The sequence below is a fragment of the Butyrivibrio sp. WCD2001 genome, assembly GCF_000424485.1.
In the GTDB taxonomy this organism is placed as follows: domain Bacteria; phylum Bacillota; class Clostridia; order Lachnospirales; family Lachnospiraceae; genus Butyrivibrio.
The window spans coordinates 1-52,468 of sequence record NZ_AUJZ01000017.1; the positions used below are offsets into that span (position 1 = coordinate 1).

Genomic DNA, 52,468 nt, shown 5'->3' on the forward strand with positions numbered 1-52,468 from the left:
TTAAGTTGATTGAACCGCCGTGTACGGAACCGTATGCACGGTGGCGTGAGAGGTCGAAAATGTCTTTATAATGAGACATTTTCTCCTACTCGATTTTCAAGTACAAACTTCTTTCGCAAAAAGCCTTTGACTTTATTATGCGGAGAGCTTATCACTCTCATCGAATTTTTCTACCTTGGGTATGCTCCTGTAGATGACTACTGAAAGAACAGCGAAGGCTGCAAATAATACAAGAGCCAGGATTTGATTTAAATCCTCCTTTACAAGATTTGACAATATCATCGCAAAACTGTTGTTAACAATGTGTCCGATCATTGCAGGAACGATGGACTCGTACTTGTAAGCAGTGAATGCAAGCGCTGCGCCGATCGGAATAGCATATAAACTCTGAACGGGATTCATGTGCATCAGACCAAACATTACAGCTGAAAGCACTGTGCATCCTACGATACCGAAAGCCTTCTTTGATTTTTGAAGAATTACTCCTCTGAAGCACAGTTCTTCTGCGACAGGTCCCAGAAGCATAACTGTAAGCATGCCGATGGTCTTATTGCCATCAGTTATAGCGCCTATTAAACTGCTAAATAAATCTCCGCTGCCGGGAATCAGTACCGTTACGAGCCAGCCGATTACTGCAGCCAGAAAATAAGCGGCAAAGGTCAGCGAAAGAATAAAGCCGATATCCTTAAGGCTGGCAATCTTTTTGAAGCCGGACTCGTAGGTTCTAAGCTCTTTTGCTTTCTTGACATAACTTCTGTAATACCAGATTCCGAAAACAAGAATGCAGACAATTTCTGCGATGAACTGAACCACCGGCATAACGCTCATAACATAAGCTGTAATTGCTGCGGCATCTGTGGCAGCTTCCGGATTCATAATCGGTGCAATGATGGATGCAACCAATCCAACTACGGCCTGGATAGCCAGAAACAGTAACATTAATCCCAGTGCAACAAGCACTGCTTTTCCTTTGCTCCCCTTTGTATTCATAACATTTTCTCCTTTCATACAACACCCCTCATTTCTTTAGAATATACATATATAATACAGCCAAACTGCTCTCGTGAAAACCTTATAAAATAAGTCAGTGTAACTCCGTATCCGGATGCGGCTACGGTTACCTGTGTTGACGATGACGGCACCGTCCGCTTCACCCTCGAAGACGCCCTCACCGGCACCGGGGTGAATTTACAGAATGTCTCTGAGGTGGGAGTAGTTTTCTTGTTCGGGGATGCGGTGAACGGCCGTGTCGGCAAAGACGTTGGCGCGAAGGAGGTCCTGCTTGTCGGGGTGGCGCTGTCCTTCATCGAAGATGGCGATCATTCGGTCGGCGAATTCATCGCCCCGTTTTCCGCGGAGCTCTTCGTAGCGATCACGGATGAAGGCCGGCATGGAGCCCTGGCAAAAGAAGGAACCGAGATAGCGGTTGTCTGCGGGAAGCCAGACAGTAGCAATGGCCTCGACGGACTTGTAGTAGGCGGGATCATTTCCCATGCCACAGGTGCCGAAAAAGGCCACATTTTTTCCATGCAAAGAAGAAATAAGGTCTATGACTTCCAGTGAACAGGTACCGCGGTTAACCCAAAAACCAACGAAATAAGTCTCGGCATCATGCCTTCCGTTCCAGCTTCGTACATTGATCTCTTCTTTGGAGTCGGAAGGAAGCGCATAGAAAATTTCATCGGCTATTTTCTTGGTATTCCCTGTTTCACTTGCATAGATCACTAAATATTTCAGCATGTTTCCTTTATGGTTTTCTGAAAAACTTTATAATTCTGTCGGTAAATTTTACAAAAGCCTCATTTTCACGATAACGTCTCGGAATATTTTTTGAGAAAAGACGAAAGTAACTGTAAATGAGCAGAGCAATTGCTATGTAATATACAAACTCAAAAGGAGTAAGGTACGACAACACAAGGATAACAACCGAAGCAGCCAGACAGGTTTTTGTCAGTCTGTCAGTGCCATATGCACCGTACCGTCCCTGAAAAAAACGATAGAAAAAATCTTTCATATACTACACCTTCGAACAAGATCAATATGTGTTTAAGTTAACACCCCCTCAATCTTAAGGAAAGTATAGTGTTCATGCGGCGAAAATACAATTAATCGCCAATGAATTTCTCTTAAAAATCCATAAATGTATTATTACCTAAACCCAAACTTTATTAACACGAAATAAGCTTAATAGATCACTATTTCCTTGATTTCTAGTAAACGATGATAAATAGTGGTATTATATATGGGATTATTTATTGCATGGATTGTTTTGAATAAAATATTCCATGCAATAAAGATTTTTTGGAGGAAAGTATGCAGATAATTATAGTTGGCTGCGGTAACGTAGGCGCAGCTTTGACTGAACAGCTCAGTGGTGAGGGGCATGACGTTACTGTTATTGAGGAAAAACGTGACGTCATTCAGAGTGTTGTCAACAACTTTGATGTAATGGGCATCGTCGGTAACGGCGCAAGTTACCTTGTTATGAAGGATGCCGGAATAGAGTACGCGGATCTTATGATCGCGGTTACGGGTAATGACGAGCTTAACCTTCTGTGCTGTCTGATAGCGAGAAAGGCCGGTCATTGCAACACTATCGCCCGTGTTAAGAATCCTATTTATAAGAGAGAGATCAATTTCATCAAGGAAGAGCTCGGTCTCTCCCTGGTTGTTAACCCTGAGGAACTCTCTGCGGCTGAGGCAGCAAGACTTCTTAAATTCCCGGCTGCCACCAAGATCGAAACCTTCGCAAGAGGCCGTGCCGAGATAGTGCACATGACCGTTAGAGAAGATACCAGAATCTGCGATAAGTCCCTTAAGACAATACAGTCTGAGATTAAGAGTAAAGTGCTGATTGCGGTTGTATCCCGTGCGGACGAGGTTTTCATCCCGAACGGAGACTTTGTTCTAAGAGCAAACGACGAGCTTACAATCGTAGGTGCATCGAGAAGTATCGCCGAATTTTTCAGAAAGATAGGAATGCCCACCGCAAGAGTACATTCCTGCATGATCATCGGCGGAGGTGCAACATCATATTACCTCGCACAGCAGCTGATTTCATTCGGAATCGATGTAAAGATATTCGATAAGAGCCTTGAGAGATGTAAGAAGCTTTCCGATCTTGTTCCGCAGGCGCTCATAATAAATGCTGATGGAACCGACAAGGATGCGCTGATGGAAGAGGGCATCGTCGGAACGGAATCCTTCGTTGCCATGACCAATCTCGATGAAGAGAACATCATGCTTTCTATGTATGTAAAGAGCGTGAATCCCAAGGCTAAGCTTATTACCAAGGTTCACAGAGTTAATTACGGTGAGATTATCGGCTCACTTCAGATCGGAAGCGTTATCTATCCCAAGAACATCACTGCACAGAGAATTGTCCAGTATGTCCGCGGAATGAGTAATTCCATGGGTAGTAACAACATAGAGGCACTCTATAAGATGAACGACGGCAAGGTTGAGGCGCTGGAGTTCTTCGTAACGGAAGGGGCATCGGTTATCGGCAAGCCTCTTTCAGAGATGCATTTGAAAAAGGGTATCCTGGTGGCTCTTATTAACCGCAAAGGCGAGATCATCTCCCCTAAGGGTTCAAGCGTCATAGAGGCGGGAGATACGGTTGTTATCATAACCAGCCAGCTTGGACTTCAGGATATTTCGGACATTATATCCGACAAATAATTACAGAGGTGATTTTGTATGAACTATAAGATGATCCGTTTTCTGCTCTCAAGAGTTTTGCAGATAACCGGAATTCTCATGATGCTGCCGCTGATTGTGGCGATCATTTATAAAGAGTACGGCTGTGCCCGTATGTTCTTTTTACTTATTATGGCGTGCCTTGCAGTCGGATCCATCGGCGCACATTTCAAGCCGAAGAATGTTGCAATTTATGCCAGAGAGGGCTTTGTATCCACAGCCCTGACCTGGATTCTTATAAGTATGATCGGCGGGCTTCCCTTTGTCCTTTCGGGAGTAACCGACAGCTATGTGGATGCTGTATTTGAGACGATTTCAGGTTTTACAACGACCGGATCTACGATTCTCACAAGCGTTGAGATGTACTACAGCGTGCAGTTCTGGCGCACCTTCACCCATTGGGTAGGCGGTATGGGTGTGCTGGTATTCATCCTTGCTATCATGCCCATGGGAGGCGGCTATAGCATGCACCTTATGAGGGCGGAGAGCCCGGGCCCCTCTGTAGGAAAAATCGTACCGAGGGTGCGTGATACAGCCAAGATTCTTTACCTGATTTACATCGGTATTACGGTAACTCAGATTATCCTGCTTATGATCACGGGACTTAATCCGTATCAGGCTATGACAACAACCTTTGCTACGGTTGGTACCGGAGGTTTCGGCATTACAAACAGCGGCGCCAACGATTTTTCAACAGCATCACAGATAGTCATAACCATATTCATGATCATGTGTGGTATCAACTTCAACGTATACTACTATCTGATAACGCTGCGTCCGAAGGAAGCTATTAAAAGTGATGAGGTTAAGCTCTATCTGGCGCTGATGTTCGGATCCGCTTCACTTATCGCATTCATGATTTATAGAAACGGTGTGACTACAACTCCCTTTGAATCCTTCCATCACTCACTTTTTACTGTGGCATCAGTGATGACGACGACAGGTTTTGCAACTCTGGATTTCAATCAGTGGCCTCAGCTTTGTAAGACTCTTCTGGCGTGTCTGATGCTCCTTGGAGCCTGTGCGGGTTCAACGGGCGGTGGCTTCAAGCTCTCCAGATTCGTCATCCTGATAAGAGCACTGAAAAATGAGCTGATCTACATTGTTCATCCGAAGTCAGTCAAGAAGGTGTATATGGACGGACATCCGATAGATTCTACGGTTGTGAAGTCGGTATCTGCTTACCTTAGTATGTATGTGGTGATTTTCATTATTTCAATCCTTCTCATTTCCTTTGATGAGTTTGATTATGAAACGAATTTCACGGCGGTGGCTGCGACACTTAACAACATCGGTCCCGGCCTTGGAATGGTCGGTCCTACAGGAAACTTCAGCGCATATTCCGATCTGTCCAAGATTGTTCTTATGTTTGATATGCTGGCAGGAAGACTTGAGCTGTTGCCGATGCTGATTCTCTTATCACCCAGGACCTGGGCCAAGAGATAAATATAAAATAAAAATAAAATAGTGACGATTTAAAGATGTGAATATAAGTCCGGTAGTATAATTGAGATAACGAATTAACGTTATTGAGGGGGAAATTATGCTGCCGGAAAATTATATTAATCGAAAAGACATGCTTGCCTGTGTGCTGTGCAAAGATCCGCCGTGCACCAAGGCATGTAAGAAGATGGATCCGGGAAAAGCGCTTTTTGATATTTGGTTTGACAATGCAGATATCGCAGCACTAAACCTTCCGGAGAATAATGTTTGTGCAAAGTGTGATGCACACTGTGAAGATGCCTGTATCAGTTCCCGCAGGGTTCCGATACAGAGACTTATGTCGACTTTACATAAGGTGGTCGCACCTGAGGCGGAGATTGATGTGCCTGAGGATTACAAACGTCTTCAGTGTGACATCTGCGGAATCCCGATTGAGAATCCGTTCCTATTGTCGTCATCGGTGGTGGCATCGACCTATGATATGTGTGCAAGAGCCTTCGAAGCCGGTTGGGCAGGAGCCTGCTTTAAAACTATCTGCTCTTTTGATATTCATGAGGCTTCACCTAGATTCTCGGCGATTACAGGGGATAACGGAAGCATTGTGGGTTTCAAGAATATTGAGCAGTTATCGGACCACAGTGTTGCTGAAAACATGGAGATTTTCAGGAGGCTGAAAGAGAGGTATCCAAAGAAATTCATTCTGGCATCCATAATGGGACAGGATGAGGACGAGTGGGAATCACTGGCAAGGCTCTGTGAGGAGAACGGAGCGGATGCCATAGAGCTCAATTTTTCATGTCCCAATATGCAGGAGGACGGGCTTGGTTCGGATATCGGGCAGATTCCGGAACTGGTTGAGAAATACACCGCTGCGGCAAAGAGAGGCGCCAATATTCCTGTCCTTGCAAAGCTGACTCCCAATGTGGCAACCATGAGCCCCGCAGCAGAAGCGGCTTTTCGCGGCGGAGCGGATGGCATAGCAGCCATAAATACGATAAAGAGTATAATCGGGGTAAGTCCTTATACCTTTGTTTCAGCCCCGGCGGTCAAAGGAAAATCAGCTATCGGAGGGTACAGCGGCAATGCGGTTAAGCCCATTGCGCTCAGATTCATTTCGGAGATCGGTCAGAATCCCATGCTTAAGGGCATTCACATAAGCGGAATGGGAGGAATCGAGACCTGGAGAGATGCTCTTGAATTCATCCTGATGGGTGCAGGCTCAATACAGATAACCACAGCGGTTATGCAGTACGGCTATAGGATTATCGATGAGCTTAAGGACGGCCTTAATTATTATCTGAACCAGATGGGCATAAATTCCGTCAAGGATATAATCGGTGCAGGCCTTGACAGCGTCAGTGATACGACGGATGTACTTGAGAGGGATTCGGTTCTTTTCCCTAGATTCGAGTCCGAAAAGTGCATCGGCTGCGGAAGATGCGTGATTTCCTGTAACGACGGTGGTCATCAGGCAATCTCTTTTGAGAACAGAAAACCCAAGCTTGACGGAAGCAAGTGTGTGGGATGTCATCTCTGCCTGCTTGTTTGCCCGCAGAATGCAATTGTTCCTTCGAGGAAGAGAATAAATCGTGCGACATAAGATTATAATAAAAAACTTATCAAATAATAAAATGATATAATTAGCATTTTATAATAATTTTAGTGTTGAAAAACCGATGATGGATGTATAATAATGAAGTATAGAATAATGACTTATTCAAGAATTTCTTTTATGAAGGGAGAGTTTTGCTATGACAATAAATAAGGAAGCAAGCGGAAGCAATCTGGTTATTGCACTCGGAGGAAGACTTGATACCACTACTGCGCCGCAGCTTGATGATGAAGTTAAGAATCTTGATGGCGTCGAGAAACTTACTTTTGATTTCAAGGATCTTGAATATATTTCATCTGCCGGTTTAAGAGTTCTTCTGTCAGCTCAGAAGGTTATGAATAAGCAGGGCAGCATGGTTATTAAGAATGTAAGCGAAGAGATCAGCGAGATCTTTGAGGTAACAGGTTTTGTTGATATTCTTACAATAGAGTAAGGGAATCCTATAATTATTTGATTTATGAAGGCTGTTGTACTTTTTGAGTACACAGCCTTTTAATTTGAAAAATTATCCCCAAATTTTATTCCCACACGCCAAAGCTCTGGGCGCCAATAACAAGCTCATCTTCTAAGAAATCGGCCTTACCGATGCCATAGATGAGGTTGCTGCAGGAAATAGAGTCAAGATCGGAAACAGGAATCTTCGCAGCTTCCCCTGAAGGGTTAACTGCAATAAGAAGATTTCCGCGCTTATATACTAAAACTCTCTCGCCTTCTTTGGCATAGACTACTTCAAAAGGTGCGTCGGCCTGAAGGCCCTCGTATTCATGACGAAGAGCGATGATACTTCTTACTGTGTGAAGTATGGAGTCGGGATCACTTTCCGCTTCTGCAAGAGAAGGCGCATCTGCAGAAGAATCCTGCGGTATGTAGAGCATCTCGGAAGAAGCTTCTGAGAAGCCGAAGTTTTTAGCGGAAGCATCCCACTGCATGGGAGAACGGGAGCCAGTCCTATGAAAACCGCCTTCCTTTGTGCGAACATCAGCTAGATAACGCATACCTATTTCATCACCATAGTACAGGAAAGGCACACCGGGCATTGTGAAGAAAAATGCATAGGCAAGCTTTATTTCAGAAATATCAAGTGCCTTGGTGACACGGGGAGTGTCGTGGTTACAGGTGATAAAACTTATGTAGCCATAGTCTTTGGAACCCTCGTAGCGGGGAAGGTAGTCCGCAAGGAATCGCTGCGGTCCGTCGCCGCCATCCTTCTTAAAGTAGCTGTGGTCACCGCCTTCTGTCTCACAGTCGCGAACGAGAACATTGTAGCCATTTCCGTGATGATCAAGATAGAAATCTGCGTGAAAACCGTATTTCAAGGCACACTTGGGATTACACCACTCGGAAACAAGAGCTGCTTCAGGGTAATCCGCATCCAGCATCGCTCTGATATTTGTCCAGATAGCTCCGGTCGCACTTTTAACTTCATCATCCTCTTTTACAAGAGAGTCAGCCATATCCACGCGGAAACCGTCGCAGCCTTTATCCAGCCAGAAGCGCATTACATCCTTGATGGCTTCTCGTGTTGCGATACAGGAAGGATGATCTGTGGGAAGCTGCCATTTTTCGGTGATATTCAGCACTCCATAGTTGAGCGCAGGCTGACACTTGAAGAAGTTAAGCATATAGCAGCCGTCACGCTCAGCCTCACCGCCGATGTAGGGGTGACCGCCGATTCCGCAAAAAGCTCCGTCGGTCCAGATGTACCTGTCGGAGTATTCATTTCTGTCAGCCTCGCAGCTTTTCTTAAACCACTCGTGTTCCTCGGAGGTGTGTCCGGGAACCAGATCAAGAAGAATCTTTATGCCCTTCTTATGAGCTTCGTCAAAAAGTCTTACAAGGTCCTCATTTGTTCCATATCTCTCTGCGACCTTCTTATAGTCGCGCACGTCGTAGCCCGCATCCTTGAAGGGTGAATCGAAAAGTGGATTAAGCCATATCGCGTTACAGCCAAGCCCTTTCACATAATCAAGTTTTTCAATAATTCCTTCAATATCGCCTATTCCGTCAGCGTTTGTGTCGTTGAAGGATTGCGGATATATCTCATAAAATACTGCGTCTTTTAACCATGCCGGCATGATAGCCCTCCTCGTGTAGTTATTTTAATTTTTCCGAACACCAAAACCAATAGAAAAGTTTAGAAAAACGTTTTCCTAAACTTTTTTCATTATTACATATCTGTGAAGTAGATTTCAACATGCAAATAAGGAAACGTGGAATAATTTCTGAGGGAGGGCAGCAGTTCTGATATAATAGATGGATATAAAGGTTTTGCCCGGGGGAAATAATAATCAATGGATGAATTATATAACAGACTGGAGAAGCTTGCAGAAGCGCTTCCCAGGTTTGATGCGAGTACTCTGAAAATTGTAGCGGTTATCACAATGCTTATAGATCACATTGGAGCCGGAATTTTACTGTATCTTATTAAGGGTGGATTCTACCCTTTTGGCGGTGATTTTGATCATAATGCGGAGATATATTACTGGATAAGACATGTGGGAAGGCAGGCTTTTCCCATCTATTGTTTTATGCTCACGCAGGGACTTGCTCACACCAGGAGTGTGCCGAAATATCTGCGTAATCTTGCTATATTCGGAATCATTTCTGAGCCGTTTTTCGATTATGCAGTGAAGATAAAACAGGATGTTTTTTCACTTGATCTTGTAGCGGTTTTTAACGCAAACAGAGAGATAATTCTTACCAAGTGTAATGTGTTTTTTACACTTCTTGTCGGGCTGATTTCGATTTGGATGATGAAATACGTGGAAGATATGATTTTTGAAGAAGATCCGACTTCACCCTTTGGAGTTTCTGCGGCAAGTCCTTTTCATGTACTTCTGTACCTGGCGCCCTTGGCAGCAGGCTGCATTCTGACGCAGGTAATTCAGTCGGATTACAGGTGGTGGGGAGTTTGCCTCATCGGAATTTTCTATGTCTTTAGAAGGAGCAGGAAAATATCCTGTATCATCGGATATCTGTTTTTTATGAATATGGGAGGAGAGGCGTGGAGCCTTCCGGCTTTTCTTTTGATCATGCTATACAGCGGCCGTCCGGGCACAATAACAAGACGCTTCAAGTATGCTTTCTATGCATTCTATCCGCTTCATCTGTGCCTGATATATCTTGTCAGATGCTATATGGGAAAACTGATGCCTTGAGAATGTACTTCCAATCCTATTCAAACCTTGCCATCGTCAGGAAAAGGGCAACAAGAATAAGAAGCACCATGATAACGAAGATGATTTCGATTATCTTGGCGAAGATACTGAACTGCCTGAAATCTCCGCTGAAGAATAAAAATCTGACAAGCACAAGAAAGAAGAGCAGCTCGGCTATAACAATTATTGCGTCAAAAATGACGGACATGAGGGCTATTGAAGCCATAAACGGAACTGGGATCATCGGCAAATTCCTTCAAAAATTATTACCATAAAAATGTAAATATCAGAAACATTTTCTCAATTTCATTTTAACACCAAAACATAGTCAAATAGAATCCATAAATCCCTTTTTTAAGCCATTTTTTATACCTAGTTAATAGAATTGTCATTGTTATTGTGATACCATAAAATCGAATTATCATAAAACTATGATGTCGTAACTATGCGGGCAGAGGAGTGTCGATGAAACAAAAAAAGATTACCCTCACAATGCAACTTATACTAATAGTGGCAGCTATTTTACTCATTGGAGATGCTCTGATGGGTTATGTTATGATGAGGCAATCCCGGGAATCGATTAAGACGATCCTGAACGAGAGAATGCTGGACATCGCCAACAGTGCTGCGGCACTGCTCGACGGAGATATCATGGAATCGATTAGTCCGGCGGATACAGGAACTCCTGAATACAACAGCCAGATGGAAAGGCTGAGTGCCTTCAGAGACAGTATCGAGCTCAAATATATCTATTGCATCAATGACGATGGAAACGGTAAATTCACGTTTTCCATCGATCCCACAATTCTTGATCCTGCGCCTTTCGGAGCGGAGGTTGTATACACCGATGCTCTATACGAGGCGAGTCTTGGAACCCCTATGGTAGATGAACAACCATATACCGATGAATGGGGCACTTTTTACAGTGCTTACAGTCCGGTATTTAATTCGGAGGGAAAAGTTGCCTGTATAGTTGCTGTGGACTTTTCTGCAAAGTGGTATGATGACGAGCTTGCAAAATATGCAAGGGTCACCATGATAAATATTGTCTCATCATTGATTGTCGGTATTGTGCTTGTTGCCTTTGCCATGGGAAGAGTAAGGAAGCGCTTTGGAGAGCTAAGCGTTGAGATAAATGATCTTGCTTCCGATATTGATGACATTACTCGTGAGCTTCAGACTCAAACGGATAAGACAGTTTCGGAGCCTGTAGTGATAGAACCTGAAAAGAAAAAAGCAAGCACCGATGCCATCGATGATATCAAGGAAATCAGTGAAAAAATCCACGAGGTTCGCGGTCATATAAGTGAGTATATGGATCATGCACAGAGACGTGCAAACAGCATGATCACGGCTCTGGCTGCGGATTACAGAAGTGTCTATTATGTAAATCTGGACAAGGATGAAGGCGTCTGCTTCAGAGAGCATTCAAATATAAAAAATGGCCTTGGTGAAGGAGAGCACTTTATTTTCAGCGAGACCTTTACAAAGTATGCGAATGATTATGTTGCTGAGAGCTACAGGCCCGGATTCCTTGAATTTATATCACCTGAGGTTATTAGGAAAAATCTTGAAAGCGAACCGATAATAGCTTTCAGATATCTGGTTTCCAGAAACGGAGTTGAGTCCTACGAGATGCTTAGAATAGCAGGTGTTCGAAGGGCTGAAGATAGGGACGATCACATCGTTCATTCTATCGGAGTGGGATTTACCGACGTTGATATGGAGATGAGAAGATCCCTCGATCAGAGCCAGGCTCTTAGTGATGCGCTACAGGTTGCTGAGGAAGCAAGTAAAGCGAAAACTGTTTTCCTGTCAAATATGAGTCATGAGATCAGAACGCCCATGAATGCCATCATAGGGCTCGACAGGATTGCCCTGAGCGACCCCGATATCTCTGAAAAAACCAAGGATTACCTTGAGCAGATTGAAAGCTCCGCGAATCATCTGCTTAAGATAATAAATGACATTCTTGATATGTCCAGGATCGAGTCGGGACGTATGACGATGAAAAATGAGGAATTTTCATTCATTAAATTATTGGGGCAGATCAATACGATTATCGGAAGTCAGTGCAACGACAAGGGACTTAGGTTTGAGAGCAAGATAGTCGGAGATGTTGATAAATACTATATCGGTGATGACATGAAGCTGAAGCAGGTCATCATAAATATCCTTGGCAACGCGGTTAAGTTTACACAAAAGGACGGTACGGTGAGTCTTGTAACCGAGCGAACGGCAAGGTTTGACGGGAAATCAACCCTGACCTTCACCATGAAGGATACTGGAATCGGAATGGATGAGGAATTTATTCCGAAGATTTTTGAACCCTTTGCACAGGAAGATGCTTCCAGTACCAACAAGTACGGCAGCACCGGCCTTGGTATGGCAATAACCAAGAATATCGTCGAGATGATGAACGGTAAAATTGAGGTTACAAGCAAAAAGGGAGAAGGTACAACGTTTGTTGTCTCTGTTACTCTGATGGACTCCGACAGAGTGGACACAGCTGAGGATGGAGATGAGATAAATCCGCAGGAGATGGTTGTACTTGTTGTTGATGATGACGATTTTGCATGCGAACATGCAAAGCTTGAGCTTGAGAAGGTAGGAATAGCCTCGGAGATTGCACACTCAGGAGAGGAAGCACTGGAGATGGTAAGGCTTCGCCATGCAAGGAGAGAACTGTACAATCTTATTCTTATGGACTGGAAGATGCCTCAGATGGACGGTATTGAGACCACAAAGAAGATAAGGGAGATAATCGGTGATGATTCTGCGATAATCATCCTGACCTCCTTCCAGTGGGATGATGTACTTCATGAGGCATTGGAATCAGGCGTTGACAGCTTTATCTCAAAACCGCTTAATTCAGTCTTTATTCTTGATCAGTTCAAGGAAGCACTGGTCAAGAAGAATATGGAAAACTCAGCCCGCATAGACAAGGTTAAGCTTGAGGGACGACGGGTTCTTCTGGCCGAGGATATAATGGTTAATGCCAGGATTATGATGAAGGTTCTTGACATGAGGAAGATTGAAGTCGACTATGCTGAGAACGGTAAAATTGCGGTCGAGTTCTTTGAATCCCACCCTGAGTGGTACTATGACGCAATTTTGATGGACATGAGAATGCCCGAGATGGATGGCCTCACCGCTGCAGCTGCCATAAGAGCACTTGACAGGGACGATGCCAAGAAGATCCCGATCATCGCCCTGACCGCCAACGCCTTTGACGAGGACGTGCAGCGAAGCCTCCAGGCAGGCCTCAACGCCCACCTTAGTAAACCCGTTGAACCCGACATAATATTCGAAACCCTCGAAAGCCTCATCACGGATCACCCGCAAAATTAAAAACTTCACACAGCAAGTAAGAATCCCGCCTTAGCCGTTTTTTACAGCGCTGGCGGGATTTTATATTTCATGGCATGCTCCGCCTCCAATGGCCTTGGCCCCCATGCAGCCCGATGGCTCCGGGGCCGAGACCATATGCTCATTTTCACCGTCAATTGGCTCAGAACATTCATCAGGCTCTTTGTTTTCTTTAATTCATGCGTGGGACAAAACTCAAAACTGTTTGCGAAAGCCACTAACGTTCTTAAGACTCTTTTGCAATTTATTCTGAGCATTAGAAAATTCAAGCGAGTGAATATAGAAGCAAAAAGTCTTAAGAACGTAAGTGGCTCTAAGCAAACATTTCTCAAACATGTTGTCCCACGCATGATGACAAACCAAGAGCCTGATGAATTTCGCCAGATGACGGTTCATCTGAGCATATGGTCTCGGCCCCGGAGCCATCGGGCTGCATGGGGGCCAAGGCCATTGGAGGCGGAGCATTTGACAAACGAAATCCCGCCAGCGCTGATGAGAACGGCTGAGCGGGATTCTATTGTATTATGTGAAGTTTTTAGTTGGCGATAATCTTTTCGGGGGGCATGTACTTCATGATCATTTCTTCGAGGAATTTGCCGGGGACAGGTTTTGACATGTAATCATCAAAGCCCAGCTTAAGGTATTCGTCGCGCGCAGTCACGCCTGCGTTAGCGGTAACCGATATGCAGGGCTTTTTTCTGTTTGGATTGTCCTCAGAAGCTCTGAGGGCGTTCAGCATCTCAACACCGTCCATTCCGGGCATGTGATGATCTATGATAAGAAGATCGTATTCATTTTTCGAAGACATTTTAAGGCCTTCGTAGCCGTCTGATGCGGTGTCTACCGTGAGGAGAGTCTGTTTTAACAATCCCTTGAAAACAGTAAGATTCGTCTCGTTATCATCCACGATAAGAATGCGCCCGTTAGGGGAGGTGAACAGAGGTCGATAGGTCTCCTTGGTCCAGGGAAGAATTTCTTCCTGGAGCGCGTTGGATCCGATGGGAGCCCAATCAATTACCTTTTGCTTAACGGTAAAAGTAAAGTTGGAACCAAGTCCGGATTCGCTCTCCATCTCCAGCTTTCCTTTCATCAGGGAAAGAAGATTGCGAATGATGTTCATACCGAGACCTATGTTCTGCATGTTCAGTGATTTCCTGTCACTTAAGTGTTCAAAGGAGTTCGTCATGCGCTTTTTATCATTATCGGAGATACCGATACCTGTATCTACTATGGAAGAAATCATGGATATCGTTTCATCATCCAACTTTGTAAAATTGATGATCAGAGAGACTTTTCCTTCGTTCGTATATTTAACGGCATTTGACAAAAGTTTCTGATATACCTGGCGCAGCCTGACGACATCACCGCACAACCTGCGCGGCATGTCCTGATCTATCCGAACCTCGTAGGCCAGGCCCTTTGCTTTAGCCAGGCGTCTCGAGGATTTGATCGTTTCGTTGACCATTTGAGGAAAATCATATTCCGTCTCTGCAAGTTCCAGATTTCCTGAATCAATCAGAGAAAAATCAAGCAGATCATTGACCAGAGAGACTACCAGATTGCCGGCAACATGTATTTCGGAAGCCTGCTTTCGAATAGTGTCATCAGAGGTCTCGCGAAGAATCATCTCATCAAGTCCCATGATGGAATTGACGGGAGTTCGAATTTCGTGTGACATGTGGGACAGGAATTTGTTCTTTGTTTTTACAAGACTCTCGGCCGTCTTTTTCTGCCTGTTGATTAAACCGGCATATAAACTGAAGACGATGATAAGCGTGATGATAATCAGACCATTTTCAATCGTACTTTCTTTCATCTGTGAAACTTTAATTATAGTCATTTGTTCATCAAGAAATGCATCAAGATGTGCCTTTTCTTCCGGAGTTTGACTTATTCCGTTTTGATCAAAAGCATGGTTGTGATAGTCCTGGAGATTTTCCACTACAGTATTTGTGGCTGTGTCCGTAATCTGTCTTGTCCAAACCGAAGTGGTGAAGAAGATCAGAAACAGAAACATTATCCATACAACAGTGGAACTACCGAATCGCCACTCGTCATCCTTTCGACAGATGTAGCGGAAAAAGATGAAACCAAGGACGCTCCAGATAACAAGAATCAGGTAGGACTCCGTGGAAAGAGTTGATACTGATGAAAAACTGGGAATAATGAAGTACATAAAGAAAAAGACGGAACAAAGCATTCCGATTGTGCCGGTAGCTGTAACTATATAATTTTTCTCATCCTTTGATATTTTGAAAGCTACCAGTGAAATATAAAAATACGCAATTGAGGCGCCTATTGAGCTTATATCCACGATCCAACCGATAACACTTCTTCCGAGGAAGGGGATAGGTAATGAAATAAGAACGATAAACGGAATAATATTCTTGGAAATGTGTTTTTTGTCGGAATGTCCGAACCAGGAGGGGAGCATATTCTGTCTGTACATGGACATCATGAGCCTTGAGAGTACAAACATGTTGCCGAGGATTCCTGTGAACAATGCCCCTACTATTGTAAGAATGAGAAATCTGATACCACTTTTTCCAAGGATTGTTTCTACTGAATTAAAGACAGGAATGCTATTGACTCCGGTGAATCTGCTAAGGTTATTTATATATGAAAACCAGTCTCCATATGGCTTTTTGGGTGCAGATGCGGCAACGAGTGTGAGGGCAATATAACAAAAAGCACTGAGTAACACAGAAACAATAATAATCGGAAGACATTTTTTAGTTGAAAAATTGAACTCCTCCGAGGCGTGTGAGATGGACTCAAAGCCAACAAAAGCCCATGGAGATAGCGCAATAATATTCATCATCCCAAGGAGCGGTATTTTGCCGGGGGGATAATAAGGCACTATATTGAAGCCGTTTTTCGAAAGATGAATAACTGCAGCTATGAAAAAAATGATGATTCCCGCGATCATTATTAAGGCGCAGACAGTCTGTACAATACCGGGAATTCTGTTTCCGGCATAGCAAATTCCGCCTATTAGAAGTATTGCAAAGATGGACAGGAGAGCTTCGCCTAAATATACATCGTAGCCTGCAATCTGATAATGGAAGCCGAATTGAAATTTTTTTCCCATGAAATATCTGAAGATCAGTGGGAGTGCCGTGGCATTTGCCCAGGCGATTGAAATATAAACAATCGCAAGGAACCATGAGCAGAGAAATCCGTGATCATAACTAAGATTCGTTCGGACATAGGTAAATGCTCCGCCTGCATCAGGTGAGTGGTTTATCATAAAATGATAATTGACGCCGATTATCAGCATAATTGCAGCGCTGATTAGCATGCTTATTATCGTACCGAGTGGCCCGGCTATGGGAAGGAAAGTCGTCCCCGGCATAATGAAGGCACCCCAGCCGACAGCGCAGCCAAAGGAGATGGCCCACACATTTAGCGGAGACAGATTTTTCTGAAGCATTGATGCGGATTTTTTCTTGTTGGTTGGTTTCATTTCGATCACCATTTTTCTTTAAAAGATTCGACAATATCTGCATATTATAATTATCCACCAAGCTGATAAACCTATGATAAACTGAGCATTAAATATCGATAAAAAGTTTTGCGAAAAATGGTTGACAGAATGGTCTATTGCGAATAGACTATAGATATGAGGTCGATTTAGGATAGACTAACATAAAGGAGGATATCATGGCTGTAGAATTAGGGGAAGTTCAAATGCAGTTTGCAGAGCTTATCTGGGAGAAAGAGCCCGTGGGATCGGGCGAACTGGTGAAGCTGTGTGCTGATTCATTCGGATGGAAAAAGTCCACAACCTATACGGTTTTAAAAAAGCTCTGCGAAAAGGGCCTGTTTCAAAATGTGGATGGCACTGTTACATCCATGATTTCCAAAGAGGATTTTTATACGAAAAAGAGCGAGGAGTTTGTGGAAGAGACTTTTGGGGGATCGCTCCCTGCGTTTCTGGCTGCATTCACATCGAGACAGAAGCTTTCTAAAAAAGAGATTGATGAGATAAAGAAGATAATCGATGGGGCGAAGGACTGACAGTGACTTAATGAAGTTGATGACCGGTATTTGATTTGGGCTAGAGGAGAAGTGTGTATGGGGGCAATTTTTATCAGGATAATAGGGATGAGCGCAGCTGCAGTGTTTCTGATGCTGGCAGTAATTATTATAAGAATTCCGCTTAAGAAGGCGCCGAAATGGTTTATGGGAGTGCTCTGGGCGCTTGTTGCTCTGAGGCTTGTTATACCATTTCAGATTGAGTCGAAGATCGGATTTTTACCGGATATAGGTAATGTGATTGAGTCCTATGCCGATGGCGGAAGGAGTACAAGTTATAGGACAGAAGTTACAACCCATGTTTTTCAGGCTGATGGAGATGTTGGCAGTGATGATGCTGCAGGCACGGCTGAGGAAACTGTGAAAGAATATCTTCCGGCTGAGGAAATTACAACTACAAGTATAGGAAGCACAGGCACTTCGGGGAGTCTTTTGTGGAATGAGCTTTTCATAAGACTTCAGATGATCTGGCTGTTCGGAATGCTTCTTGTTATTGGCTATGCGGTGTTCAGTTTTGTTTCTATAAAAAAGAAGACGAGCGCATCTATAAAAATGGAGGGCGTGGACAGAGCATATATCTGCGACGAAATCGATACTCCGTTTATATTGGGAATAGTTCGTCCTGCAATATATCTGCCTTCGGGGCTTGACGGCGAGACCACAAGAAATGTTATCGCACATGAGAGAGCACATATCAGAAGAGGAGACCATCTCCGCAAGCAGTTTGGATTCCTTCTTCTTGCGATTCACTGGTTCAATCCGCTGGTGTGGATTTCCTATATTCTGTTCTGCAAGGACATTGAGCTTGCCTGCGATGAGAAGGTTATTAGCCGCATGTCACTCGATGAGAAGAAATCCTATGCGAATGCGCTTCTTCTTTGCAGTACGCATCAGAGGATGGTGCTTGCTTATCCGCTTGCTTTCGGCGAGGTTGGAGTTGGCACGAGAGTTAAGCAGATATTCAATTATAAAAAGCCGACCTTCTGGCTTATTCTTCTTCTGGTTGTAGTTAGCGGAGCGCTTTCGACTTGCTTTCTGACAAGTGCTGCTGAGAGCGATGTCGCTATGGCCGGAGCCGATGTAAGTGAGAATTCCGAATCCGAAAATGAAGCTGATTCGGTGACAGGGAGTACAGCCGATTTTGATTCTATAAATGATGCGAAGGACAGATTACTCAAGAATTGGGCCGATGCTTTTATTGCAAGAGATGCAGACAAGATTATCAGCTTTTCATCGGAATCTGTTCAGCAAAAACTAATAAGGGAAGGCCTGCTTTCTAAAGAAGATGATGGTGCCACCTTTGGCTGGTCAAGTCCCTGGCCTTTTGTTTCCACGCTTGGTAAGAGTGCTTTTTCCACATGCTATTTCACAGATGATTCCAAGACCGAGGCGGAGTTTCACTATCTGGCGACAGATTCCGAGCCCCATGTTTATGTATGGATAGAAAAGATTAAGATTGCGGAAGATGAGAACGGAGACTACAAGGTAGTCGAAGAGCATATGGACATCTACTATGAGATTTCATCCTTCAAGGACTTCCAAAATGCTTATTATTTGAACAGTGTCGATAATGAGTACATCGATTACGTGAAGAACGGCTTCGGAGAATATCTCAATCAAAATGCGAAGGAAGATAAGGATGGGCTCTACGCAAAGCTGTTTGATCCGGCAGAAGCTGCGAGATATCTTCTGAATCTCTCGGATGATGAATCGCTTGTTACCGTTGGCACAGGTGCTGATAATGGAGAAGGAGTAGTTGTTTCGGTCAAGTTCTTTAAAGATAATAAGTTCCTGGACATTCTGATGATACAGCCCTTTGGTGAAGACGGCATCTATGTGCCCAGGATGGATCTTCCGATAAGCAATTACGGTAAGCTGAGCTATCCGAATTATAATGATGAAACCGGATATGAGATTACTGAAGAAGATGGGGATTCAGCCGGTGATACCGATTCAGCCGGTGAGGGCGTGACGAATCTTCCGTACACTAAGGATACTGATGCCGAGACAGTGAATCTGCCTTATGAAGGCGACGTGGATTCTGCTGAATATATAGATGAGAATAAATCCGTACTGGATGGTGAGTAATGTGGGGCAGATTCAAGAGAATAAGAGCTATTATGAAGATATGGCGGGACGCAAGTGGGAATCTTGATATTCCTATATTGTGTCCTGTTTTTTATTGAAAGTTTTATTGAAATGCGTGCATACAACAATAAGTCGGCAGAGAATCACAGTGTTTGTTGTGAGCCTATTTAAATTTATGAGATTTGTTTGGGATGCCAAGATATTTGTAAAACTAAGATAATATGGGTACATCGAGAACGCCTGAATGCCAAGATTTTCAGATAATCAAGCATATTTGGGCTCGGAAATTTTAAAATACTACCAAGATAACTTGAAGAACTGAAAAATCTTGGTATGGAAAATAGTTGGCATTACCAAGATATTATTAAAAATGGAAATATCTTGGCATGAGGAAGATTCGGGAATACCAAGAAAAAGTGAAAAATAGAGATATCTTGGTTTAGAGAACAATGGGGAATACCCAGAAAAAGTCGGAAATCCAAATATCATGGCATGATCACAATAACATAAAAAATTTGTGACGACCTTTTGTAGGACAGCTAGTGATACTGTATATGGTGTTGTAAAATGGTGTTTGGAAGGTTTCCAGATATATCAAGGGTTTATCAATAATAGAACTATGAAAGCCCAGAACTGATGCTGATACTGGAATAAATAAGAAAATAGAATCAGCACGATACTCGAATACATATATTGGGAAGGACAACTATTTGACTACAGATTCCAACATACAGATTATTGTGGCGCTCAATATGACGCTTATATTGCAACTCCTCGGGGTGTTTTTTGCGGTGCTGGCTGATCCATATATAAAAAGAGAGCAAAGGATCAGTCTTTATACAATCTTAGGGCTTGTGACCTTTTTGCTTGTTGAACCGCAAATCAGCGAGGCTTATGGAGAGGTGCTTTATAGGAGTGCGCCGGGACTATGGAATACACTGATATCGGCGGCCGGTTATATTATGCGCACAATAGTGCTGTATCACTTTATAAAACTTACAGGAAATGAAAAAGGATTAAAGCTGCTGAAGATTCTCATTATTGCAAATGCGGCTTTATGCTTATCCAGCCTTTTTGCGCCCTGGGTGTTCTTCTATGACAGTGCAGGGCATTGGCACAGAGGACCGCTGAATTACATTATTTTTGTGGTGAGTTTCTTTATGGTGCTTTGGTTCGTGGCAGGGACCCTGATAAGATATCGTGGAATTAGGCACAGAGAGAGTATCGTACCGATTATCATTTCCGTTAATGTTGCAATTGCCGTTGCAATGGATCTTTCGCTGGGTTTTGGCCCCAAAATATCCTTTTTGACAGTGGCGATGACTGAGAGCACCGTATTTTTCTATATCTGGCTGCATCTCCAGTTTGTGCGCGAGCATGAAAATTCTCTTAAAGCTGAACAGAGAATTAAAATCATGATGTCCCAGATACAGCCGCACTTTTTATTTAACACACTCTCAACCATACAGGCGCTGACGGAGATTGATCCGGAGAGAGCGTCTAAGGTCATCGAGGAATTTGCGATGTACCTGAGGCAGAACATCAACTCGCTCAATCAGGAATCACTCATTCAGGTGAAAAAAGAAATAGAGCACACGAAGATTTATTCAGACATTGAGGAAGTGCGTTTCCCTTCCATAAGAATAGATTATGAGATAGAGGATGATGACTTTTTAGTTCCGCCACTGACGATTCAGCCGATGGTGGAAAATGCTATTCGTCACGGAGTAAGAGGTAAAAAGCATGGCTGGGTTTCCGTCAGCACTTTCCGTGAGGACGATTTTCATGTTATCTCTATTCGCGATAACGGTAAGGGATTTGATGTGGATAAGATGATTGAGGATAGCATGAACGGAGATCATATAGGAGTAAAAAATGTACGCGACCGTATCATAGATATGACGGGAGGAACCTTCGTAATTGACAGTGTGATCGACGAAGGAACATCCGTCACTATAAAGATACCGATTATAAGGGAAGATTTATGAAAGCAATATGTGTAGATGATGAGGAGCTGATTCTTTCAAGGACGGTTTCACTTGTTAAAAAAACAAAAAAATTCGATAATGTGGAAGCTTTTTCCAATGCACTGGACGCACTGAAATATCTTGAGTCCGACAATGCTGATTTGGCTCTTCTTGACATAGATATGCCTGAAATGGGCGGACTCGAGCTTGCAACCAATATTAAGGACAGATGCCCCAATATCAAAATTATTTTTCTGACGGGATATTCAGAATATGCTGTTGATGCGTATGCCATGCATGCGTCGGGGTATCTTCTTAAGCCCATCGGATATGACAGACTTCTCTCTGAGATTGAGTATGCGCTGGGACCGTCTGCTGCAGGAGTGACCGCTAAAGACAGCGAGAGTAAACCTTCTAAAATCAAGGTTGAGACTTTCGGATTTTTCAATATTCTGGTCGATGATAAACCGGTGGTTTTTAAGAGATCGAAGGCAAAAGAGCTCCTTGCATGTCTCGTCGATCGCCGCGGACAATTCATCTCCCGTAAGGATTTGTTCTACATCCTTTGGGAGGACGACGACTACGACAGGGCTAAGCAGAAGTACTTTGACACGATTATAAGAAGCCTCAAGGATACTTTAGAGGAGTACAATATATCGGACATCTTTGAGACTCAGCCCGGGCTTATGCGAATAGTACCTGAAAAAATCGACTGCGACCTGTACCGGTTTCTGGATAAAGATAAGGAAGCAATTGACAGCTTCAGGGGAGAGTACATGAACTCCTATACCTGGGCGAGTGCAACCGAAGGATATCTTGACGACATTTTGTAGGACAGTCGGTGATATAGTTATTACAACATTAAGATTTCCGGTGAGGGGGAGATTCTAATGCGACGATCAGACACACGGTGGCTGATCAAAGTACAAAATGTTTACGAAAAAGAAGAGGCGCGGCTTAGGCCGCGCCCTTTCGTTTTTATATAACTTGTAGTTGCTATATGAATCCTCAGCATTCAAAGCCAGATAATTCCTGGAGTCTTTTGACATATTAAACGCAGCCTTATAACTTTGAAGCACCGCGTCCTTGCTGTAAGTCTCAGGAAGAGCAGCATATCCTATTGAAAACATAGTCTGGTAATTGTAGTTATAAGAGTTGCTTCTTGGATAATATCCCTTCAGCACATCCTGATTCAAAAATTGCTGCAGTGCGGATGTCCAGTCCAGCTCAGCGGTTTTTTCGTCGGTATAACTAATCTTTGCTCCGATTACAACGGTATAAGTATGGTTCGGAGTAAGACCTCTCAGCATATAGTTGCCCTGGTAATCGTTCAGGCGATACTGCTTTTTTCCGATCATAGCCTTTGCTGCTTTTAAGGCATTATCTTTTCCGTTTGCCTGGTCCCCGTAGCGCCGAGAACAGGAAGTTCCTTCGGCTTTGTGGAAGTGCAAACTCTTCCGAGAGTAATATTGCACATAGAATATGACGGACTGCCGGGTGCGTATCTAAAGTAAATAAGGGCACTATGTGATACATACATAGCGCCCTGGGAATTCTCAATATAATGATGTTACTTTACTTTAATCTTCTTTGTCTTGCTCCATCCTGAGTAAACTTTCATGCCATAAATATTTTTATAGCAGCGGATGCGGACGAAGTATTTTTTTCCGGACTTAAGCTTTTTGATCTTTGCAGAGCTCTTGCTTCCTGCAAAGGTTTTCGTTTTTGCATCTGAAAACTTCTTGTTTGTAGCATACTGAATTTCATATTTGCTGGCGCCGGATACCTTGTCCCAGCTTATGGAAAAACTGCGTTTGCCCTTGGCAAGGGTGAAGGAGTCTACTTTTTTCGGAGCCTTTTCGGAGCTTTCTTTCCCAGAGTTTTCATTCTTCGAACTTTTCATTATATAAAACATAAACTGTTTGGTACCGGTGAAATTGCCCTTTCCGGTTACTATTGCATAGGCATAGCCGGGCTTAACATTGTTCGAGTAGGAAACAGTGTAGTCAACGCCGTTTACTAAAGGTGTTCCATTATAGGTCAGAGACACATCGGGTGTCACAGCGCTTCCGGTGGCAGTTTGCGCAGGAATTGATTCACTATCGACAAAGTACATATTCACGGGATTAACTGTAACAGGTATTGAAAAACGGCTTCCGTTAGAAAGGGAACCATCTATGGTTGCTGAGCCTGCATTTTTTCCTTTAAGAGTCGACTTGTCAATTTCAATAAGGTAGCTGTCTGAAACGGAAAAGCTGCTGATGGGCTTAGTCTGAATGGGACGATATATCGATTCATAGAAAACAGCCTCCTGAACCTTGGACAGATCGTAAGTTTCGCCATAGTCCAGACTTATACGTGAGACGGAAGTTCCGCTTTTTATTTTTGATGAAAGGCAATCCACATTTACGGCCTGTGTACTGTTGGTAGCGGGGGTAGCAGCCGTGGATACTGTGGGACTTCTGAACTCCTGAACCCAGTAATGGGTGCCGTTTCGGATGACATGACCGACAGCTACGCAGGTAAATCCTTGTCCCAACATATTTCGGCGGTGTCCCTGTCCTTCGTAAGGATCATCTGTCTCCTGCCATGCCCGGAATACTGAATCAGCTGAACTATAGCCGTAGGCTATGTTCTCACCCGCATACATATATTGGCTGTATGCAGAAAAGCATTGACTACCATTTGGCCTTGTGTGCTCAAATAAAACGGATATCTCCATAGCCCTTTGCATAGCAGTTTTCTCAAGATCATAATCATACACGAGGTTAGAGAGACCGGTGTAGCGGACCTTCTGGGTGTTACTTTCGTTCCATGCCCATGCCTCGGAACCGGTCCTGAAATCATTGATTGCCTTCAGCATATTACGAGCACTCGTCTGCTCGTAGGTTCCCGTAACCTGATAGGTCACGATGGACTCAGCGTGCACGGGTATAGGTGAGGTCAGTGCTGATGAAACTGCCATCATCGTGACCATTGCTGTAGAGATTATCCGGGCAGATAGTGATTTAATTGTGAAAACAGATTTTATATTCATATAGCCTCCAATAAGCTTTTATCAGTCTTTCAGAGTATAGCATATAACAACATCAGGTTTGCAACTTTTTTCATGACTGATCTGTATAGATAGTATAAGAGAAATAATTGTATTTTTGCCTGTGAAAATGTATCATAACCATAGTAGATATATGGGGATATCTATTGTTTTATGTATGTTTTACGGAGGGAATTTTATGTCAAAGATTTTTGTTGGGAAATGTCCTCAGTGTGATGCGAATGTATATCAGGAGGAGGGAGAGCAAATAGCAAAGTGCTATTATTGCGGGTCAATTGTCAGTGCGCTCCCTAAGGCCGATACACCATTAAAATGCGTTACCATTGAAGCGGAGGTAACAAAGCGAAGAAAATCTGCTGAGACTAACAGTAAGATTGCACTTGGTCTTGTAATAATGCTCGGCATTTTGTTTGTGGGACTCGGTGTTATGCTTAGTGTTCTCGGAATAAGCTATGCAAAGGAACGCCTTGTTGCTTCCAATAAGAAACAGGAGCCTGCAACTATCAGTAATTTTTATGATAAAGCGGATGATTCTGACTTGGATTATGATGAACCGGTAGAGCTTCCTGATGTTGCTACCAATCAGGACATTGAGACAATTATAGAGGAGGAAGCACCTACGGCGGCTGCACCTTCTGAGGCTTCGGACGGATCCGTTCCACAGTACGGCGACCTCACGGTGAATGAGTGCAAGGCAGTGGAGGATGCGAGATTTTATCTGAATTTATACAGCTTTTCCAGAAGCACTTTGATGGAGCTTTTATCAGAAGGAGAGGATGCGAAGTATACAGAGGCTGAGGCCAGTCACGCTCTTGACTATATGGAAGAGAATGACTTCGTGGATTGGTATACACAGGCTATGCTGGCAGCCGAGGAACTATTGGAGATATATCCTGATTACACTAAGAAGCAGATTGTATATTTGCTGACAACCGGATCACAGAGATACACACAGAAAGAGGCTGAGTTCGCGGCAGATGCACTCGGTATAAAATAAATCACGTCATTGACGTGTGGTATAAAAAACTGTATATTAAAACAGTTGGCAGAAGTGATGGAATTGGCAGACATGCAGGATTTAGGTTCCTGTGCCGCAAGGCGTGTGGGTTCAAGTCCCATCTTCTGCATAAGCCCACAACATCTAGTGTTGTGGGTTTTTTACCCCATTTTTTACCCCACATAATGAGATTAGAATTTTACAACACGATTAAGGATATAAAAAAAGCAGGTTTATCTTTTTTAAGAAAAACCTGCTTGAATTATTTATTGTGCTAATAAATCCACATATTTTAAATCTAGGGATACTTGCTCACCTTTTTCGTTAGTGAGTGAGTTTTTAGTCTCTGTCATGCCTGTAAAAGTGCCATATACAGTAACGATATCATTATCCAAAACTTTGATGTAATCTGGATCGTTTTCATCTCTGTTATCCATTATCCAAACACATTTATCGGAATCCATTCCATAGTATTTTGCATCTTGCAAATTTTCCGACCATCCATCATCTACTGACTTTTGGGCTTTTTCCATATCAAATGCGTATGTTACGAAGTATTTCTGGTAACCAGAAAGTAAGCCACCTTCTCTTACATCAGTTACATAGCAAGTAAAATAGAAATTCTGTCCTATATATTTTTCTGGTTCGCGAGCTATGTCCTTGTAGTTGAGTTCAGAACAAGAAGCTATGAATTCATCTTTTGTCATAGAAGGTTCTTTATCTGTGCTTTCGCTTTCCGCGGGCTCACTATTTTCTTCGGATTCAGAAACAGTTTCTGCGTTATCTGTGCTTTCCTCAGATTCTGAAACAGTTTCTGTGCTTTCCTCAGATTCTGGAGCAGCTTCTTCGGTGGTTTCATTACTTGCTGTATCTGATTCTTCATCAACTTGCTTGGAAGAATCAGCTTCTTTAATAGATTCTTCTTCACTAGTAGATGTAACATTGGTTTCATTGTTGGTAGTACTGCTAGACGGAATAGCCCAAAATAGTAACATCAAGCAGCCAATAACAATAGCTGCAATCGTTAATCCATGTTTATGAGATTTGTCTTTATCTTTAACCAAATCTATGATTGCAAGTATAATTCCTATTAAAGCAAGTGGACCGAGAAATGAAAGAACAAATGCGATTATTCCTAGCGCGGAATGTTTTTTCTTTTTAGGAACATTTTGTGGATTTGTAATGTAGGTTGGTGTGGAATAATTGACTCCTGTAGAATAAGTTCCCCCTACTTTTGGAATTGAGTCTTGTTGATTAGATGTTGTTTGTTGGGGCTGCTGCAGATTTGAGCCGCAATAAGGGCAAAAATTGCCTGTTATATCAGCACCGCATTTTGGACATTTCATAGTTGTTTGTCTCCTTAAAAATAATAGTCATATTCTTAGGAATAGAATATGCTAAGCCAACAGAAATTATAATATATATTAATAAAAAAGGCACAAATTAATCTCGAAAAAATTTTAAATAATTAAATGGGTAATTAGGCATAATGGCTATATTATTTTTAATTGATTCATGGCTGTTTGTTTTGTGCTATCCATAACATGACCATATAAATCCATACTCATTTTTATTGAGGTATGTCCTAACAATTCCTGTAGTGTTTTTGGCGCTATTCCAGATTCTATACATCTTGTTGCAAAAGTAGCTCTAAAAGCGTGCATTGTGAATGGCTCGATTTCAGCTTTTTTACAGATTCTAAGCATCTCTCTATTTGTTGGCGCTGATACAATTAAGCCGCCCTCTGGAGCGGTGAAGATGGGCTGATGTATTGAAATAACTTTATCGCCACGCAACATGCGGTTTATGTACCTTTGATGTTCTAAGATTTCTTTGATTGCATCATTAAGCGGAATATTACGTGAAGCTTTTATGGTTTTTGTGGTTTCTCCTATCGTCATATTGCCTGTTTCAGCTTTTGTTAGTGTGCGTCTTACATGAATAACACCATCATAAATATCTGATTCAAATAAAGCGCCGATTTCTCCAACTCTCATTCCTGTATTGATCGCGAATCTATAGATATCATAATAAGCTGAGTTTTCAGCCATTTTAAAGAATCGTTCGGTTTCTTCTATGGTTAGCGCTCTATGAAAAGTATCTCTTGCTTCTGGAGTAGTCCTTTTAAGATTCTTAACCGCTATACAGGGGTTATAATCAATACGTCTTTCTTTATATGCATCACTAAAAAGATGGTTTAAAACAGCTAATTTATCATTAACGGTCTGTTCTGAATTGCCGCCATCTATCAGCGCACGTTGTACCGCTCTTAAATCGTCTGGAGTAATATCTTTTAGCTTTAACTCTCCAAGTGTCTTATTAAGGCAATCAATAACGATATCAGCGCATGATTTAAACTGAAAATACTGACATCTAAGAGTAGCTTCTTTTACTGTTCCCTGTCTTGAGTCCATCCAACTTTCATAGTATTGATTAAGTGTCGGAGTATCATGTTTTTTCTTGCCATCAATCAACTGATTCTTTTTTACGCGCTCCTTTTCTTCAAGTTCTGCTTTGTTGTGACCGTAGACATAATATCTTTTTCCGTCGTACATAAAAGATTTTTTATAAAGTCCATCAGCGCGCTTTTTAAGTTTACCCATAGAATAATCCCCCTTTACTTTTTATTGGCTTTTGCCGCTCTAATACCTAAAGCGTAGCCATATTTAAATGCTTTGAATATAGCGACGTAAATATCACCCATAGACTTTATTTCAGAAGCTAACAAATCTGCCTCTTTGGTATTCATGCAATACCTATCATCAAGTTTCACTTCATCAATGATTTTGTTCATATTTCTTTCCATTTTTGACTCCTTTCGCTTGTTTGTCTTGTGTTGTGATGTCTTACGCATGTCTGTGTACACATACCATATCATTTACAAATATCGGTGTCAATTCCGTGCGCTGTCTGCTATAGTTATTGGAGTGAGGTGAATTATGGCTTTTGATAAAAACAAGTGGATGAATGAGTATAAAAAGGACACTCTAAAAAGAATCCCTCTTGATGTGAAAAAAGAAAAGTTCATAGAAATACAGGAACATGCCCAGAATGGCGGCGAGTCTGTAAATGGTTTTATTAAACGTGCCATTGATGAAACTATGGAGCGCGATAATAGCCGTAAATGATAGCTTACGATTATTCTATAGAGATTTTTTTATCGCGCCTAAAATGGGCAAATATCGCTAAATAAACCCTGTATGTCTATGCCTATATTTTGGTATACTTTTTTCTGAGTGGGGTAAAGAATGGGGTAAATCATTTCTAACATCAGTATTTATGAGGATTGTTAGTTTATTTATTATTTTCCATCACCGTTTTTATAGTAATAAACCATGATGCAGTATTAGATTATCTGATACCACATCATGGTATTTTTATGCCTGTCTATTTAGATTAGTGAATGCCTAAAATGCGGCGCTCCTCACGTTGTGCTTGCTCTAAAATGCTTCTTGCTTCTTGGATCATGCCCTCATAATAATGCTCTTGATACCATCTAAATTTTTTTAAATAGCGTTCATAAGTTGCTTTATGCATATATCTTGGGCGGTCTGGTATGTAGTATGGAAAATCAAACGGAATAGCATCTTTACAAGTCCAATTTAGTTTGTCTTTAGCAAATTGCATCCCTTTGTCATAATAGTCCATATAATCGCTATGTTCTCGTTGTGTGGAGCGATAGTTGAGCCGCGCACATTTACGGCATATAAAACGAGCGGTGTTATAATTTGCGTATAAAAATCTATAATTCTTACCGCAGTAGGGACATACAAAAAATGTCTGCTCGCCTGTAATATTACTGATAGTTGTTTTTTGAATCCTTATGGCGTCACGGAAAATGATATATTCATTCGTTTCCGTAAATAGAAAATAAGCACTTACGTTTCTTGTTGTACACCTTAAAGCACCGTTCTTAAGGCTGAAACTATCTGCTGAAACAGATTCTTCTATTGTGCCGTGAGTTTTAACAGGCTTTGGATATTTTCGCATTTTCATCCTTTCTCTTTTTTGCCCTAAATACATGTTGAATCTAATGTTTTTTTCACAAAAAAGTTTTCTTGGAGTGCTCGTAATATTTAAGCCATGAATAAAGCTGTTACAATTCTATAGTAGATGGTAAATATATATATGTGCGTCTTATAGGACGCTTGAAAACACATTATCTTTTGTAGAGAAGTATGTCCTATAGAACATATATAGTTTTGATATGGTTAGGATTATATGTTCTATAGGACACTTGATAAGCCTTTAATAAGTCTTATAAGACATACCGTAGATTAACTACCGCGCCAACGGTCAGAATATCTATATATGTTTTTCTTCTTGTGAGCCTTTCCGCTTACGACCTTATCAATGAATCCAGATTCTATAAGTGCCTTCATGTCGTTATAAAATAAGTGACTTGATTTTGGGGTATAGAGTCCATATTCGACAGCGACATCAAAGTTAAAGTAAAATAAATCATCACTATCTAACTCGGGTACATCTTTGAAATCATGGCGTGGTTTATGCTTTCCTATCCATTGAGCTTTACAATGTATATATAAATCCCTTTGCCGCGGTTTTAAGCTTTTATATGCATTAGATTGAAGCATGGACTCTGATATTCTGGTAAACGTATCTGCCATAAGAGCGCCGTGAATACCTACAAACTTTGTACCGACTCCTTCGAATGATTTCATTTGAAAATCATTCTTTTTCCTTTTTGTCATGTTCCTGTACTTCCTTAGTATTCTTCTTTTCTTTTTGCTGTCGCTGTGCTTCTTCTACCAATTTGTTCCAACGCTCAAAGCTCATAGTCATCTCCTAGACAATCTAGTCTTAATTGCCCTTTAAACTGTGAATCGTATCTTTTGATGATCTTGTTAGCCTTACGGATAGTTTCGCCTGTTGTCTTAAGGCGGCGCTTTACAATCCTTACATAATCTCTTAATTCATCCATTGTTTCGGCTATAAAATAGCCGTTATTATTGGCACAAATCAGATAACCGTGTTTTCTTAGATGCTCGATAGCTCTTTTTCTGTCCCTTTCCTCAGTATTGGCGAGGATATCTAATTTTGTACCACTAATAGGATTTTCATGTCCTTTAGGAATAAGATTTAAGATTCTTTCATCAAGATTCATGGCTATCCTCCTTTCTGGCTTCGTCTGCTAATGCCTTATCTAATGCTTCTGCATCAAATCTAACAGCGCGTCCAACATGAACAGTTATTCCTTTACGGTCAAATTTCATAAGAGTGCTTCTGCAAAATCCTGTTCGCTCTTGTGCCTGTTTATAAGTTTCATAATTCTTCATCTTTATTTATTCTCCTTTATGGTTGTATTTGTAAGGTTTTCAGATTGTGCACAAATCTGTTGTTGTGTGTAGGATACTCTGTTAAAATCGGATTGTAGAGTCCGATTATAAATCTTTTTGGAGGTAAATATGGGTGATTTAGGATTTATAAATCCCAATTTTGATGAAAGGCTTGCTTTTCTCTATAAATTGAAAGGAATAGATATAAATGAAAGAGCAATTTCAGCAGAAATTGCAAAAGAGTTTTTTGAAAGAAAAATTGTCTTGTACGATGAGAAGTCTGGAAAAACAAAATACCAACAACACAATGATTTAGCACGTCAATTAAGAAAACATCTTGAAAAATCTGGAAAAATTCCAAATACTGTATGGATATTACGTTATCAAAAATTTTTTAATTGTTCCGCAGATTACTTACTTGGTCTGATTGATGCTCCGACTCATGAGATTAAAAGCATTAAGGAACTAACTGGATTAGATGAAAAATCTGTTGAAGAACTGCAATATTGGAATTCATCAGATGAAATAAAAACATTTACAAATGAAATTATTCAAAATACAGAGTTTCATACACTATTTGAACGATTGTATAGACATAAATGCTCATTACTGCAAACATGGTCTTTTGATGATTCAATCTTAGAACGAGATAAGAATATCGCTGTATCTGGATATTATGTAAATGAAGCATTGACTTTATTATTGGAAAAAATGCGAAATACTTATAAAGGAAAGCATGTAAACCCATATTTGCACAAAGAATAATATATAAACAGTAAAATACCCAATTTTTACCCCATACCTACCCCATATATAATCAAATATGGATAAAAACCTATAATATGTGATAGATTTACATTACTAAAGTGATAGAAAAGAAAAGTCAGTATTCATCGAGTGTTAACATACTTCTGCATCACTCTATGAATACTGACATATATATAGTAGGAAAAAGTCCCATCTTCTGCAGGAATAAAAAGCCACCGACTCGAAAGAGGAGGTGGTTTTTTATTCCTGCAGAAGATGGGCTCCAATATATACTTTTTTCTATTAACAATTCCTTTCTATTTATGATATATTAGAAGTCCGGCCTAAAAATATAAGGATAAAATAATTAAGGGGAACTAATATATTATGAACGAACGTGAATCACTTGGCAGCAGAATGGGATTTATTCTGCTTTCGGCGGGCTGTGCCATCGGAATCGGAAATGTGTGGCGCTTCCCGTACATGGTTGGAGAGTATGGCGGTGGACTTTTCGTAATCGCTTACATATTTTTCCTTCTGGCTCTTGGTATTCCGGTGTTGACAATGGAATATGCCATCGGAAGATCCAGCAGACTCAGTATTCTTCCGGCATTTAAGAAACTCGAACCCAAGGGGGCGAAGTGGCATATCTACGGATACTTTGCAATTGTGGGAAATTACCTGCTTCTTATGTTTTACTCGGTTGTGTCCGGATGGATTTTGAGATATTTCATTTTTGCGGTGATGGGCAAATTTGACGGACAGACACCTGATGAGATAAACACAATTTATTCTCAGATGATGTCCAGTCCTAAAACGCTCATCTTTTTCATGGCGCTTACCATGATCATAACCGTATCCGTGGCATCCATGGGACTTAGAAACGGAGTTGAGAAGATAACGAAAATCATGATGGTTGTGCTTATAGTAATCATGGTTTTCCTTGGAATCAGGTCACTGACTCTTCCCGGAGCGCATGAGGGCGTGAAGTTTTACCTTCTTCCGAATGCTGCGAATGTGAAAAAAGCAGGCCTCGGTAATGTGCTTTACGGAGCGCTAAATCAGAGCTTTTTCACACTGAGTCTCGGAATCGGAGGCATGGAGATATTCGGAAGCTATATCAAAAAGGAGCGAAGCCTTGTGGGTGAGGCTATGATAGTTGCAGGCCTTGATACCTTTGTGGCTATAGTTGCAGGCCTTATCACGATTCCCGCCTGCTTTGCATACGGTGTTTCACCGGACAGCGGACCGAGCCTTATCTTCCTGACACTTCCCAACATTTTTGCTACGATGAAGGGCGGCAGAGTGATAGGCAGCTTTTTCTTCCTGTTCATGTACTTTGCGGCGCTGTCTACCATGATCGGAGTGTTTGAGAACGATGTCAGCTTTTTGATCGATCTTTTCAATATAAAAAGAAAGAACTCGGCGCTTATCGCGGGAGTGCTTATAACTATCGGCTCAATTCCGTGTGCTCTCGGGTTCAATGTACTTAGCTCATTCCAGCCGCTTAAGACAGGAAACACTGTCATGGACCTTGAGGATTTCATTGTAAGTAATCTTCTCCTGCCTATAGGATCTCTTATTTGCTGCCTTTTCTGTACTATGAAATTCGGCTGGGGATTCGACAATTACATTGATGAAGTAAACGGAGGAAAAGGCTTAAAGCTCAGTAAGAAGCTTAAGTGGTACTTTGTGGTAGTGCTTCCGATGGTGCTTCTGTTTTTATCGGTGTACGGACTAATGAGTTATTTTAAGAAGTGACAATATAAGAAAAATACAAAAAGAACGTATAAAATTTAATTTTTTGTGCATAATACCTTGTTTTATGTTAGAATAGGTTTTGCGTTTTTCTATTATTGAGGGGACAATAATACACTAATGGAGGGAAGTATGAAAAAAGAAAATTTATTCAAGAGAATTGTGGCTACAGTTCTCACAACTGCTATGGTTGTAGGTGCAGCTGTAGTATCACCCGCATTTGGAACAGATGTCCACGCAGAAAACTTCACGGAGACAACACTTCAGCTGTTTGCAAACGCTGAGGACGGAGCAAGTGCACCGGCATTATTTACAATGCCTTGTAAGCTTGAAGAGGAAGGTGAAAACGAGAGAGGTTATGCAAAGGAAGCAAAGGGCTATTTCAAGTTTACATTAGCTCAGGATGCATGGGTATATTTCACCAGCTCAACATCTTCTGATCGTGATAAGCAGTCACTCAGTTCCCGTACTAAAATCTATGGAGATCCTAATTTCTCAAATCAGGTTGCTGAATTTGAGGATCCTTACTTTACAGATGCTAAGAATGATACAGCATTCCTGAAAAAAGGTACCTATTATGGTTATGTTTACGCACATTGTGATAACTGGGATTATTTTGAAGGTAACGTAAATGTTATTGGTTACGGTGTTCCGATTGCAAGTTGTTTCCAGATTAAACAGAAGAAGAAGCACAAGAAGACAATCGTAACAATAAATAATGCTCTTGGAAGATTCAGCAAGTATATGCAGTGCGTTCCTAAGGGAGTTGGCAGCCAGTCACTTTACAATGACAGAGTTTGGAAGGATGAAGGAAAGTGGCACGGTGATGACAAGACTAAGGTGCTGGATTGCAACGAGAACGATCAGTTCACCTTCACTGTAAAGAAGAAGTCCAAGAAGTATACAGTAATGCTTGAGGATATCAATGGTAAGAGATACCAGAAGACCTTCAAGGTTAAAGTAAAAAGATAATATCGTAAGATAAGTTAATGGGCTGCCGGTTTGGCAGCCCATTATTTATTTTCGCGCTCAAGCTCTGTAGGAAATATAATTTTTTCTTAATTGAATTAAGGGACATACAGAATTAAAATTAAATATAAGGAAATACCATACTAAGACATAAGGAGGGAACGGGCCTATGAAGCTTTGTTTCATCGGTGCAGACCATGAAGTTACCGGCAGCTGTCATTATCTTGAAATTGGTGATAAGCATATTCTTGTAGATTATGGTATGGAGCAGGGGAGAATATCCTTCGAGCATGTGGACCTGCCTGTGAGTGAGGCAGAGATAGATTATGTTTTCCTGACGCATGCGCACGTTGATCACTCCGGAAATCTTCCGCTTCTATATGCAAGAGGATTCCGCGGGAAGATATATATGACAAGGCCCACAGCGGATCTGTGCAGCATCATGCTTCGCGACTGCGCGCACATCCAGATGCAGGAGGCTGAGTGGAGAAAGCGCAAAGGCAAGAGGAATAAGGAAATTAAGCAGATAGAGCCGTTGTATACCATGGAGGATGCAGACAACACGCTGCGTCACATCATTCCGTGCGACTACGATAAGAAAATCGAAGTCTGCGAGGGTGTACAGATAAGGTTCACAGATATAGGTCATTTGCTCGGATCTGCCAGCATCGAGGTGTGGCTATCTGAAAAGGGCGCCGATAAGAAAATCGTCTTTTCAGGAGATATCGGCAACAATGATCAGCCGCTTATCAAGGATCCTACTTTCACATCAACCGCGGACTATGTTGTCATGGAATCGACCTATGGTGACAGATATCATGGCGAAGAGAAGCCTGACTACGTAGGCGAGCTTGCGGAGATATTAAACAGGACCTTTGCGAGGGGCGGAAACGTGATCATTCCTTCCTTTGCAGTTGGAAGAACCCAGGAGATGTTATATTTCCTTCGTATTATAAAAAAAGAAAAACTTGTCACGGTTGTGCCTGACTTTCCGGTATATGTGGACTCCCCGATGGCTGTTGAAGCGACAGAGGTTTTCACTGACCATGCAATAGAGTGCTATGATGAGGAAGCGATGGCACTTGTGAAAAATAAGATAAATCCCATATCCTTCCCGGGGCTTAACCTTGCGATTACAACAGAGGAATCCCGCGCGATAAATGAGGAGGAGACACCAAAGGTTATCATCTCAGCGTCGGGTATGTGCGAGGCGGGGCGTATCAGACATCATTTAAAACACAATCTCTGGAGACCGGAATCCACAATCCTGTTTGTAGGCTATCAGTCCATAGGAACAACGGGACGCGCGATCATTGACGGCGCGGATGAAGTAAAGCTCTTCGGAGAAGTTATTGATGTCGAGGCGGAAATCTGCAAGATGACCGGTCTCTCCGGACACGCAGACAAGGGAGGCCTTATCAGATGGATTCAGGGATTTACGGAAAAGCCGAAGAAGGTATTCATAGTTCACGGTGAGGATTCGGCATGTACTTCCTTTGCAAATTGTCTGAAGGATGAGTACGGATTTAACACCTATGCGCCTTACAGCGGAACCGAGGTCGACCTTATTTCAGGTCAGATAATTAAGGAAGGGGTTCCGAAGGCAGCAGTCAAGAAGACCAGCAAGGTTGTATCTGACGTATTTACAAGACTTAAGGCAGCAGGCGCAAGACTTACGGCGATTATTGCAAGAAGCGAGGGTATGACCAACAAGGACAAGGCCAAGTTTGCCGACCAGATTCTTGCACTTTGTGATAAGTGGGAGAACTGAAAGAAGTATATATGTTAAACAAGAAGCAGGCGCACGGGAGTGCGCCTGTTATCATTATTTCTTTATATAAGGAATGCTTAGTCATCGCCCCATATTTCTATAAATTTATCAAATCTGGGCAATCGGATTTTTAATCTGCCTCTTGAATCCCCATCGACTAAGTGTTTGTTTATCAATCTGTTTCTGAATACAGGATATGATGCCGCATTTTTCATTTGGGATTTGATGTCTTCGGCTTTTCCGTCTTTGGTTTTGTATAAACATCTGACTACTTCTTTTTCACCATCTGTCAGTGATTGCCAAATCAGGTCATATGAATCTTTGAACAAAATGCGTTCATAATCAGGTATGAGGTCGTCAAGTGTTTCATCATCTTTCTTGCTAAAATATAGAGAACCTAATACCTGATATGCATAAGCATATTCACCTGAAACGGATTCTATTCTTCTGGCTTCTTCTGAATCAATTCCCAACAGTTTTTCATACATATAGGCGATATCAAATTTGTTCAGGCCTTTTATTTCTCGTGAATCAGCTCTCTTAAAGAATGTAAGATTCTTTTCTGATGAAAAGTCTTCAATGTTTTCTGATAATCCTGTAACTATCAGGTATATCTGTAGTCCCTCCAACTGCATTGAACCAATCATTGACAAAAGACGGACCATTTCAGGGGTTTTTGAAATATCATCGATTCCAACGAGAACCTTATATTTTTTTTCGTTCGCAATGGTAATCATTTTTGTAAGTGTCGCTTCCTCAGAATAAAAATGCTCATTCTCTGTATATGATCTCGAAACATTAATGGATTCTTCTCCTGATACTACTGCGATATTACCTTTTGCAGATGTGGATGAACTAACAGCTGTTGTTATATTCTTGGAATTGATAAATTTTTCCAAGCTGAGCTTTGAAATAAGCGTCGAAACGGCATCACCTGAAGATGACAACGGATATACCAGCCATCCCTTATCCTCTTTAAGTGTGCGAATTACCTTGCTATATTCTACTGACTTGCCTGAACCGCGCAGTCCTGTAATCTTATATACATATTTGGCGGAGTCATCACTTCTGAAATTCTCTATTATTTCATCAGCTATACCATTGTCAATATAAGCCTTTCCGGCAATTCCGGGGGTTCTTGTGAAAGGATCAATTTTCTTGTTCATGATACTCCACCTACTTTCAATATTTGTTTTTGATTAAATCGTGTTGCATGTTATGAATTGTTACTAAATTTTATTATTTGTTATTATTTGTTATTATTTGTTGCTATATGTTATTATTGTTTATTGTTTGTTATCATTTTATTCTGCTTTTTATTTTTAGTCAAACGCTAAATATTGTGATTTTCAAAGATTAATAGTCTAATCCTAGTATTTGTGGTAGAATATATGAGGAGTTTTATTGTAAATTCATAGAATCCTTCTATGAGATATATGCAATCTACGAGATTGCAAGATTTTTTATGTGAGGTGAAAGGTATGAAAAAAGGGATAATTGCAGCGCTTGCATGCGCTCTGTTTATTACGGCAGTTCCGCTTACGGCAAAAGCCTGGACGGGAACTCCCATCAGGGGATACGACAATCAGGAAAATGCTACTCCTCTGACAAATGGTGAGGCTTATTTTGAAGAAGCCATCATTGAGGATAAGGGATATTACTACAAGTTCAACACAGGAGCTCAGGACGGAGTTAGTCTGGTGAGCCTTGAGTCCGTTGTTGAGAACAGCACAGCCAGCGGTCAGTTCACGGCTAAGATCCTTGACAGATATGGAAGCGTTATTTCTCAGCAGACAGTTGGCGGAGCAGGTGCGGCATACAGAAATGATGCCGGCGGAAGAGCACTTGATATCATGTTCCCGCTCAACGGACTTGCTAAGAATGAATGGTATTATATTTGCCTCAGCGCAAATGATGGCAACGCAAGTGCAAGCTATCCGATTACCAACAGACTTTGTGTTAAATTTGTTTCTTTCCTTCCTGCTGAGGGATTTACCATGAAGCATGAAGGCAACAAGCTGAACTTTAGCTGGAGTAACGTTCAGAAGGCAAATAACTACAGCACACTTAGCTCTTTTGACGGTTTCTGTCTTGAACTTTATGCAGATAATGTAACCAAGATCAAGGAAATCGGAAACGGCGGTGCTACATCATATTCACTTTCCACAACAGATCCCGATCTTTTAAGTCTCGGATATCCGGCAAAGGGCGTTCGCATAAGACTCGGCTGCATTCAGAAGTATCGTTCTGCTCTTGAGCATACGGTTACTACAACTAATTGTGTTTATTCCAACACCATATTTGTTACGGAAGTAGTTAAGAAGAAGACAGCATCAGCAGTCTCAGATTATAAGTATGAAATTACAAGAGTTGCCGGTGACGGATCAGGAACAGTTAAGCTTCTTGGTTTCACAAAGGCAAATAACAACATCAAGAATGTGAAGATCGGCGCGACTGTAAATATTGATGGTACTACATACAAAATTACCGAGATAGATCAAAAGGCATTTGCCGGTAATAAGAAGATTAAAACTGTAGAGATCGGCGATAATGTGACCAAGATCGGAACAAAGGCATTTGACAGCTGTACAAGCCTTAAGAAGATTACCTTCAGAACAAGAAATCTCAGTTCAGTCGGCAAAAATGCATTTACCAACATAAGCAAGAAGACTACAGTACTCAGCCCCGATTCAAAGCTTAGAAAGAAATACAAGAAGCTTCTTAAAAAGAAGATCGTCGGCGGCGTTAAGTACAAGATTATCTAAGAACTGTTTTGTTCGGAGGATTCAATGAGTAAAGCTGATGAGATTTTCATAAATATGTGCAAGGACATCCTTGAGAACGGTACCAGTACTGAGGGCGAGAAGGTTCGCCCTCACTGGGAGGATGGAACGCCTGCATATACGATAAAAAAGTTCGGCGTGGTTAACCGCTACAATCTTGCAGAGGAGTTCCCGATAATGACTCTTCGCAAGACCGCGCTCAAGAGTGCAACGGATGAGATGCTCTGGATCTGGCAGCAGAAGTCCAACAATGTAAACGATCTGCACAGCCACATCTGGGATGAGTGGGCTGATGAAAACGGCTCAATCGGTAAGGCCTACGGCTATCAGATGAGCGTTAAGCACAAGTATAAAGAGGGAATGTTTGATCAGGTTGACAGGGTTATCTATGATCTTAAGAACAATCCTTTTTCCAGAAGAATTATGACCAATATCTATGTGCACCAGGATCTGTCAGAGATGAACCTATATCCCTGTGCCTACAGCATGACCTTCAATGTTACTCAGAAAAAGGGCGACGATAAGCTCACCCTGAATGCAATTTTGAATCAGCGCTCTCAGGATGTGCTGGCAGCAAACAACTGGAATGTTGTTCAGTACTCTGTTCTGGTTCATATGCTTGCGCAGGTCTGCGATATGAAGGTAGGTGAGCTTGTGCACGTGATCGCTGATGCTCACATCTATGACAGACATGTAGATATTATCAAGGAACTAATAAAAAGAGAGCCGAAGCCTGCTCCGACTTTCAAGCTGAACCCCGATGTTCACGATTTTTATGAGTTCACAAGAAATGATGTCTCGCTTGAGAACTACGAGGTGGCGGGCGAGCAGATCACGAATATACCGATAGCGATTTAAGAGGAAAAATACATGAAAATGATTCTATCTGCCGACGAGCATTGGGGAATCGGCAACAAGGGCCAGCTCCTTATCAGAATTCCAAACGACATGAAGAACTTCAGAGCAGAGACCATGGGCAAGGTACTGGTTTACGGAAGAAAGACACTTGAGACCTTCCCGGGGCAGCAGCCGCTTGAAGGAAGAAAGAATATTATTCTTTCAACCAATCCCAATTACGAAGTAAAAAATGCTACAGTAGTTCATGATCTTGATGAACTGAAGGATGCACTTGCAGAGTATGACACGGACATCGTGTATTGCATCGGCGGAGCGAAGGTATACGAAGAACTTCTTCCGATGACAGATACCTGCATTGTTACCAAGATTGACAGGACCTTTGAGGCTGACCGTTTCTTCCCGAATCTCGATGAATCGGAGGAATGGGAACTTGTCGAGGAGAGCGAGGAACAGGCGTATTTCGATACGACCTACACCTTCAGAACCTACAAGCGGAAGTAATATTTAAAAGAGCATATTATAATGATAAGGACTCCCAAGAATTTGTAATGTAATTCGTGGGAGTTTTTGTTTATATAACTTTTATAAAGTATGAAAAAAAGTAACATCTGTAGTGTATAGGTGTATTTTATAATTTTTATATATAGGTATTTTTTTAGTCCGGAGGTACACGAATGCTGCTGATTGATGATATTCCTACCAATAAAATCGGACCATTAAGGTATAGAGCCGGGAAAGTGTTCCCTTTTGGGGCAACGCTCCGGGAAGACGATAGTGTAAATTTCAGCGTTTACTCGAAGGAGGCCACAGGTTGTACCTTGGTTTTGTTTCACCACGGTCAGAAAAAGCCGTGGATAAAAATACCGTTTCCTGAAGAGTACAGAATCGGAAATGTGTACACTATGCTCGTTTATGGTATAAATTCCGAGACCACCGAATACGGATATATTTTTGATGGCCCCTATGAGCCTGAAAAAGGGCTTTTATATGACAAGAACAGAGTGCTGCTGGATCCTTATGCAAAATCGATTTCCGGCAGGACCGTATGGGGGAAGAAACATCGTGAAGATGAGCAGTTTGTTCATAGAGGGCAGATTGTGGATGAGGACTTTACATGGGGCGGGGACAAACCCCTTGAAATTCCGGTAGAGAAGCTGGTTATCTATGAGATGCACGTTCGCTCTTTTACACAAAATAAGAACAGCAATGTCAGGCACAGAGGGACTTATGCCGGAGTTATGGGAAAAATCCCGTACCTTAAGGAGCTTGGCATAAACTGTGTTGAACTCATGCCTGTTTTTGAATTCGATGAGTTTGAAAATTCGAGAGAGGTCGGTGGAAAAAGACTTTATAACTACTGGGGGTATTCCACGGTGGGCTTCTTTGCGCCGAAGGCCGGGTATGCAGCTTCTGCTCCTCTTGGAATGGAAGGTTACGAATTCAAACACATGATCAAGGAATTCCACAAGAATGGAATAGAAGTAGTACTGGATGTGGTTTTCAATCATACTGCTGAAGGAAATGAGAACGGGCCTTACATTTCATATCGCGGAATCGATAACAGGACCTATTATCTCCTTACACCCGAGGGATATTACTACAATTTCAGTGGCTGCGGCAATACCATGAACTGCAATAATCCCATTGTGAGGCACATGGTGCTGGACTGCCTCAGATACTGGGTGACGGCGTATCACATCGACGGCTTCAGGTTCGATCTTGCATCGATTTTGTCGAGAGATAAGGATGGATCTCCGATGATGAATCCGCCCCTTTTGAACAATATAGCCAATGATGTGGTACTTGGAAAATCACTGCTGATTGCTGAAGCCTGGGATGCCGGCGGGCTCTATCAGGTCGGCAATTTCCATCATTGGGGAGAGCGCTGGGCTGAGTGGAACGGAAAATACAGAGACTGCATCCGCAAATTCATCAAGGGCGGTGAGGAACAGGCTCCCGAAATAATAAGGAGAATAAGCGGTTCCAAGGATCTCTACGGAGAAGGAGGTTTCGAATCCTCGGTTAATTTTGTATGCTGTCATGACGGTTTTACACTCTATGATCTTGTATCCTACAACGACAAGCACAACGAGGCCAACGGTGAGAGGAACCAAGATGGCTGTAATGACAACGACAGCTGGAACTGTGGCTTCGAAGGCGACACTGATAATCCTGACATCTTAGATTTGCGGTTCAGACAGATGAAAAATCTGATGACCATACTTCTTACAAGCCGCGGAATGCCTATGCTGCTTTCCGGGGACGAATTTGGGAATACACAGTTTGGCAACAACAACGCGTATTGTCATGATGATGAGATTTCCTGGCTGGACTGGTCGCTTCTTGATAAGAATAAGCACCTGTATGACTATGTAAAAACGCTAATAGCCTTCAGAAAAAGGCATCCTGTTATGTATACGGGTTCTGCGGACGGCGAATATAACGGTACGGGATATCCGGAACTGTCATTTCATGGATGCAGGGCTTGGGATATTGATACGAATTCACCGGGGCTTGCCTTTGCATACATGTATTCGGAGGATGGCCAAAAGTACGGCCTTAAAAAGAATACATTCATTTATGTGGCTGTAAATGCGCACTGGGAGGATCACGATTTTGAACTGCCTATTTTGCCTGAAGGGTATAAATGGGAGCTTGTACTCGAATCAGGAGGCTATGGCTATGACGGTTCGGGAAGAATATGTTTAAAGAACAGATCCACGGCAATACTTAAGGCAAATTGATAATGGATGATAAAATATATCCTTTTTCCTTGACCTAAGGGGTAGTTTGAGATAATATAATATTTGTTTACTTTGACAGTTTAAAGTGTCAAAATGTTAAAGAGTTAAATAATCACAGGATGGCTTGAAAATACCGGGGTTACACCGGCTTTTTAAAAGGAGCATCCGAAAAAACGAGGAGGAAACGTATGAAAAAGAAGATTCTTGCTATGGTTCTTAGCACAGCTATGATTTTCAGTATGACAGGCTGCGCTCGTACAGCAGGCGGCAACACTACTTCTGAGCCTGCAAAGACAGAGGAGACTGCAGAGGCAGATACAACTGAAGCAGAAGCTGCTGATGATACAGCAGAGGCTGAGGATGCTGCAGAGGAGGTGACCGAAGAGGCAGCTTCTGAGGATGCAGAGGATCCCGAAGGCGGTAAGACTTTCCACGTAGGTGTTATCCAGCTGGTTGAGCATCCCGCACTTGATGCTGCTACAAAGGGCTTCGAGGAAGGCCTTGAGGAGGCACTTGGTGAGGCAGGCTATTCAGTAGAGTTCGATTATCAGAACGCTCAGGGCGAGCAGGCTAACTGTGCTACCATCGCTACAAAATTCGTAAATGACAAAGATGATCTTATCATGGCAAACGCAACACCTGCACTTCAGGCAGTTGCAGCTGCTACAGGTGATATCCCGGTAGTCGGAACATCAATCACAGACTACAAGTCAGCAGGCGTAATCAATGATAACAATGCACCCGGCACAAACGTTACAGGTGCTTCCGACCTTGCTCCCGTAGACGAGCAGATCGCACTTCTTCAGAAGCTCGTTCCCGATGCTAAGCAGGTTGGTATTCTTTACTGCTCATCAGAGGCTAACTCCAAGTTCCAGGTTGACCTTGCTGCCGCAGCTCTTGATGCAGCAGGTATCGGTTACAAGGAGTACACAGTTGCTGATTCTAATGAGATTCAGTCAGTTGTTACAAATGCAATCGCTAACAGCGACTGCCTGTACATCCCTACAGACAACACAATCGCCGATAACATGTCTATCGTTAAGAATGCAGCATGGCCTGCAAAGCTTCCCATCATCTGCGGTGAGGAGAACATGTGCAAAAACGGCGGTCTTGCAACACTTTCCATCAGCTACTATGACCTCGGCGTTACAGCAGGTAAGCAGGCTTTCGAGATTCTTGTAAACGGCAAGAACCCTGCAGAGATGCCTATCGAGTATGTATCCGAAGGTATCACAAACGAGTACAATCCTGAGACTGCTGAAGCTATCGAGTTTGACGATGCTCTTCTTGATGGCCTTACAGCAATCGATATGTCAGAGTAATCTATCGGAATACATTTTAATTAAAAAACAGGCGAAGGTGCTCATATCACGCGAGCACCTTCTTATCTTGTTTTTTCAAAACAAGATAAGCGCTCCGCGGGATGCGCAGCTCGCAGAAAGGTAGTTATTGCTCACGCAATCTGCTCGCGCGCAAGAATTTCGCAAGCGAAATTCTATTTCTATGCGTTGTATATTATTTTACAAAGGAGTAATATTTATGATCTCGCTATTACATGCACTGCCGGGTTCTGTTGCCCAGGGACTTATCTGGGGAATTCTGGCAATCAGCGTTTTTCTCACATTCAAGGTACTTGACTACGCCGACATGACTGTTGACGGATCCTTCTGTACCGGAGGAGCTACCTGCGTAATGCTTATGCTCTCAGGACAGAGCGTATATGTAGCTCTCATTTGTTCATTTCTTGCAGGAATGTGTGCCGGCTATGTTACCGGACTTCTGCATACAATGTTGAAAATTCCGCCGATACTTTCCGGAATCCTTACACAGCTCGGTTTATATTCGGTGAACCTTGCCATTATGGGAAAATCGAACCAGGCGATAAGCGTAGATCAGTATGCTCTTATTGTCAGCCTCAGATTTATTAACTATTCAATCATCATGAGCGTGATCATAGTTGCGATAATCATTTTCCTTCTGTACATGTTCTTCGGAAGCGAGATCGGATCAGCTATCCGTGCTACCGGATGTAATCAGAACATGGCAAGAGCACAGGGTATCAATACCGGTCGCTGCATCAGAATCGGACTTGTTGTAAGTAACGGTCTTACAGCTTTTGCCGGCGGACTTTATGCACAGTATCAGGGAAATGCCGATGTCAACGCAGGTCGTGGTGCTATCGTTATCGGACTTGCTGCGGTTATCATCGGTGAGGTTATTTTCGGATCAAGACATAATTTCGCAGTGAGAATGGGAGTATCTGTTGTAGGCGCGATCATTTACTACATCGTAATCGCAGTTGTTCTTCAGCTCGGACTTCCTTCAACATACCTTAAGCTCTTAAGTGCGGTACTCGTTGCGGTATTCCTTGGAATCCCGGCTATTCAGGGATATCTTGGAATCAAGGTGAAACAGAGATAAAGTAAAAAGAGCATAAGCAGAGGAAAAGAAACTATGTTAGAAATCAAGAATCTTGTAAAGATATTCAATAAAGGAACAATCAACGAGAGAGTCGCTCTTAACGGCGTTGATCTCACATTGAACGACGGAGACTTCGTAACTGTTATCGGTGGTAACGGTGCGGGAAAATCGACCATCCTTAACGCTGTTGCAGGCGTGTGGCCGATTGATGAGGGAAGCATAGTCCTGAACGGACATGATATAACAAAGCTCCCCGAGTACAAGAGAGCACAGTACATTGGTCGTGTTTTTCAGGATCCCATGATGGGAACCGCTGCTACAATGCAGATTGAAGAGAATCTTGCACTTGCTGCAAGACGTGGACAGAGCAGAGGTCTTAAGAGCGGAATCAATAATAACGAGAGAGCAAGGTACAAAGAGCTTTTGAAGTCACTTGATCTCGGACTCGAGGATCGTCTTACCAGTAAGGTCGGACTTTTGTCCGGTGGTCAGAGACAGGCAGTGACTCTTCTTATGGCTTCACTTAAAAAGCCCGATCTGCTCCTTCTCGACGAGCACACAGCAGCCCTTGATCCCAAGACCGCAAAGAAGGTGCTTGAGATCTCCGAAAACATCATCAAGGAGCACGGTCTTACAGCCCTCATGGTTACACATAACATGAAGGATGCCATCGCTCATGGAAATCGTCTTATCATGATGAGTGAAGGTAAGATCATCTATGATGTATCGGGTGAGGAGAAGAAGAACCTCAAGGTTGCCGATCTTCTTCAGAAATTCGAAGAGGCCGGAAATGATGAGGTCAATGATGCTATGGTGCTTTCATAAAGGATAAAAAATAAGCCCTCTGTAATCTGCATGATTCTCTTGGAAGAATAGCAGGTTACGGAGGGCGTTTATTTATTTCATCTTATGAGCGATTAAAGCTGCATTTTTGGTTTACTTAACCTTAATGGGTTTGCGGGTGTATTCTGACCATCCGGAGAAATACTTCTTGCCGTCTTTTACAACATAAGTTCTTACGCCAACATAGTATTTCTTTCCCTTCTTAAGCTTCTTGATGGTTACTGTACCGTTCTTCTTTTCGAACTTTACCTTCTTATTTGCAAATGCTTTTTGTACACGATTTTTTTCGAAATACTTATCTGTGGCACAAATAACCTCATAGCCATCAGCATCCTTAACTTTCTTGAATGTTACTTTGAGAGCCTTCTTGGAAGGAGACTCGACCTTGACGAGCTTGGAGGTTGCAGCCTTAGATTCAAATACGCAGGCAATATCAACTTTAATATCTTTTGTATCCATGTTGAGGAATGAGATGTAATAGTCACCAGCTGTCAATTTGATATTACCAAAATCAGTTTTATTTTCTACATCCTTTACGAGTGTAAGTTCTTTTTCGAGCTCAGGCTTTTCGGCATCTGCCTTCCAGAAATCAACATAAACTTTCCCGTCGCCAAAAATGCTGAAGGTGATTTTTCCATCAACCCCTGCATGGAATTTGAAACAGGTACAATCATTTTTGTCAGGTGCTGTGTCACCTTCTTTTCTTCCTGTTATGGTATCTGACTTGCAGTACTCTTCCTCACTAATTACTTCTATGGCATCCTTTTGAAGATTATCCCTTACATCCTTGAAAGTCTTCAACTGGGTTGCGCCTGCCTTGGCAGGGAGCTCTGCATGCGCAACAATAGCTGGTGCAATGGGCGCTGCCAATGTGGTGGCAGATAAAACACCTGCCATGGTTATTGCAAATCTTTTTCTAAATCTCTCAAATACTTTCATGAAAACCCTCCTATTCATAAGAAAAAGTGCATAAGAATGCAGTATTCCTATGATTTTGAGTATAAGCGCGCGTGGTATACACTTCAATAGAATGGAGGTTTATTTCATACAATTATAATAATGTTTATTTATGGGAAATAAACGTATAAATACAATAAAATATTACAACTATATTGATGAAAAATATTCCCATGATAAAGCATCCTTAATAATACCGAATACGGTTTAAACTCGGATATAAATGTGATATGATAGTAAATGATAATAAACAAAAACACCCGTAAACGGCTATTTATTTATGCTTTTATTATGATGCTCCGGAGGTGTACTCATGACTATAGATGAAATGAAGCAGAGAAGGCGGGAATTTGGATACTCCTATAAAAAGCTTTCGGAGTTATCCGGGGTACCACTGGGGACAATACAGAAGATTTTTAACGGAGAGACGAAGTCACCCAGGCATGATACCATCGTGATGTTACAAAAGGTATTGGAGCCGGATAGTGCTGCGAAGGAAAGCTATAGGTTTAAATCTTATGGCGATAGCAAAGAAAAAAAATACGGCGCGGAGGGGGAACACTACGAAAACCTGAGAGAAGAGCCTGCTATAATTTATGGGAGTAAGAAAAAAGTCGACCTGGAGCATTTTAATGGGAAGAAGCAGGGAGAATATACAATTGAGGATTACGAGGCTCTTCCGGATGATGTGCGAGTTGAGCTAATTGACGGTTATTTCTTTTATATGGATGCGCCATCTACGAGACATCAGCTTATGGGCGGTGAAATCTATGCACCGATTCGCAATTATATAAGAAAAAACAAAGGAAAATGCATACCCTTTATATCACCGACAGACGTACAGCTTGACAGAGATGATAGGACTATTCTGGAGCCGGACGTTTTTATAGTTTGTGACCCATCTAAGATTACTGAGAAGAGAATATATGGCAATCCTGATTTTGTTGTTGAGATCATATCGCCATCAACCGCGAGAAAGGACAGGTTTATCAAGGCTAAAAAATATAAGTATGCCGGTGTTAAGGAGTTCTGGCTTGTGGATCCAAAGAAGAGGAATGTGCTTGTGTATAGCTTTGACGATGAGGATAATGATGATATAACTATCTATGGGTTTGGAGATAAGATTCCGATAGGGTTATATGACGGAAAACTGCAGATTGATTTCGCAGATATCGCAGAGTATGTGGATTCGATTTGCGGACCGGTAGAATAGGATTTATGAAAAATGAATTATAAATTTGAAGAAACCACTGATGAAAAAAATGGAAAGTATCTCATAATAAAGGGTTGTGAAGACTCGTGCAGACAGCTGGTTATACCGGAGTCCGACAGTAATCTTGTTCCGGTGAGGATTATCGGTAATCATGCCTTTTCCTCAAGAGATGACCTTGTAGAGGTTGCAATTCCGAATTCTGTACACACTATTCTTGGATTTGCTTTTCATAACTGCGGGAATCTCAAGAAAATATCGTTAACCGATTCGGTCACGGAGTACCTTGACGGTGGTACGAGACAGTGTGAGAGCCTTGAAGAAATCGAGGTTTTCCTGGAAAATGGGAACAACTACATTATACGAAGAATCCTCGAGGACAATGACAGGCGATTGACCTTCAGAATGCATATGCCTGATGGCGAGGCTCTGCTGGTATTTCCGGGATTTAACTATGATTTTGTGGAAAATACGATGGCGAGAACTATTCAGTTTGCCATTGAGGGAACCGGTTATGCTTACAGAGAGTGCGTAAAAAGTGACCAGATAGGCTTTAGAGAGTACGATAACCTCTTTTCAAAAGTTTCGGCGGATGATAAGGGCACGGCAGAGATGATCGCGATGGCGAGAATCCTTGCACCCTATGAACTATCTGAAGATGCCCGTATTGCCTATGAGAAGTGGCTCCTGGAGCATGCTTTGAAGAGTTTGACCATAGCGGTCGATAATGCAGGAACTGTCTCAAAAGGTAAGGCAGGGACAAATACCGTAGCTAATATAGGAACCTTTGATGATTATCTCAGAGATACCGAGGAACACACCGCTTTCTACCTTGAACGAAAGCTTATAACGAAGGCCGATGCCCGTAAATTAGCACATATAGCTGCTGACAGAGGTATCACCGCAATAGTTAGTATGCTTATGGACTACGCAGAAACTGACAGTGATGTGGAGAAAAGTGGTGACGAAAGTGTCACAAATCGTAAAGATGACAATATTCTTGAATTGGATTTCTAATAAGCCTTCCCCTTGGGGAATACAGAATAATAAAAGCCTTCCCCTTGGGGGGCGCACGACGTCCGGGGGACGTCGGCTTTGCGCGGACCGGAGCGGAGCGGAGACAGGTGGCACGAAGTGCCGGATGAGGGGTACATTTTGAACCAAACAGATAACCTTGCCAACAAAATATGGACCAGCGTCAAAACGGAGCTTCTTTTATCCATGCGATTCATGGCTCCGGCTCTTTCCATACTCGAAATTCGGCGTGATATGTCCACCACATCGGTAGGGACTGACGCGGTCAGCGTGCTGTATAATCCTAATTATGTTTTCAAAACCTATGTCGAGGATCCGAATAAACTAAACAGGACCTACCTTCATATGCTGATGCATTGCATGTTCAGGCACATGTACAGGGCTTCGGAGTACCCGGATGCTGAGTTGTGGGATCTTGCCTGCGACATTGCGGTGGAGAGCATCCTTGATTCAATGGATTATCAGTGCATTTACAGAGTCAGCTCCGATCTCAGGGAGCGGTGGTATGGGAAGCTCACGGAAGAACTTAAGGTCCTGACAGCAGAGAAGATATATAGTTTTCTGGAGAAAAATGTTGAATGGAACATAAGGGACTCAGGTTCCGCCAACGAGAATCTGATTACGGAAGATACCTGGAACCGCCTGGTACGCGAGTTCAAGCTGGACGACCACAGCTTCTGGGACAGGCTTGATAATAAGGAAGAAGAGCCCCGTAAGGAAGATAAGCCCGACATCGACATGCAGATGCAGATGAGGCTCAGAAGGGCCAATAAAAAGGAAGTCGAGGATGCCTGGAAGAATACTGCGAAACGCATAAAGAGCGATATTGCAAGTCTCGGCGATGAGAAGAGCACCGAGACGGGGAGCCTTAAATTCTATCTGAAAGCGGACACCCAGGATAAGACCTACTACACCGATTTTCTTAACCAGATAGCGGTTGTAAGGGAGGAAATACGCATAGATCCGGATTCCTTCGATTACGGACTGTATAATTACGGCATGGAGATCTACGGCAATATGCCTCTTATAGAAGAGAATGAGTACAGCGAGACACACAAGGTCGACGAATTGGTAATAGCAATCGACACGTCAGCCTCATGTTCCGAAGAACTCGTACAGACATTTCTTAATGAAACTGCCGGGATTTTGCGTAGCAGCGAGAATTTTTTCCGGGAGATACACGTCCACATCATTGAGTGCGACAACAGAGTCCAAAATGACCTGACTATCAATCATCCCGAGGAGATGGAGCACTACGCCGACAGATTTGAGATTTCAGGCGGATATGGAACAGACTTCAGACCGGTATTTTCCTATGTGGACGACCTTAGGAAAAAAGGAGAGTTGAAGCATCTTCGAGGTCTCATGTACTTCACTGATGGCTTTGGGGACTATCCCGAGAAACCCACGGACTACGATACCGCCTTCGTTTTTCCGTCGGACAAGGAGACCGGCGCCGACAAAATGCCAAACTGGGCGATTCAATTATACATCTAAAGGCCTTCCCCTTGGGGGGAAGGTGGCAGCATAGCTGCCGGATGAGGGGAGAAAGGACGAATATGAACATACAACAAGCGAAGCAGGAAATCATCAACACCATAAAGGCATACCGCGAAAAGGACGAGATGGGGAACTATCTCATCCCCGTGCAGAAGCAGCGCCCGATTCTTCTTATCGGACCTCCGGGAATCGGTAAGACAGCCATCATGGAGCAGGTTGCGGAGGAACTCTCGGTCAACCTCGTTTCCTATACCATAACTCATCACACCAGGCAGAGTGCGATCGGACTTCCCTTTATATCGAAGAAGGAATATGGGGGAAAAGAGACCTCCGTCACCGAGTACACAATGAGTGAGATCATCGCCTCCGTCTATGACAAAATAAATCAGACCGGCGTTAAGGAAGGAATCCTTTTCCTTGACGAGATAAACTGTGTATCAGAGACACTTGTTCCCACCATGCTGCAATTTTTGCAGTATAAGACCTTTGGTGCGCACAAGGTACCGGATGGTTTCATCATTGTTACGGCCGGAAACCCACCGCAGTACAACAAGGCTGTCAGGGACTTTGATATAGTTACCCTTGACCGTGTGAAGAGAATCGACATCGAGGAGGATCTCGAGGCCTTCAAGAGCTACGCAGATTTCAACGGAATTCACGGATCAATCCTGGCTTACCTCGATATTCACAAGGACAATTTTTACAGAATAAAAAATGATATCCAGGGCAAGCGTTTCGTAACCGCCAGAGGATGGGAAGATCTGTCACAGTTGATCAGAGCCTATGAAAAGCTCGGCATTGAGGTCGATGAGAAGGTGACTTCACAGTACCTTCAGGAGCCTGAGGTTGCCAGAGATTTTGCCATGTATTATGCGCTCTACCACAAGTATGAGGACGTATATAATGTCGATGAGATCCTCGAGGGGAGTGTTCCCGCTGAGAGAGATAAGCTGCGCAAGGCTCCTTTTGATGAAAAACTCAGCATAATAAATCTTCTTATAGACAGACTTAATCAGGAATTCAAGGCATATGACGGTGAGTTTGGAGTGCAGAAAAAGCTCCAGAAGGAGATTACTGACATTGTTAAGGGTACTGTTTTCGCGGAAGAACCTTCGATATATAAAAGGCTTCAGCTTCGTATAAAGGAAATGCGTGCAGAATACGAGCAGAAGGCCGGTGAACATCTGATGGATAAGTCATCCGAGATCACGCTTAAGAAGGAGATCCAGGCGCTTGAGAATCTTGAGAGAAAGCTTGCCAGCTCTGAGACTGAGGATAATAAGGATATTATCAAGGCATGGTTTTCCGAGAGAGAGCTCACACGTAGGGAGAGTGCCGAGAATACCGGAAAGCACCTTTCGAACTGTTTCTCATTCCTTCAGCAGATTTACGGCGAGGAGCAGGAGATGGTTCTGTTCCTTACAAGGCTGGATTCAGGTCACTATAGTCTGAACTTCATCCAGAATGAGGGCTCGGAGGAATATTACAAGTATAATAAGCTCCTGCTCCTTCGTGACAGGAGAAAAGAGATTGTAGCGCAGGTTCTGGAAGTGTGAGGAAACTCGCAAGTTTACGAATTGACACTTTCTATTCACAGATGCAGTATTTGTATTACAAGACATAGTAATGAAAACTACATATTCTGTAAATTGGACCATTCTATGATATTCGTGCTTATCGCCGGCTCCTACACGCCGGTTTGCGTTCTTGTGCTTAGTTCTAAGATTGGCATTCCGCTCCTTATAGCTGTCTGGAGTCTTGCAATCATAGGGATTTTGATGAAGCTTTTCTGGATCAACTGTCCGCGCTGGCTATCTTGTTGTCCGGCACATTAAATGAGTCCTCAATCTTCACTTTAAATGAGGCTGCATAGGGTGTCAGACAAAGGGTTCAGTCAGATTGTTTGACACCTGATTTTCAGATTATATAAATGAAATCATCCCTCACGCACTTTAAATGAGTGAGGGATATAATCCTAACCAAGTTCGCAGTCATTGACTGCCTGCATGACGATGTCGGTTGTAATGAGATCAGCTTTGGCGCTGTCACCTATAAGGAGGCTGGCGTTACAGTACTTGTTTATGAGACGCGGAGTTCCATCAGCTGCGTTGAGTATTGCTTCTATTGCTGCATCATCAAAGATGGTCTG

44 protein-coding genes, 1 tRNA gene and 1 pseudogene are annotated in these 52,468 nt (G+C 42.5%); 29 read left to right on the plus strand and 17 right to left on the minus strand.

The window, feature by feature from the left end:
- Window positions 1-135: 135 nt before the first annotated feature.
- The 3 genes from G630_RS23735 to G630_RS21965 all read right to left on the minus strand — a co-directional run bounded on the left by G630_RS23735 (window position 136) and on the right by G630_RS21965 (window position 2,014).
- Window positions 136-1,008, minus strand: coding sequence for a CPBP family intramembrane glutamic endopeptidase (locus tag G630_RS23735; RefSeq protein ID WP_022761597.1), 873 nt, complete (start codon window positions 1,006-1,008; stop codon window positions 136-138).
- A 180-nt stretch (window positions 1,009-1,188) separates the two neighbouring features.
- A complete protein-coding gene (gene bilS / locus G630_RS0113690) occupies window positions 1,189-1,740 on the minus strand; it encodes a flavodoxin family protein BilS (RefSeq protein WP_022761598.1) in 552 nt (183 codons plus the stop codon).
- A gap of 7 nt (window positions 1,741-1,747) precedes the next feature.
- On the minus strand, window positions 1,748-2,014 hold the full coding sequence (locus tag G630_RS21965; RefSeq protein WP_044959371.1) for a hypothetical protein: 267 nt from the start codon (window positions 2,012-2,014) through the stop codon (window positions 1,748-1,750).
- A 299-nt stretch (window positions 2,015-2,313) separates the two neighbouring features.
- On the opposite strand from G630_RS21965, the gene trkA reads away from it, so the two are divergent.
- The 4 genes from trkA (at window position 2,314) to G630_RS0113715 (ending at window position 7,187) form a co-directional block, all read left to right on the plus strand.
- A complete protein-coding gene (trkA, locus tag G630_RS0113700) occupies window positions 2,314-3,681 on the plus strand; it encodes a Trk system potassium transporter TrkA (RefSeq protein ID WP_026498911.1) in 1,368 nt (455 codons plus the stop codon).
- A gap of 18 nt (window positions 3,682-3,699) precedes the next feature.
- Window positions 3,700-5,145, plus strand: a complete 1,446-nt coding sequence (locus G630_RS0113705) for a TrkH family potassium uptake protein (protein WP_026498912.1) — start codon at window positions 3,700-3,702, stop codon at window positions 5,143-5,145.
- Between the two features lie 97 nt (window positions 5,146-5,242).
- Window positions 5,243-6,742 carry an NAD-dependent dihydropyrimidine dehydrogenase subunit PreA gene (gene preA, locus G630_RS0113710; RefSeq protein WP_026498913.1) on the plus strand — a complete coding sequence of 500 codons (1,500 nt, stop codon included), beginning with the start codon at window positions 5,243-5,245 and terminating at the stop codon, window positions 6,740-6,742.
- 151 nt (window positions 6,743-6,893) lie between these two features.
- Window positions 6,894-7,187, plus strand: a complete 294-nt coding sequence (locus G630_RS0113715) for an STAS domain-containing protein (RefSeq protein WP_026498914.1) — start codon at window positions 6,894-6,896, stop codon at window positions 7,185-7,187.
- Window positions 7,188-7,272: 85 nt separating this feature from the next.
- On the opposite strand, the gene G630_RS0113720 is transcribed toward G630_RS0113715, so the two are convergent.
- Entirely contained in the window at window positions 7,273-8,829 is a 1,557-nt protein-coding gene (locus G630_RS0113720; protein WP_026498915.1) for an alpha-amylase family glycosyl hydrolase, read from the minus strand.
- Between the two features lie 216 nt (window positions 8,830-9,045).
- Here G630_RS0113720 and G630_RS0113725 point away from each other — a divergent pair, with 216 nt between their 5' ends.
- Window positions 9,046-9,912 (plus strand): TraX family protein, encoded by an 867-nt coding sequence (locus tag G630_RS0113725; protein ID WP_022762410.1) that lies wholly within the window; start codon window positions 9,046-9,048, stop codon window positions 9,910-9,912.
- A 16-nt stretch (window positions 9,913-9,928) separates the two neighbouring features.
- Here G630_RS0113725 and G630_RS0113730 read toward each other — a convergent pair whose 3' ends face one another.
- Window positions 9,929-10,156, minus strand: coding sequence for a hypothetical protein (locus tag G630_RS0113730; protein WP_022762411.1), 228 nt, complete (start codon window positions 10,154-10,156; stop codon window positions 9,929-9,931).
- A 221-nt stretch (window positions 10,157-10,377) separates the two neighbouring features.
- Between G630_RS0113730 and G630_RS23740 the strand changes: the two genes are divergently transcribed.
- On the plus strand, window positions 10,378-13,263 hold the full coding sequence (locus tag G630_RS23740) for a response regulator (protein ID WP_081667950.1): 2,886 nt from the start codon (window positions 10,378-10,380) through the stop codon (window positions 13,261-13,263).
- A gap of 553 nt (window positions 13,264-13,816) precedes the next feature.
- Here the strand turns inward: G630_RS23740 and G630_RS23745 are convergent.
- Window positions 13,817-16,759 carry an amino acid permease gene (locus tag G630_RS23745; RefSeq protein WP_081667952.1) on the minus strand — a complete coding sequence of 981 codons (2,943 nt, stop codon included), beginning with the start codon at window positions 16,757-16,759 and terminating at the stop codon, window positions 13,817-13,819.
- Window positions 16,760-16,941: 182 nt separating this feature from the next.
- Here G630_RS23745 and G630_RS0113750 point away from each other — a divergent pair, with 182 nt between their 5' ends.
- The 4 genes from G630_RS0113750 to G630_RS0113765 all read left to right on the plus strand — a co-directional run bounded on the left by G630_RS0113750 (window position 16,942) and on the right by G630_RS0113765 (window position 22,207).
- Window positions 16,942-17,301, plus strand: coding sequence for a BlaI/MecI/CopY family transcriptional regulator (locus tag G630_RS0113750; protein ID WP_091822932.1), 360 nt, complete (start codon window positions 16,942-16,944; stop codon window positions 17,299-17,301).
- A gap of 57 nt (window positions 17,302-17,358) precedes the next feature.
- On the plus strand, window positions 17,359-19,407 hold the full coding sequence (locus G630_RS23750; RefSeq protein ID WP_026498917.1) for a M56 family metallopeptidase: 2,049 nt from the start codon (window positions 17,359-17,361) through the stop codon (window positions 19,405-19,407).
- A gap of 710 nt (window positions 19,408-20,117) precedes the next feature.
- The gene (locus G630_RS23755) at window positions 20,118-21,395 is read left to right on the plus strand and encodes a sensor histidine kinase (RefSeq protein ID WP_026498918.1); all 1,278 of its coding nucleotides are present in this window, start codon (window positions 20,118-20,120) and stop codon (window positions 21,393-21,395) included.
- Complete coding sequence (locus tag G630_RS0113765; RefSeq protein ID WP_026498919.1) at window positions 21,392-22,207, plus strand: response regulator; 816 nt, start codon at window positions 21,392-21,394, stop codon at window positions 22,205-22,207. Before G630_RS23755 ends, G630_RS0113765 begins: the two co-directional genes overlap by 4 nt.
- A gap of 66 nt (window positions 22,208-22,273) precedes the next feature.
- Here the strand turns inward: G630_RS0113765 and G630_RS0113770 are convergent, their stop codons facing one another.
- Window positions 22,274-22,732 carry a hypothetical protein gene (locus G630_RS0113770; RefSeq protein WP_155829290.1) on the minus strand — a complete coding sequence of 153 codons (459 nt, stop codon included), beginning with the start codon at window positions 22,730-22,732 and terminating at the stop codon, window positions 22,274-22,276.
- A gap of 212 nt (window positions 22,733-22,944) precedes the next feature.
- Window positions 22,945-24,411 (minus strand): CAP domain-containing protein, encoded by a 1,467-nt coding sequence (locus G630_RS0113775; protein ID WP_022762420.1) that lies wholly within the window; start codon window positions 24,409-24,411, stop codon window positions 22,945-22,947.
- A 196-nt stretch (window positions 24,412-24,607) separates the two neighbouring features.
- Between G630_RS0113775 and G630_RS0113780 the strand changes: the two genes are divergently transcribed.
- Together G630_RS0113780 and G630_RS0113785 are read left to right on the plus strand one after the other, a co-directional pair.
- On the plus strand, window positions 24,608-25,426 hold the full coding sequence (locus tag G630_RS0113780) for a hypothetical protein (protein ID WP_026498920.1): 819 nt from the start codon (window positions 24,608-24,610) through the stop codon (window positions 25,424-25,426).
- Window positions 25,427-25,474: 48 nt separating this feature from the next.
- Window positions 25,475-25,556 (plus strand) — tRNA-Leu (locus G630_RS0113785).
- A 136-nt stretch (window positions 25,557-25,692) separates the two neighbouring features.
- Here G630_RS0113785 and G630_RS0113790 read toward each other — a convergent pair.
- From G630_RS0113790 to G630_RS0113800, 3 genes are all read right to left on the minus strand, one after another.
- Window positions 25,693-26,772, minus strand: a complete 1,080-nt coding sequence (locus tag G630_RS0113790) for a zinc ribbon domain-containing protein (protein WP_026498921.1) — start codon at window positions 26,770-26,772, stop codon at window positions 25,693-25,695.
- Window positions 26,773-26,919: 147 nt separating this feature from the next.
- Window positions 26,920-28,029: a tyrosine-type recombinase/integrase gene (locus G630_RS23760; RefSeq protein WP_049946223.1), complete on the minus strand. Its 1,110-nt coding sequence runs from the start codon at window positions 28,027-28,029 to the stop codon at window positions 26,920-26,922.
- Between the two features lie 14 nt (window positions 28,030-28,043).
- Window positions 28,044-28,232, minus strand: coding sequence for a hypothetical protein (locus tag G630_RS0113800; RefSeq protein ID WP_026498922.1), 189 nt, complete (start codon window positions 28,230-28,232; stop codon window positions 28,044-28,046).
- Window positions 28,233-28,365: 133 nt separating this feature from the next.
- Here G630_RS0113800 and G630_RS0113805 point away from each other — a divergent pair, with 133 nt between their 5' ends.
- Complete coding sequence (locus tag G630_RS0113805) at window positions 28,366-28,554, plus strand: hypothetical protein (RefSeq protein ID WP_026493080.1); 189 nt, start codon at window positions 28,366-28,368, stop codon at window positions 28,552-28,554.
- Window positions 28,555-28,822: 268 nt separating this feature from the next.
- On the opposite strand, the gene G630_RS0113810 is transcribed toward G630_RS0113805, so the two are convergent.
- From G630_RS0113810 to G630_RS0113830, 4 genes are all read right to left on the minus strand, one after another.
- Window positions 28,823-29,422, minus strand: a complete 600-nt coding sequence (locus G630_RS0113810; RefSeq protein ID WP_026498923.1) for a hypothetical protein — start codon at window positions 29,420-29,422, stop codon at window positions 28,823-28,825.
- Between the two features lie 281 nt (window positions 29,423-29,703).
- Window positions 29,704-30,138: a hypothetical protein gene (locus G630_RS0113815; RefSeq protein ID WP_026498924.1), complete on the minus strand. Its 435-nt coding sequence runs from the start codon at window positions 30,136-30,138 to the stop codon at window positions 29,704-29,706.
- Between the two features lie 74 nt (window positions 30,139-30,212).
- A complete protein-coding gene (locus G630_RS0113825; RefSeq protein WP_026498925.1) occupies window positions 30,213-30,551 on the minus strand; it encodes a hypothetical protein in 339 nt (112 codons plus the stop codon).
- Window positions 30,541-30,723 carry a hypothetical protein gene (locus G630_RS0113830; RefSeq protein ID WP_026498926.1) on the minus strand — a complete coding sequence of 61 codons (183 nt, stop codon included), beginning with the start codon at window positions 30,721-30,723 and terminating at the stop codon, window positions 30,541-30,543. Before G630_RS0113830 ends, G630_RS0113825 begins: the two co-directional genes overlap by 11 nt.
- Window positions 30,724-30,852: 129 nt before the next feature.
- On the opposite strand from G630_RS0113830, the gene G630_RS0113835 reads away from it, so the two are divergent.
- From G630_RS0113835 to G630_RS0113850, 4 genes are all read left to right on the plus strand, one after another.
- Complete coding sequence (locus G630_RS0113835; protein WP_026498927.1) at window positions 30,853-31,488, plus strand: hypothetical protein; 636 nt, start codon at window positions 30,853-30,855, stop codon at window positions 31,486-31,488.
- A 369-nt stretch (window positions 31,489-31,857) separates the two neighbouring features.
- A complete protein-coding gene (locus G630_RS0113840) occupies window positions 31,858-33,231 on the plus strand; it encodes a sodium-dependent transporter (RefSeq protein ID WP_026498928.1) in 1,374 nt (457 codons plus the stop codon).
- Window positions 33,232-33,360: 129 nt separating this feature from the next.
- Window positions 33,361-34,200: a hypothetical protein gene (locus G630_RS0113845; RefSeq protein ID WP_026498929.1), complete on the plus strand. Its 840-nt coding sequence runs from the start codon at window positions 33,361-33,363 to the stop codon at window positions 34,198-34,200.
- Window positions 34,201-34,366: 166 nt separating this feature from the next.
- Window positions 34,367-35,968: an MBL fold metallo-hydrolase RNA specificity domain-containing protein gene (locus G630_RS0113850; RefSeq protein ID WP_026498930.1), complete on the plus strand. Its 1,602-nt coding sequence runs from the start codon at window positions 34,367-34,369 to the stop codon at window positions 35,966-35,968.
- Between the two features lie 77 nt (window positions 35,969-36,045).
- On the opposite strand, the gene G630_RS0113855 is transcribed toward G630_RS0113850, so the two are convergent.
- Complete coding sequence (locus G630_RS0113855; RefSeq protein ID WP_026498931.1) at window positions 36,046-37,134, minus strand: type I 3-dehydroquinate dehydratase; 1,089 nt, start codon at window positions 37,132-37,134, stop codon at window positions 36,046-36,048.
- A 315-nt stretch (window positions 37,135-37,449) separates the two neighbouring features.
- Here G630_RS0113855 and G630_RS0113860 point away from each other — a divergent pair, with 315 nt between their 5' ends.
- From G630_RS0113860 to G630_RS0113890, 7 genes are all read left to right on the plus strand, one after another.
- The gene (locus G630_RS0113860; RefSeq protein ID WP_026498932.1) at window positions 37,450-38,733 is read left to right on the plus strand and encodes a leucine-rich repeat protein; all 1,284 of its coding nucleotides are present in this window, start codon (window positions 37,450-37,452) and stop codon (window positions 38,731-38,733) included.
- Window positions 38,734-38,757: 24 nt separating this feature from the next.
- Window positions 38,758-39,609, plus strand: coding sequence for a thymidylate synthase (thyA, locus tag G630_RS0113865; protein WP_022762427.1), 852 nt, complete (start codon window positions 38,758-38,760; stop codon window positions 39,607-39,609).
- Window positions 39,610-39,621: 12 nt separating this feature from the next.
- Window positions 39,622-40,110: a dihydrofolate reductase gene (locus tag G630_RS0113870; protein WP_022762428.1), complete on the plus strand. Its 489-nt coding sequence runs from the start codon at window positions 39,622-39,624 to the stop codon at window positions 40,108-40,110.
- Window positions 40,111-40,283: 173 nt separating this feature from the next.
- On the plus strand, window positions 40,284-42,353 hold the full coding sequence (glgX, locus tag G630_RS22000; RefSeq protein ID WP_081667956.1) for a glycogen debranching protein GlgX: 2,070 nt from the start codon (window positions 40,284-40,286) through the stop codon (window positions 42,351-42,353).
- Between the two features lie 188 nt (window positions 42,354-42,541).
- Entirely contained in the window at window positions 42,542-43,675 is a 1,134-nt protein-coding gene (locus G630_RS0113880; RefSeq protein WP_022762430.1) for an ABC transporter substrate-binding protein, read from the plus strand.
- Window positions 43,676-43,892: 217 nt separating this feature from the next.
- A complete protein-coding gene (locus tag G630_RS0113885) occupies window positions 43,893-44,774 on the plus strand; it encodes an ABC transporter permease (RefSeq protein ID WP_022762431.1) in 882 nt (293 codons plus the stop codon).
- Between the two features lie 33 nt (window positions 44,775-44,807).
- Entirely contained in the window at window positions 44,808-45,599 is a 792-nt protein-coding gene (locus G630_RS0113890) for an ABC transporter ATP-binding protein (protein WP_022762432.1), read from the plus strand.
- A 111-nt stretch (window positions 45,600-45,710) separates the two neighbouring features.
- Here the strand turns inward: G630_RS0113890 and G630_RS0113895 are convergent, their stop codons facing one another.
- Complete coding sequence (locus G630_RS0113895) at window positions 45,711-46,556, minus strand: hypothetical protein (protein WP_026498934.1); 846 nt, start codon at window positions 46,554-46,556, stop codon at window positions 45,711-45,713.
- Between the two features lie 331 nt (window positions 46,557-46,887).
- Between G630_RS0113895 and G630_RS0113900 the strand changes: the two genes are divergently transcribed.
- The 5 genes and pseudogenes from G630_RS0113900 to G630_RS24300 form a co-directional block, all read left to right on the plus strand.
- On the plus strand, window positions 46,888-47,787 hold the full coding sequence (locus tag G630_RS0113900) for a Uma2 family endonuclease (RefSeq protein ID WP_026498935.1): 900 nt from the start codon (window positions 46,888-46,890) through the stop codon (window positions 47,785-47,787).
- A gap of 12 nt (window positions 47,788-47,799) precedes the next feature.
- Window positions 47,800-48,801, plus strand: coding sequence for a leucine-rich repeat protein (locus G630_RS22005; RefSeq protein WP_049946224.1), 1,002 nt, complete (start codon window positions 47,800-47,802; stop codon window positions 48,799-48,801).
- Between the two features lie 138 nt (window positions 48,802-48,939).
- Entirely contained in the window at window positions 48,940-50,316 is a 1,377-nt protein-coding gene (locus tag G630_RS0113910) for a vWA domain-containing protein (RefSeq protein ID WP_155831993.1), read from the plus strand.
- 62 nt (window positions 50,317-50,378) lie between these two features.
- Window positions 50,379-51,875, plus strand: a complete 1,497-nt coding sequence (locus tag G630_RS0113915; protein WP_026498937.1) for an ATP-binding protein — start codon at window positions 50,379-50,381, stop codon at window positions 51,873-51,875.
- Between the two features lie 33 nt (window positions 51,876-51,908).
- Window positions 51,909-52,136: pseudogene (locus G630_RS24300) on the plus strand (hemolysin III family protein); the annotation flags it as partial.
- Window positions 52,137-52,468 lie beyond the last annotated feature (332 nt).

What these genes read in the sequence shown, in the direction of transcription:
- G630_RS0113835 (WP_026498927.1), top strand. Translation starts at nt 30,853, where the DNA reads ATGGGTGATTTAGGATTTATAAATCCCAATTTTGATGAAAGGCTTGCT.
- G630_RS0113720 (WP_026498915.1), bottom strand. Translation starts at nt 8,829, where the DNA reads ATGCCGGCATGGTTAAAAGACGCAGTATTTTATGAGATATATCCGCAA.
- G630_RS0113860 (WP_026498932.1), top strand. Translation starts at nt 37,450, where the DNA reads ATGAAAAAAGGGATAATTGCAGCGCTTGCATGCGCTCTGTTTATTACG.
- G630_RS0113730 (WP_022762411.1), bottom strand. Translation starts at nt 10,156, where the DNA reads ATGATCCCAGTTCCGTTTATGGCTTCAATAGCCCTCATGTCCGTCATT.
- G630_RS0113895 (WP_026498934.1), bottom strand. Translation starts at nt 46,556, where the DNA reads ATGAAAGTATTTGAGAGATTTAGAAAAAGATTTGCAATAACCATGGCA.
- preA (WP_026498913.1), top strand. Translation starts at nt 5,243, where the DNA reads ATGCTGCCGGAAAATTATATTAATCGAAAAGACATGCTTGCCTGTGTG.
- G630_RS22005 (WP_049946224.1), top strand. Translation starts at nt 47,800, where the DNA reads ATGAATTATAAATTTGAAGAAACCACTGATGAAAAAAATGGAAAGTAT.
- G630_RS23735 (WP_022761597.1), bottom strand. Translation starts at nt 1,008, where the DNA reads ATGAAAGGAGAAAATGTTATGAATACAAAGGGGAGCAAAGGAAAAGCA.
- G630_RS23760 (WP_049946223.1), bottom strand. Translation starts at nt 28,029, where the DNA reads ATGGGTAAACTTAAAAAGCGCGCTGATGGACTTTATAAAAAATCTTTT.
- G630_RS0113885 (WP_022762431.1), top strand. Translation starts at nt 43,893, where the DNA reads ATGATCTCGCTATTACATGCACTGCCGGGTTCTGTTGCCCAGGGACTT.
- G630_RS0113845 (WP_026498929.1), top strand. Translation starts at nt 33,361, where the DNA reads ATGAAAAAAGAAAATTTATTCAAGAGAATTGTGGCTACAGTTCTCACA.
- thyA (WP_022762427.1), top strand. Translation starts at nt 38,758, where the DNA reads ATGAGTAAAGCTGATGAGATTTTCATAAATATGTGCAAGGACATCCTT.
- G630_RS0113900 (WP_026498935.1), top strand. Translation starts at nt 46,888, where the DNA reads ATGACTATAGATGAAATGAAGCAGAGAAGGCGGGAATTTGGATACTCC.
- G630_RS0113855 (WP_026498931.1), bottom strand. Translation starts at nt 37,134, where the DNA reads ATGAACAAGAAAATTGATCCTTTCACAAGAACCCCCGGAATTGCCGGA.
- G630_RS0113915 (WP_026498937.1), top strand. Translation starts at nt 50,379, where the DNA reads ATGAACATACAACAAGCGAAGCAGGAAATCATCAACACCATAAAGGCA.
- G630_RS0113780 (WP_026498920.1), top strand. Translation starts at nt 24,608, where the DNA reads ATGTCAAAGATTTTTGTTGGGAAATGTCCTCAGTGTGATGCGAATGTA.
- G630_RS0113765 (WP_026498919.1), top strand. Translation starts at nt 21,392, where the DNA reads ATGAAAGCAATATGTGTAGATGATGAGGAGCTGATTCTTTCAAGGACG.
- G630_RS23750 (WP_026498917.1), top strand. Translation starts at nt 17,359, where the DNA reads ATGGGGGCAATTTTTATCAGGATAATAGGGATGAGCGCAGCTGCAGTG.
- trkA (WP_026498911.1), top strand. Translation starts at nt 2,314, where the DNA reads ATGCAGATAATTATAGTTGGCTGCGGTAACGTAGGCGCAGCTTTGACT.
- G630_RS0113790 (WP_026498921.1), bottom strand. Translation starts at nt 26,772, where the DNA reads ATGAAATGTCCAAAATGCGGTGCTGATATAACAGGCAATTTTTGCCCT.
- G630_RS0113800 (WP_026498922.1), bottom strand. Translation starts at nt 28,232, where the DNA reads ATGGAAAGAAATATGAACAAAATCATTGATGAAGTGAAACTTGATGAT.
- G630_RS0113870 (WP_022762428.1), top strand. Translation starts at nt 39,622, where the DNA reads ATGAAAATGATTCTATCTGCCGACGAGCATTGGGGAATCGGCAACAAG.
- G630_RS0113705 (WP_026498912.1), top strand. Translation starts at nt 3,700, where the DNA reads ATGAACTATAAGATGATCCGTTTTCTGCTCTCAAGAGTTTTGCAGATA.
- G630_RS0113770 (WP_155829290.1), bottom strand. Translation starts at nt 22,732, where the DNA reads ATGATCGGAAAAAAGCAGTATCGCCTGAACGATTACCAGGGCAACTAT.
- G630_RS0113890 (WP_022762432.1), top strand. Translation starts at nt 44,808, where the DNA reads ATGTTAGAAATCAAGAATCTTGTAAAGATATTCAATAAAGGAACAATC.
- G630_RS0113880 (WP_022762430.1), top strand. Translation starts at nt 42,542, where the DNA reads ATGAAAAAGAAGATTCTTGCTATGGTTCTTAGCACAGCTATGATTTTC.
- glgX (WP_081667956.1), top strand. Translation starts at nt 40,284, where the DNA reads ATGCTGCTGATTGATGATATTCCTACCAATAAAATCGGACCATTAAGG.
- G630_RS0113815 (WP_026498924.1), bottom strand. Translation starts at nt 30,138, where the DNA reads ATGACAAAAAGGAAAAAGAATGATTTTCAAATGAAATCATTCGAAGGA.
- G630_RS0113725 (WP_022762410.1), top strand. Translation starts at nt 9,046, where the DNA reads ATGGATGAATTATATAACAGACTGGAGAAGCTTGCAGAAGCGCTTCCC.
- G630_RS0113805 (WP_026493080.1), top strand. Translation starts at nt 28,366, where the DNA reads ATGGCTTTTGATAAAAACAAGTGGATGAATGAGTATAAAAAGGACACT.
- G630_RS0113850 (WP_026498930.1), top strand. Translation starts at nt 34,367, where the DNA reads ATGAAGCTTTGTTTCATCGGTGCAGACCATGAAGTTACCGGCAGCTGT.
- bilS (WP_022761598.1), bottom strand. Translation starts at nt 1,740, where the DNA reads ATGCTGAAATATTTAGTGATCTATGCAAGTGAAACAGGGAATACCAAG.
- G630_RS0113810 (WP_026498923.1), bottom strand. Translation starts at nt 29,422, where the DNA reads ATGAAAATGCGAAAATATCCAAAGCCTGTTAAAACTCACGGCACAATA.
- G630_RS0113840 (WP_026498928.1), top strand. Translation starts at nt 31,858, where the DNA reads ATGAACGAACGTGAATCACTTGGCAGCAGAATGGGATTTATTCTGCTT.
- G630_RS21965 (WP_044959371.1), bottom strand. Translation starts at nt 2,014, where the DNA reads ATGAAAGATTTTTTCTATCGTTTTTTTCAGGGACGGTACGGTGCATAT.
- G630_RS23740 (WP_081667950.1), top strand. Translation starts at nt 10,378, where the DNA reads ATGAAACAAAAAAAGATTACCCTCACAATGCAACTTATACTAATAGTG.
- G630_RS0113715 (WP_026498914.1), top strand. Translation starts at nt 6,894, where the DNA reads ATGACAATAAATAAGGAAGCAAGCGGAAGCAATCTGGTTATTGCACTC.
- G630_RS0113825 (WP_026498925.1), bottom strand. Translation starts at nt 30,551, where the DNA reads ATGAATCTTGATGAAAGAATCTTAAATCTTATTCCTAAAGGACATGAA.
- G630_RS0113775 (WP_022762420.1), bottom strand. Translation starts at nt 24,411, where the DNA reads ATGAATATAAAATCTGTTTTCACAATTAAATCACTATCTGCCCGGATA.
- G630_RS0113830 (WP_026498926.1), bottom strand. Translation starts at nt 30,723, where the DNA reads ATGAAGAATTATGAAACTTATAAACAGGCACAAGAGCGAACAGGATTT.
- G630_RS23745 (WP_081667952.1), bottom strand. Translation starts at nt 16,759, where the DNA reads ATGGTGATCGAAATGAAACCAACCAACAAGAAAAAATCCGCATCAATG.